The following is a 56,319-nucleotide window of genomic DNA, read 5'->3' as shown; positions in this document are numbered from 1 at the left end:
ATAGAATACATAAAGTAGGTGGATATTCTAAAGAAAGTAAAGGAATCGACCGACTCGCTAAAGCGTTCGAACAAGACGTGTATGAGGAACTAAAAACACCAGCCCATAACATAGCCTTTGCTAAAATGGCGGCTAACGTTACTTTCGAAACTTTTCTACATTTAACTAAGTTTTATGCTTGACGACAGTTAAGTGCTTTCTATTCGCCATCTTCGCAAAGCCCTAACCGTTAGTGGCAAGGTAGATTCAAGATTTCAGATGGAATTTGATACTATAGAATATCTAAAGCATGGTAATACAAAACAGCGACAGGTTTATCAGTTGTTGACCAAACACGGTATAATGTCATCGCTGTCGGTCTTTGAACCGATACTTGTTGGTACCATACCCATAAATATTGATACTGATTGTAGCGACATTGACATTATTTGTTACACCTCCGACCTAAAGCAATTCTCTGAAACACTCAGGAAACTCTTTCAGGGAAAAGACAGCTTCAGGTTGTCAGAATACCAGGGGAAAGACACAAATGCAGTCGTTGGCAGCTTCAAAGTAGAAAGTTTTGAAATCGAAGTTTTTGGACAGGATACCCCTACCCGCCAGCAGCTTGCCTATAGGCACATGCTAATTGAGCATAGATTGCTAAAACAAAATGGGGAAGGCTTTCGTCAGCAAATAATAGCATTGAAACGAAAAGGCTTTAAGACAGAACCAGCTTTTGCACTGCTACTTGACTTAAAAGGTGATCCATATGCCGAACTGCTAAATTATGAGACTGACATTGCTAATAAAAGACCAAAGCGCTAACAAGGTTTTGCTGCAATGCTGACGGCAGAACAAGTTTTGAACGTCAGTAATTCTATTATACATTAGTGCAAACGTGAGGCTGAAGTACAATAAATGCCAGCACAGACAGCAACACCTGTAACGTTAACGGTCATTCTCCCTATTAGAAATTCCAATTAATTTCCAGAACTAACGTATGGGGATGAACAAAAAGAGGCGAAAATACAAAAGACAAGTGCGTTGAAAATCAATAACTTAATTATCATTAGTCAGAATTGTAAAAAAACATGCAAACTTCCAAGCAGACCATGCTTCTTGCGACCAGTATTTCCGGAGTTGTCTTAGGAACGGGCATATTTGTGGAACAATTCTTCCCTGACCTAACCTTTGTAAGTGGTAGTTTAGTAATTGCTAACCGAATTTTGGGTTATCTAGCATTTATCGTTTTTGTGTTAAGCATCATGTTACTTTTAAGGCTTAACAAGACAATTAGATTTTGTTCAGCGTTGATTTTATCTTGCTTTTTCTTTATTAATTCTTGCGGTGAAATATATCCAATTGATACGATAGAGAAACCCTTTGATGCTTCCATATTGCAGACGTACGGAAATGGGAATAAATTGATTGTGCGGGAATTTGAAAACGCCAAAACGACTAATGTATTAAGGGACACCATATTAGTTAATGACGTGTTTATCTTTAGAAGAATATTGGAACATAAAACAACGACCCGCTAACATCACCTTTGCAAAAATGGCGTCCGCCGTTATTCTCGTAATTTATTACATTTAACTAAGCTTTGTGCAGGGTGACAATGAAGTGCTTTCTATCCGCCATCTTCGCAAAGCCTTAACCGTTAGGCAACATTCTCCCTATTAGAAATTCCAATTAATTTCCTGAGCTAACGTGGAAGCGTACATTCAATCGGCCTCTAGGAAGACCGGTTTTTAAAATGGTATCTCTGTTAGTCTTGTGCTGACAAGTCCTAGGACCTGAAGGGTTAAAAAAATTCCCTACAGCTAAGCATTTCTCCTCCTGGCTCAGCCTGGCTCCCAACAATAAGATAAGTGGCGGTAAAACGCTCTCCAATCATATCCCCAAAGGAAGCAACCGCTTGAAAATAGCTTTACGAAATGCCGCTAATGCAGTTGGAAATCTTAAAGAATCAGACCTGGAAGATTCTTCAAACGGATAGCTTTCAAAAAAGGAAGGCAAGCAGCAATTACGGCTACCGCAAGAAAGATTGCAGTTATACTCTATCATATGATCACCAAAGGAGAAGCTTACAAACCAAAGAACGCCTATGTTTTTCTTGACGAAAGGCGGAAGCACCTGGCAGCAATCCGAAAGAAAATTGCTAAACTTGGAATAGATCCCAATGAACTTGGTATATTTTCCCAGGAAAGATACCGGCAAAAGTGGGAAGAAAAACAGCTTAATAATCAAATGATTAATTAACGTTAGTCAGAATTATAAAAAAAATTCGACCAAGGACAAAATCTCTGATTCAACAAATAAGTGGAGCCCTTCAAAACTAAGTTCAATCCCGTAGTCCCCTTTGGAAGACTATTACTCTCATTATTTTTTGCTTTTTTGACATGCCTATGCATTTTTACGTTTATTAGAGATTTACACTCGATTGACTTGAGACTTGGTTTAATTCTTTTTTTAAGTTTGCCATTTGGTGCATTATTTTATATGTATTTTATCGTTTTATTAAAAACCACAAAATCATATATAATTACACCTGATGGAATCGAGGTAATTAATCTGCTGACATTTCAAAAGACTGCGATATCAAAAAAAGAAATTTTAGGATTCAGTACTTCTGAAATTCCTTACAAAATAGGGAACTTCAAAGAAATATTGATTTACTTGAAAAATGGAGATAAAATCGACTTAATGCAATTCGCATACTTTAACTTTAAAAAAATCGAACCTGCTTTAATTGACAAACGATATGACTTCTTGGGCTATGAGCCGTACATCTGGAAGTGGGTTAATAGCAGAGTTTATAAGTTTGACAAATAGAAAAACTACCACTAACAGCAGGTTTAATTTATGCCCGGGCGACGTGGTTCTTGTTCTGTTCTGCTTTTTAAATACTTTAGTGCTGGGTAACAGTTGACTGCAATTTAATCGGGCACAACTTAAACCCATAAACGTTATAGGTAATTGCATAGAATGACCACCAGACTAATACGACCCGAGGAGCGAAATTTAATCTGTCATCTTTTGAAGCTGGCAGACTATTCAGCTGACCTACCTGAGTCAAGTCTTGTAACCGACCTAGACGATGGAGGCATGGGAAGCTTAGAAATTTTCGCTGAAAGGCAAAGACTATTTGGTCGAGAACTCATTGTGATGAAATACATTGATATCGATAACGTTGACGTTTGGATTTCAATCAATTTAGACGACCAAGATGACTTGTTTGAATTGGACGTCTGGAAGGTAAATTTCGAGCGGCTTTTGAAATTTCCGACTCCAGAAGAACTACTACCGGAATAAAAAGCAACTATCCATAACATCGGGTTTGAGTTATGCCCGGGCGACGTGCTTCTCGAAGTTTTCTGCTTTTTAATTACATTAGTGCAGCTCGACACGGAAGTGCTTTCAATAGGGCACAATATAAACACTCAACGTTAGGCTTCTAAAATCTTGAACGCCTCCCCGTCATATCCTACCCGTGCCATCGCCTGACTCTTGGCATGATAGAACAAGCAGAGCCAGTTTTGTTCAGCGGCCTGCTTACCAAATACCTCCCGCAACTCCATCGAACGGGCGCCGTCAAAATCATATTTAGCTTTAAAACGACGTAGCAGTTGCTCAGGTTCCGGCAAAACATCTCCACCAAAAAACACCTTCTCGCCACCGTCTTCCAACAAAAACACCTGGTGATATTCACAATGACCGCCGGTCACTTCGTAGCTGATCTGCTCATTCAGCTTGCCATTACCTTCGATGAAGTGGATGCTGCCGCTACGCTGAACAATATCAAATATTTCTGTCCTGTAGGATTTGGAAGGGTGGCTGTAAGCCGCTTCCCACTCCCCCCTGTTTATCACATACTCCGCATTGGGGAAAGAAAGCTGGTAGTTGCCGTCCCGCTCATAAATCATCCCTCCGGAATGGTCGTAATGCAAGTGCGACATTAACACGAGATTGACATCTTCGGGCGCATAACCCGCTTTTCTGATATTGTCATGAATGACGAGCTCTCCGGATTCCTTTTTAAAACCAAGCCCGGCATCGATCACGATAAGATTGTTGGCCGTCTCTACCAAAAAGGGCTGCACATACACAAACAACGAAGCTGGCCGATCTTTCGGGTTATGAATTGATGGATCAAAAGGCAGAAATTTTTTCGAACTATCAACAGAATAAGAACCTTCGTACAGAGGAAATACTTTCACGCAAAAAATCTATTATTGATAATGAATTGCTTACAAACACCCGGGCTTCAAATAATATATTAAGTATTATATTTACCCGTTAAAGCAAACAAAGATATGCAAAAAAGGTGGGTAGAGCAGGGAGTAACAGACCGAAAGGCAGTAGAAGAGCTAAAGCATCAATTGAACATTGATGAAGTTTTAGCTACTGTACTTGTTAACAGGGGAGTTACAACCTTTGAAGAAGCAAGAAGCTTCTTTCGTCCCGACCTTGGCCACCTTCATGATCCGTTCCTGATGAAGGACATGGAAATTGCTATATCAAGGATCGAACAAGCGATCAGCAACGACGAAAAGGTGCTGATCTATGGCGATTATGACGTAGATGGAACTACCGCCGTTTCTTTGGTCTACAGCTTTTTCAAAAAACATCATAGCAAGATCGACTACTATATTCCCGACCGATACAAAGAGGGTTACGGAATCTCTATCCAGGGAATTGATCACGCAGCAGAACAAGGCTTCAGCCTTATTATCGCGCTGGATTGCGGGATCAAGTCGGTAGATAAAATTGATTATGCCAATACAATTGGCGTTGACTTTGTGATCTGCGACCACCATCTTCCCGGAAGTATCCTTCCCGACGCTGTTGCTGTTCTTGACCCAAAACGACCTGACTGCACCTATCCTTACAAGGAGCTGTCCGGCTGTGGAATCGGATTCAAGTTGGTGCAGGCTTACGCACAAAAAAACGACATACCGTTTGATACGGTCGCCTGCTATCTGGATCTGGTGGCTGTAAGTATCGCTTCGGACATTGTACCCATTACCGGCGAAAACCGGGTGCTTGCCTGGTACGGTCTCAAGCGCCTGAATGAATCTCCATGTAACGGTCTTGCCGCACTTATCGAGATTGCAGGAAAAAAAGAATACACCATATCGGATGTGGTTTTCACCATCGGGCCGCGAATTAACGCAGCGGGCAGAATTGATGACGCCAAACATTCAGTGAGTTTGCTGATTGCTGATGATCATGAAACTGCCCGGCTAAAAAGCGAACTGATCAACTTAAAAAATACGGAAAGAAAAGAGCACGACTCTTCGATTACCGAACAAGCACTGGCGATGATCGAGGCCGACCCGGAGCTGATTAACAAGAAAACCACCGTAGTGTACAACGAAGGCTGGCATAAGGGAGTTATCGGCATTGTTGCATCCCGCCTGACGGAAAAATATTACCGCCCTACTATTGTACTTACTCAGTCGAACGGACATGTGGCCGGATCTGCTCGTTCTGTGATGGGCTTTGATCTATACGAAGCGCTAAGCTCGTGCAGCGATCTATTGGAGCAATTTGGTGGACATAAATACGCGGCAGGATTAACGCTAAAACCAGAAAACATACCCGCACTGCAGGAGCGGTTCGAGGATGTGGTGTCAAGAACGATCCCTGATGAGCTGTTAATTCAGGAAATTTCAATCGACTCCGTGTTACGGCTGGAAAACATCAATGGCAAATTTTTCCGGATCCTCAACCAGTTTGCTCCCTTCGGTCCGCAAAATCTGGCGCCCGTATTTTTAAGTAAGAATGTTCGAGTGGTTGGCAATGCTACTATTGTAGGGAACAACCACCTGAAGATGTGTGTACGCCAGGAAAACTCGGCTGTGTTTGAGTGCATAGGATTTGGTTTGGGACAATACTTGCAACTGATAAACAAAGGCTTCCCATTTGATATTTGTTATACGATCGAAGAGAATGTCTGGAAAGAGAAACGCTCTATCCAATTATATGTTAAAGGAATCAGAAGCGTTATAGGACAATAGCCTCATGATACTAAAAGCAGAAAATCTCATCAAAAAATATAAGCAACGCACCGTTGTTAATAACGTTTCCTTCCACGTTGAACAGGGAGAGATTGTAGGATTACTTGGCCCTAACGGCGCTGGTAAAACCACCTCCTTTTATATGATCGTGGGATTGATAAAACCGAATGAAGGCCATGTTTTTCTTGAAAGCGAAGATATCACCAGTGATCCGATGTACCGAAGAGCTCAGAAAGGCATCGGGTATCTGGCACAGGAAGCTTCTGTTTTTAGAAAGCTATCTGTAGAGGATAATATTCGGGCGGTTTTGGAAATGAGCAAGATGACCAAGGCCGAGCAAAAAGACAAACTGGAGGAGTTATTGACCGAGTTTAGCTTACACCGGGTGCGGAAAAACCGCGGCGATCTTTTATCCGGAGGAGAAAGAAGACGTACGGAGATCGCCCGCTGCCTGGCCGCCAATCCTAATTTCATCTTGCTGGACGAGCCTTTTGCCGGTGTTGACCCTATCGCTGTGGAAGAGATCCAGACCATTGTGGCGAAGCTAAAACACAGAAATATTGGGATTTTGATTACCGACCACAATGTCCAGGAAACGCTCTCGATCACAGACCGTGCTTACCTGCTGACGGAAGGAAAAATCATGTTGACTGGAACACCAGCGGAGATCGCAGATAATGAGATGGCGCGTAAATTCTATCTGGGTCAGAACTTCGAATTACGTAAAAAGAAAACTACCGATACCAACCCTATATGACGATTGTAAACTCCATTTTCACCTGGTTCATGAAGAAGCGTATGCATCAGATTGAGCTTTTCATCAAGTATCCGCATGATGTCCAGGATGAGCTGTTCCGGAACCTGCTTTCGGGAGCGAGAAATACCGAGTGGGGCAAAAAATACGACTATAATTCTATCCACAATCAGCAACAGTTTAAAGAGCGGGTGCCCATCCAAACCTACGAGAGCCTGGCCCCCTATATCGAACGTATGCTGAAAGGTGAACAGCAGATTTTATGGGGAACAGAGATAAAATGGTTTGCCAAATCATCAGGCACAACTAACGACCGCAGTAAGTTTATACCGGTAAGCCCTGAGTCGCTTGAGGAATGCCATTTCAAAGGCGGCAAAGACATGCTTTCCATCTATTGTAACAACCGCCCAAATGCACAGATTTTTAACGGGAAATCGCTTGCTTTAGGTGGCAGTCACCAGGTAAATCAGGTAGCAGGGGATATTTACTTCGGAGACCTCTCTGCCGTGCTTATCAAGAACCTTCCTTTCTGGGCTGAGTTCTATCGCACTCCGGACATGTCTATCACCCTGATGGACAATTACGAAGAGAAGATTGAGAGAATGGCTATGGCCACTAAGGATGTGAACGTGACGAATATTTCGGGCGTACCCACCTGGACAGTGGTACTTGCTAAAAGATTGATGGAGGTGACTGGCAAAAGTCATTTATTAGAAATTTGGCCGAACCTGGAACTTTACATCCATGGAGCGGTAAAGTTTACGCCCTATCGGGAACAGTTTAAAAAGCTAATCCCCTCCTCGGATATGTACTACCTGGAGACTTATAATGCATCTGAAGGTTTTTTTGGGATTCAAGATCAGTCGAACTCAGAAGAAATGCTACTCATGCTCGATTATGGGATCTTCTACGAATTTTTACCAATGGAAAATTTTGAAGATGAGAACCCTAAAACGCTCGGACTGCATGAGGTAGAATTGAATAAAAACTATGCGCTAATCATTTCTACTAACGGTGGTCTTTGGCGATACATGATTGGAGATACAATTAAGTTTACATCCTTATCACCGTACCGTATTCAAATCACCGGTCGGACTAAACATTTCATTAATGCCTTCGGCGAGGAACTGATCGTGGATAATGCGGAAAGAGCACTTACTAAGGCCTGCAGCGAGACCGGTGCTATTATTCGTGATTATACGGCCTGTCCTATTTATTTCCAGGAGAATGAGGCCGGTGGACACGAATGGATCATTGAATTTGAACAACACCCCGACAACATCGAGAAGTTTGTTGACATTATGGATAACACGCTGAGGGAGGTAAACTCGGATTATGACGCAAAACGCTTTAAAGACATGGCCCTTCGCAGGCCGCTGGTTCACGTAGCCAAGGAAGGCACCTTCTATAATTGGCTTAAAAACCGCGGAAAACTGGGTGGTCAACACAAAGTACCACGTCTGGCAAACGAGCGTAAATACGTTGACGAGATCCTAACTATGAACTAGCGCTTAAGACAACGAAAGTACCATACTGATTAGTTCTGCAATACACAAAAAGGGCGCTGTTGAGATACAACAGCGCCCTTTTATATTTTCAAGCTTATAGCCGTCTACAAGTGCTTTTCCCCTTCCGGGTGGCCCAGTTGCTTAGGAAACAACAAGGAGGCAACGACGCTGATAGTAAGAATGAGCAGGATTACTATCAACGAGTGCATGGTGGTAAAGCCGAAGGCGTGCAGCCAATCATGCGCCAGCATCTTCAGACCAATGAAGACCAAAAGAAAGGCTAATCCCACCTTTAAGTAATGGAATTTATGGATGATGTTTACCAGCAGGAAGAACATCGACCGTAGACCAAGAATGGCAAAAATATTAGAGAAGAAAACAATGTAGGGATCCTTGGTAACAGCAAAGATAGCTGGGATGGAATCGACAGCGAAAATTAGGTCTGTGAACTCTACAATCAGTAATACAATGAATAAAGGAGTGACCATTTTCTTACCATCGCGTTTTATGAAAAACTTATTGCCCACAAACTCGGGGTGGATAGAAAAATAGCGGGAGGCAAACTTCACCACTTTATGGTTCTGTGGGTCAATTTTCTCTTCGGTATTTCTGTTGATAAACATCATTACACCGGTGTACACCAGGAAGGCCCCAAATAGGTACAGGATCCAGCCAAATTCCGCAATAAGTGCAGCTCCAACGAAGATAAAGATGAAGCGCATTACAACCGCTCCGATAATCCCCCAAAATAGCACGCGGTGATAGTACTTTTCTTCTACACCAAAGGCGCTAAATACAAGAACCATCACAAATATGTTGTCTACCGACAGAGCATACTCCACTAAATAACCGGTAATGAATTCAAGAGCGAGGTTTTGACGATAGATATGAAGGCTTGTCAGAAAATCACCGGGAATAAGTTTTATATTATGAAGGTGTTCCCGTGTAATTGCCTCCAACTGAGCGTATGTCTCGATGCCATGAAGCTGATGACCTTCTCGGGTTAGAAGGAAATAAAAGCCAATTGCAAAAGACACCCAAACAATACTCATGATGGCCGCTTCCTTCAAACTTACTGCATGATCTTTCTTATTGAATACTCCAAGATCAATTGCCAACATGGCGACTACGAAGAGCAAAAAGCCTCCAAAAAACAAAACTTCATTTGACATATTACTTCTTTCTTTCTGTGGTAAAACGAACTAACTGCTCAAGACCAGTACGGGCCTCGTTATCAGGAAAGCTTTTTAAGATTTCAAAAGCTTCGTCCTGGAATCTGTGCATCTGCATCTCCGCGTAGGCCAGCCCCCCGCTGTTGCGAACAAAATGAATAACCTCGGCTACTTTCTGAGCATCTTCATTATGGTTTTTAACAAGGGTGATGATCCGATGTTTCTCAGCTCTGGTGGCTTTACTCAACGCGTAGATTAGTGGCAACGTAATTTTCTTTTCCTTGATATCAATACCGAGCGGCTTTCCTACATCGTCGGTGCCGAAGTCGAAAAGGTCATCCTTAATCTGGAACGCCATCCCAACCTTCTCACCAAATAATCGCATTTGCTCCACCTGCTTTTCATCAGAGCCGGTTGAAGCAGCGCCGCATGCGCAGCAGGAAGCAATAAGAGACGCTGTTTTTTGACGGATAACCTCAAAATACACACCCTCATCTATATCCAACTTACGCGCTTTTTCCATTTGCAGCAACTCTCCCTCGCTCATATTCTGAACTGCGGTATTTACAATCTTGAGCATCCCGAAATCGTTATGCTGCAATGACAAGTCCATTCCTTTAGCTAAAAGGAAATCGCCTACCAACACAGCTATCTTATTCTTCCAGAGAGCATTGACCGAGAAGAAACCACGGCGCTCGTAAGAATTGTCTACGACATCATCGTGCACAAGTGTTGCGGTATGAAGCAGCTCGACTAACGCGGCTCCACGATGGGTAGCTTCCCTAATTCCGCCACATAAACTTGCTGAGAAGAAGACAAACATTGGCCTGATCTGCTTTCCCTTGCGCTTAACGATATAGTGCGTAATTCTATCTAACAAGGGAACAGAACTTTTCATAGAAGATTTGAACTTATCTTCAAATATATCCAGTTCCCTTTCTATCGGTCTTTTAATCTCGTCGAGCCTTGACATTCAGCTTTAATACATGCTTTGCTGCTGTTGGTTTGCAGGAAGCAAATTTTTGCTGCAAACATAGTGGAAAAAAAGTATATGTACGGATTGAATAACGGCTAAAATACAGATGGGAGAAGGAGGTCTCCAGCAAAGCCTGTGGCTGTACAACAAAAAAGAGCGCCAGGCTGGCACCTGCACGCTCTTAAGTATGATGAGTTTAGAAAAGGGGCTTTTTAGTCAAGCTCGGCATAGATTGGCTTTTTCAGGCCGTTATCATATGGTTTCAAGCTTTTCTTTAAAAGTTTACGGGCTACGTGAATGCGGGTTTTAACTGTTCCAATTGGAATTGCCAGGTGGTCCGCAATCTCGTGATATTTGAATCCTTCGAAGTACATACTGAAAGGAACATAATACTCTTCAGGAAGTTTGCTTAAAGCTAATTTTATATCGTCCATGATGAATTTTGATTCACCTTGGTTTTTAGTAGAACTGAACACTAGGTTCGCAGAAGAGATTTCGTCAGACTTAGTCACAAACGAACTGATCTTTACAAAGCGACGGTAGTTGTTTATGAATGTGTTTTTCATAATTGTATACAACCAACCTTTTAAATTAGTACCTTCTTTAAATTTATTGTAATAAGTGATCGCTTTAAGTAATGTATCTTGAACCAAATCGTTAGCATCATCGGCATCGTGAGTAAAATGTAGGGCATACATTCTAAGTGAACTTGCTTGACGCATAACCATTGTGTTGAATTCTATTTTAGTCATGTTGTTAAGGTTTTTTGGATGATCGTTACAATTTTGTTACTATTTACAAGTCGTATGTTTTATCCTTAAACAAACTTGCTCTAACTATTGCAACAACTGTGCTAAACCTTGCCAACCCTGTTAAACAGATAAGCCTGCGTATGAAAATTTAACAGGAAATTAAACTAAAACGTGACTAAATCATATTCACTTCCCGCTCTAACACTACCCCAAATTTCTCTTTTACACTTTGAATAATCGCCTCAGAAAGCGCATAAACTTCTGATCCTGTTGCCTTTCCATGGTTCACCAAGACCAGTGCCTGATTTTTCCAGGTACCCGTTTCACCAACTTTTTTTCCTTTCCAGCCACATTGTTCAATTAACCAGCCAGCTGCAAGTTTTACTGTACTATTTGATAGACAGTAGTGTACAGTGTCCGGAAAAGTAGACTGTATCTGCCTGAATTCCTCTTCGGAGATAATCGGGTTTTTAAAGAAGCTGCCGGCATTCCCGATAGTAGAGGGATCAGGTAGCTTACTCACCCGTATGTCCGCTACTACCCGCGAGATATCTTTAATACTCGGACTCTTAATTCCCCGTCTCGCCAGCTCTGAAGAAATGGCTCCATAAGATGTATTAAGTGAAGGCACTGTAGATAGCTTATAGGTAACTGCAGTGATGATAACCTTCTCTTTCAGCTCTCTCTTAAAAATACTGTCCCGATAATCAAACTGGCAGTCCGCGTTCGTGAAGGTTCGCATTTCTCCGCTTCCTATATCATAGGCCTCGCAACTAAAGAATACATCCTTCAGCTCCACACCGTAGGCTCCGATATTTTGAATGGGAGATGCTCCTACAGATCCGGGAATAAGCGTTAAGTTTTCCATACCGGCAAAACCACGTTCAACACAATAATTCACCAAATCATTCCACACCTCTCCTCCGCCCGCAGTCACCAATACGTCATCACCCTGCACTTCCTGCACTATCCCTTTAATGTTCATCCTGATTAACAAGCCCTCATAGTTGCGGGTGAACAACATGTTACTTCCGCCGCCTATAATCATGCGTTCAACATTCTGCCACCGTTGATCAGCAAAAAGCGTCCTCAGATCATTAACGGAATTTATCTCTACATAATAACGCGCAGTTGCATCTACTCCAAAAGTGTTTAATTGCTTGACGGAAAAGTTCTCTAAAACTTCAGGCATACTTGTTTTTTTTTGCGCGGTGAAGTTCGGCAATAATCTGTTAAATTGTAAGAAATAAAGTCAGCGAGGCTCCGTGCACTCACTTAATGACTAAACAAGTATTTATACTCAAAAAAGTTCTTGAAAATTTCTTTAATCAAGGTAGCATACACAACTTTGCCAACTGCCGTCGAGGCTAAATACAGCAAAACAACGATCTCCAAGCCATGAAAATTCAAAAATCTAAACTTCCTGATCAATCGCTTTCCGCAGGCTCTTTCCCCCTGATACATTACCGCGACTCTTATTCTTGTACTTTTCAATCAGCGAAACCAATCTCTCCTGATGACTTAGTCTATGCGTTTTTTGATGCTGCACCAGTTTGGGTTTCGAATCTTTTGTCGATGCGCAATAAGCTGGCAAGATTGGTTGGGCTTAAAGTAGCTTCTGAAAATGCTCGCGCATCTTTGCGACAGAACTTTAAAGTAGAAAAGGGAACCGGACTGGGTCTTTTTAAGGTAATTGATAAACGGGCGGATGAAGTACTGCTTGGTGATGATGATAAGCATCTCAACTTCCGGATTTCATTCCATCTCACAGATACTAACCCAACTAAAACCTTTACCCTATCTACAACTGTTTACTATAATAATACTTTTGGTCGGGTTTATTTTATACCTGTGAAGCCATTTCACAAAATCATTGTCCCTGCAATGATGCGGGCAATAGTTAAAAAGATTAGCTAAACTGCGATCTTCGAAAAAAACTAAGATTGAGAGTTAAACGCCTGAGCGATGAAATACCAAACCATAGCACCTTCTGCCCCTCTTGCGCCATATGTTCGTTTTTTTTGGATTTTCGAAAGCAACACCGCTTCGGTTCCATATGTCTACCGATCGGTAGCAGATGGATGCGCAGAGCTGTTATTCCACTATAAAGGAACGTTTCAGGACTTAAACACAGAAAAGCGAGAAACCTCTCCACTGGCTCTCATCCATGCACAAACTAGCCGACCCAGCCGTTTTCTTACCAATACAGCATTTGGCATATTTGGCGTTTACCTTTATCCATTTGCGATACCAAGGCTTTTTGGACTTCCTTCTTCAGTACTGACCTCCCAGCTGGTCTGCTTACAAACTTTATTAGGACAGGCGGGCACCGAGCTGGAGGAACGGATACTAACAGCGGGGGACAATATCAGCCGGGTAAAAATTCTGTCTTCCTTCCTTGTCAATTGCCTGAAGCACCAAAAGAAATCTAATGAAGCGATAGAGGCTGCCGTTCTCTATGCCATCCATAGAAATTGTAAGATTTCGGTAAAGGCATTAAGCGCAGAGTTTTGCCTTTCAGAAAGACAATTTGAAAGAAGGTTCAAGGAACTTTCGGGTTTTACTCCAAAAACTTACTTGAAGATAATCCGGTTCCAGGAAGCAATTAAAACCTATGGCGGCAAAGTTAAATCCCTCTCCGAGATTGCCCATGCCTGCGGCTACTACGATCAATCGCATTTTATCCATGACTTTAAATCGTTTTCGGGTTATCATCCCCGCCAGTATTTCAGGGGCGGAGCGGAAGGAACGGACTACAGAGACTGACAAATGTCGGATTTTTCCAATTTCTAGAACGCCAATGAAACTACCTTTAATCAAAAAATAAATTCATATGAAAGAGTTGATGATTCCAGCAGGTTATCAAAGAGTGATGCCTTACCTGATCCTCCGGAAGGCCGAAGAATTCATTCAATTCACGCAAACCGTTTTCGATGCCACTGAAAAGATGAGACACATGCGTGATGAAAAGGAGATTATGCACGCCGAAATTCAAATTGGCGACGTTACCATCATGTTTGGCCAAGCCGGTGACAACTGGGCTGAACAGCCAGCAGGTTTGTTCGTTTACGTGGAGGATGCGGACGAGACCTATAAAAAAGCGCTGGAAAACGGCGCGACATCTGTCATGGAGCCTGCTGACCGTGATTATGGCAGGAGTGCCGGAATTAAAGATCCTTGCGGAAATACCTGGTGGATTACAAGTGTAAAAAACGAGGCGTAGGCAGTCATTGACAGAATCAAGCGAAACAAAAAAAGGCTACGAGAACTCGTAGCCTTTTGCTTTTTATTCAGTGCTTAAATATGCAGTGCTCGGTTGTCTGTTGCAGCCAAAGCAGCTTCTTTAAATGCCTCCGTAAATGTTGGATGTGCATGGCAGATACGACCGATATCCTCTGCCGAAGCTCTGAACTCCATGGCAACTACTGCTTCCGCAATCATGTCAGCTGCACGTGGACCGATCATATGTACTCCAAGAAGTTCATCTGTTTGTGCATCGGCTAGCACCTTTACCAAGCCATCAATATCCATACTTGCGCGGGCACGTCCACTTGCTTTGAATGGGAAAGAGCCTGTTTTATACTTTCTGCCCTGTTCCTTAAGTTGCTCTTCTGTGAAACCTACACTTGCTACTTCCGGCCAGGTGTAAACTACACCAGGAATTAGATTATAGTTGATATGAGGCTTTTGCCCAGCAATAGTCTCTGCAACAAATACCCCTTCTTCTTCAGCTTTGTGCGCCAGCATCGCTCCGCGAACTACGTCACCGATAGCATAAATTCCTTTTACCGGAGTTTCTAAATGGTCATTAACCGGAATTTTCTTTCCGCGTTCTTCCAGCTGAATTCCAACTTTTTCTAACCCCAGTCCCTCCGTATATGCAGTACGACCTACGGCAACGATGCAATAATCGCCTTCGATACTAACTTTTTCTCCCTTAGGACTGTCAGCTGTTACAGTTACTTTGTCACCTTCAACAGCAGCTCCCGTAACCTTATGACTAAGCAAAAACTCAAATCCAAGTTTCGCAAGCGACTTTTGAAGCTCTTTACTCATCGTTTTATCCATGGTTCCAATTATGCCGTCCATAAATTCAACAACAGTAACTTTAGCACCTAAACGAGCATACACAGATCCTAATTCCAGGCCAATTACACCCCCACCGATTACAATTAAATGTTTGGGAACTTCCGGAAGGTTCAACGCTTCTGTGGAAGTGATGATCCGCTTTTTATCGATTGGAAGAAAAGGAAGTGCAGTAGGCTTAGAGCCTGTAGCAATAATCACATTCTTCGTGCTGATTGTTTCCTCTCCGCCTTCGGCTTTAGTTACCTTGATTGTGTTCTTGTCAACAAAAGAACCTACACCCTGATAGGTAGTTATCTTGTTTTTCTTCATCAGGAAGGTGATTCCGCCGGTAGTTTGCTCTACCACTTCATTTTTCCTTTTGATCATCTGAGCGATATCAACACTTAGATCATTCAGGTTAATACCGTGTGTTTTAAATGTATGAGAAGCATTGTAATAATGCTCTGAAGAATCCAATAATGCCTTTGAAGGAATACAGCCCACATTCAAACAAGTACCGCCAAAAGTGCTGTACTTCTCTATCATTGCTGTTTTTAGTCCTAATTGTGCACACCGGATGGCGGCTACGTAACCACCAGGCCCGCTGCCTATAACTGTAACATCGTATTGCATTGATTAAATTGTTGGTTGGCCAAAGTTAAAGGATTAATACGCTTTAGGAAAAATAAATATGCTATATCTCGGGATGACGCTCGAATTCCTTCTCCCTGTCAAACAGATATCGGTAAGTATGATGCGTCTTGTAAATTTCTGCCCCTATTTGCTCTGCAACCGCCATCATTCGGGGGTTAAAATCGCCGATCCAGTTCATTTGAATATCATTATACGGCACTTTGTCTCTGAATGCATTGTGCGCTTCCACTATCATCGCAATTTCTACCCCTTTTTTCTGATGTTCCGGCACAATTCCAAAGACGAGGCCGAACATTGTTCGCGTACTGCCCGTCCATTTATTGAACAAGAGCCGCAATTTCCCGAAAGTATTCAGTTCGCCATCCACATACTTAACGAAAAGCTGATTCAGCTCAGGAATACTTACAAAAAAACCGACCGGTTCATTTTTATAGTAGGCAAACCAGATGATTCGCTCGTCGATCACCGGCTTTAGCGGAGTTACGATCTGCCGCGCCTGTTCAAAGCTCATCTCCCCAACGCCGTCGTGATTCAGCCAGGCCTTGTTATATACCTGCCTAAAATCCTCAACATACTTATCCAGATCCCTCAATCCTATATGTTTAAATGCGTAATCAGGCGATCGTTTCACTCTTTCCGCAATGGCATAGTGCAGGGGTTTAAGCGGCTCGTGCACTTTCCTGTAGTAAGTATATTGCTGAAAATACACGCAAAAGCCGTACTCATCGAAGAAACTTTTGTAATAGTCAGGATTGTAGTTGCTGCAATAACAGGGAGGATGAAATCCGTCGACTAATAAGCCCCACCACTTGTCGCGGTCTCCTAGATTTATTGGCCCATCCATCGCCTCCATTCCCTTAGCCTTCAACCAGCTCTTTGCTGCATCAAAGAGGATGAATGCCGCTCTCCTATCATTCACGCACTCAAAAAAGCCAAGCCCACCTGTCGGCTGCTCAAAAGAGTAGGCTATAAGCGGATTTATAAAAGCGGCAATTCTGCCAATCACCATTCCCTGGTCATCCTTCAGTACCCATCGTATACAATTTTCTTCATCGTAATATTTATTTTTCTCTTTGTCGAAGACTTGTGAAACGTCAGCGTCAAGCGGCCGGATATAGTTAGGATCGTCCTTATATATCCTTAACGGGAGTTGCAGGAAATCTTTTTCATCTTGGCTAGTGCGGACTTCAGTTAAAATCATATGTTTAGACATCCTATAAACTGCAATTATAGGATTCCTGTTTGTAACTCGCTTTCAAACCTTGCAATTATGCTGTTTATGAACCGTTTTAATATTTCTATTGACACAATTGAATGAAAAAAATTCTTTGGCTATTTTGTATCATGTTCGCTTTTGCGGATGTTCTTGCTCAGCCACTTAATCAAAACACACTTTTTACCCGGGCTGATTCTTTACGTGGTTCATTGAGTCCCCTCAGAACCTGCTACGATCTGAATTATCATCATCTGGATGTGCGGGTAGATATTGAGGAACAGCAAATTAGCGGTTCTAACCTTTTCCGGTTTACGGCCACCCAGGATTTCAAGAAGTTGCAATTCGATCTTTTTGATAATTACCTTATTGAGAAAATAGAGTACAATGGCCAAGAGCTGGATTACTCTACCGAGCTTGATGCCGTTTTCATCGAATTTCCTTCGACCATTAAAAAAGGAAGCAAACAGGAGTTTAAAGTCTACTACTCAGGCAGTCCCATGATTGCAAAGAACGCCCCCTGGGACGGAGGCTTTGTATTTACTAAGGACGCTAACGGTAAGCCTTGGGTAGCAGTCGCATGTCAGGGATTGGGGGCAAGCTCCTGGTGGCCTACCAAAGACCATCAAGCTGATGAGGTAGACAGCATGATGATCAGCATTTCGGTCCCTGATAGCTTAATGAACGTAAGTAACGGTCGGCTCAGATCTGTCGAAGACGCGGGTCAGGGCTACAAAAAGTACAACTGGTTTGTCTCCTATCCTATCAACAACTATAACGTCACGCTCAACATCGGCGACTACGTTCATTTTTCCGATAAGTACCAGGGAGAGCGCGGGCTTTTATCACTGGACTACTATGTGCTGCGAGAAAACTTGCAAAAGGCCCAAACGCATTTCTCGGCTGATGTAAAACCCATGCTGAAATGCTTCGAATACTGGTTCGGCCCCTACCCTTTCTACCGGGACGGTTATAAGCTGGTGGAAGCTCCCTATCTGGGTATGGAACACCAGAGTGCCATAGCTTACGGTAATAAGTATCAGAAGGGCTATTTGGGATCAGACTGGTCCAGAACCGGACTTGGGTTAAAGTGGGACTATCTGATCATTCATGAGTCGGGGCACGAATGGTTTGGCAACAACATTACTTCGAAAGATGCTGCTGACATGTGGATCCATGAAGCTTTTACCACTTATTCAGAAGGTCTTTTTGTCGAATGCCAGGAAGGCAAAGAAGCAGGAGTTCGCTATATCAAAGGGGAACGTTCTGCTGTACGGAATGATGCACCTATGATCGGTATATACGGCGTAAACAAAGAAGGTTCGGGAGATATGTATTTTAAAGGGGCAAATATGCTTCATACCGTTCGCTCAATTATTAACGATGACTCCAAATGGCGTAAGATCCTGCGGAGCTTAAACAGCCAACTTGGACTTAGAACAACTGATACGAGAGAGGTGGTAGCCCTTATAAACACGCTCTCCGGTAAAAATCTCACGAAAGTTTTTGATCAATACTTGCGCTATAGGTCAATCCCCACATTAGAATTGAGAACTATAGCAGGCGGCCTAAGTTTCCGCTGGAAAGCGGACGTAAAAGGCTTTGATATGCCTGTAAGAATAAAATTCAATGAGCAAGCGAAATGGATAACTGTCCAGCCAGGCCCCGAATGGAAGCACATCAACCTGCAAGGAAATGCTTCTTCCGTTAGAGTAGATACAGACAATTTTTACATCAATACTGCAATTTCAAAATAAGGTGCAACATTAGAGTAGGGGCCGCGTCTAATAAATAAAATCGCCATGATCATGAAAAAACTATTCGCATCCTTCGGGTGGCTGTTACTGCTGCTACCTTTTATCAGCGTGGCCAGCACCAGCACCCTTCTTACCCACATAGAAAGCCACCGTTTCACTACAGAAACAAGGAAAGTAGCAAACTTCAACGCTATTGCCTCCTCAGGATCCTTTGACGTGTTCGTAAAAATGGGCTCGAAAGAAGAGCTACGTTTAGAAGGCGACGCTGACTTCATTAAAGAAATTGAAACAAAAGTTGAAAATGGAGTGCTGAAGATCAGGCTGAAAAAGCGTCTGGAGAATAGCTGGGGATTCGGAAATCAAAGCAAGGTAAATATCTACATAACGGCGAAGTCTCTCAGCGGCCTATCTGTTAGTGGAAGCGGGGACATGGAGGTAGATGGTGTAGTTAAATCTACAAAAGTTGATGTTGCGGTGAGCGGATCTGGAAGTATTACGGCAAAGACCTTGGCAAAAATATTAAACGTCGCCGTTAGCGGATCTGGGGAAGTGGAGGCTAGCGGAGAAGCTAAAACCGCTAATGTCTCGATCAGTGGATCTGGGGAATTTGAGGCTAGAAAACTTAGAACCGGAGAATCCAACGTAAAAGTGAGCGGATCTGGCGAGGCAACAGTAAGTGCGGATAAAGTGCTGAATGCAGCAATTAGCGGCTCAGGAGATATTTTCTACACCGGAAATCCGCAGGTCAATTCCAGCAAAAGCGGATCAGGGAAGATTACTCGTATTTAGTTCAGTTTTAATTAAAGTTAGAAGCCCGGCCTGAAAACCGGGCTTTTTTTATTCTCGCTGAAGCCTTGAAAATCACAAATAGTTTTCGGATACAATTAAAACCTGGCGTACACCGCTAGCTGTCCCACATGGTTGGTGGTATTGCCGACTGCCCCTTTTTGGTAATGATTTAGATATCCTGCCTCCAGATCTACTCTCTTACTCAATCTGTAACCCAAAGCCACGTAGGCACGATTTTGATCAAAAGTACTGTTGTTGATCTTATCTTTATTCTGAATGTTCAGGAAAATCTCATTCTGAAGCGCAGCAAATGCTCCTTTAGTAAAACCTGCTTCATCCGTCTTGAAGGGAACAATGGCTCTGGCAAAATAACGTAGCCTTTGAGAGAACACATCCTCTCCTGTTCTTTCAATAAAGCGTTGCTCCAGTCTAAACCGATGAGAAACAGGAATGCTCTTAATTTTATAAGCGTAGATATACTGTTGCCACAGCCTATGCTCAGTAAAATTGGCACCTAATGGAAGATCAGGATCTGCAAAGGTCTCTATCCATGCGTATCCCGCCGTCACGTTCTGCTTGCCATTAATGAAATAGGTAAGTCCAGGTCTCACTAACAAATGCCTAAAGTATTCAACGTCGTCGGCCGAGCGCAACTGAATGTCGAAATGCAAGCCCCACTTCTCCGAAAGTTTTACACTGTTGAACGACGCGAGCCATGCTGACTGCTGCACCTGCTGACCATAGGACTGAGATACGATGAACAAAAGGGAGAAAAGTAAAAATCTGAATGTGTGTTTCATGTTTATACGGTTTAAAATAAAAAAGCCCGTCCACTATCCGGAACGGGCTCAAAAATATTATAAAATGCTGTTATACTCCTAATAACAATCTTGTTGGATCTTCAAGTAGTTGCTTCACTTTTACAAGGAAACCAACTGACTCACGTCCATCGATAATCCGGTGGTCATACGAAAGAGCAACATACATGATCGGACGGATAACCACTTGTCCACCAATCGCTACCGGGCGTTCAACAATGTTGTGCATTCCTAGAATAGCCGATTGAGGTGCATTGATAATTGGCGTAGATAACATCGATCCAAACACACCACCGTTAGTGATTGTGAAGGTTCCTCCTGTCATTTCCTCTATCGTCAACTTGTTTTCCCGTGCTTTTCCTGCCAGTTCTACAACTGCTTTTTCGATCCCTGCCAGGGATAATTGCTCTGCATTACGAATAACCGGAACTACTAATCCTTTAGGCGCCGATACTGCGATCGAAACATCAACGAAATCGCTATACACGATCTGTTCATCCTCGATACGTGCATTAACGGCAGGAAAATCTTTCATTGCCTCACATACTGCCTTGGTGAAGAACGACATAAAGCCGAGACCAACGCCATGAGTTTCCTTGAATTTATCCTTGTATTTTGCACGTATATCCATGATTGGCTTCATATCCACTTCGTTGAAAGTGGTAAGCATCGCCGTTTCATTTTTAACAGATACCAGGCGTTTTGCAATTGTCTTACGTAAGCCTGACATCTTCTCTCTGCGCTCGTTTCTATCGCCACTAAAAGAAGTTGCCTGTGGTGCAGCCGCTTTCGGAGCACTTGCAGGCTTTGGAGCCTCTGCCTTTTTAGCTTCCGCTTTTAGGGCATCTTCCTTCGTTATTCTGCCACCTACGCCGGTGCCGCTTACCGCCGAAGCATTAACTCCTTTTTCAGCAAGGATCTTCGCCGCTGATGGAGAAGGGGTTCCGGCCGCATAAGATTTATCCGCCTGAGCTGCTGGCTGGGAATTCGTTGAAGCTTGAGATGCTTGTTTTGCGGGAGCAGCGGCGCCGCTTCCTGATTCGATCTTACAAACCACTGCACCAATTTCCAGGGTGTCACCTTCGCTGGCAACATATTTAAGAACTCCAGCAGCCTCAGCTGTAAGTTCAAACGTAGCTTTATCTGATTCAAGCTCTGCAATTTGCTCGTCCATGGCAACAACCTCACCTTCAGCCTTTAACCAGCGTGAAAGCACAACTTCTGAGATGGACTCACCTACAGGCGGAACCTTTATTTCAAGCGATGTAGTTTCTGTAGCAACTGGCTCTTGTCCGCCAACCTCAGCTTCCGCAACAGTTTCAGGAACAGCCTGAGATCCGCCTTCTTCAACTGTACACACCACCGCACCGATTTCAAGGGTATCACCCTCCTGTGCAATCGTTTTTAAAGTTCCCGCTCTTTCAGCTGTAAGCTCGAAAGTAGCCTTATCAGATTCAAGTTCTGCGATAACTTCATCCATTTCAACATAATCACCATCCTTCTTAATCCAACGGGATAAGGTTACTTCTGAAATTGATTCGCCTACCGGCGGAACTTTTATCTCTAAACTCATGTTTTTAAATTCTTTTGTATTAAGATTAATCTACGTTTACTACCTTTTTTGTTGTTGTCACTACAGCTTTTTCAACTTCCTTGCCTGCTCTATCTTCGAACGCCTTGCCTACAATGTATAATTGCTGCGAAATGTGCTGTTTAGCATATCCGGTTGCTGTGCTGCTTGCCTCTTTCCTTGAAATTACATCAAGGTTAAGATCAGATTTTCTAAACTTACGGCAGATATATGGCCATGCTCCCATATTTTCAGGTTCTTCCTGAACCCAGAAAAACTCTGTAGCCTTGTTGTATTTCTCTTTGATCTGTTTCAGTTGTGCATGCGGCGTAGGGAATAATTGCTCCACGCGTACGATAGCCACATCCTTACGCTGATCTGCCTGTTGCTTTTCTAACAAATCATAGTATACTTTTCCCGAGCAGAACAATACACGCTTAACATCTTTTGCTTTTACAAACGTGTCGTCAAGCACTTCCCGGAAATGTCCCTGTGTAAATTCCTGAATGTCGCTTTGCACCAACGGATGACGCAATAAGCTTTTCGGGGTAAATACTACCAAAGGCTTACGGAAATCACGTTTCAGCTGACGACGTAAAGCGTGGAAGTAGTTTGCCGGCGTGGTAATATTAACTACTTGAATATTGAAGTTGGCACAAAGTTCCATAAAGCGCTCAATCCTTGCAGAGGAGTGCTCTGGCCCCTGACCTTCATAACCATGTGGAAGTAACATAACCACACCGTTTGAACGTTGCCATTTTGTTTCTGCACTCACCAAAAACTGGTCTACGATAATTTGAGCTCCGTTAAAGAAGTCCCCAAACTGAGCTTCCCAGATAGTAAGAGAATGCGGGTTAGCAAGCGCGTATCCATACTCAAATCCGAACACCCCATACTCTGAAAGATGTGAATTATAGATATCGAATTTAGCCGGAGCACTTCCACTTTGTATTTGTGCAAGCGGAATAAACTCTTCTTCAGAATCTTCCACTTTCACTACAGCATGACGGTGTGAGAAGGTTCCACGCTCCACATCTTGTCCGCTTACACGAACCCGGAATCCTTCGCTTAGCAATGTTCCGTAAGCCATCAGCTCTCCCATTGCCCAGTCAAACTTCCGGTTCTCTACCATCTTCTTCCTATCATCAAACAACTTCTCGATCTTTTTAAAGAATTTCTTTTCTGAAGGAAGTGTTGTCAGCGTTTTTGCCACCTCCAGAAGACGCTCTTCAGAAACTGCCGTCTGGGCCGGAGTGTCGAAATCTTCAGGTGTGGCCATCCGCAAACCAGACCAGGCTCCCGAAAACATCGGATTCGGCTCGTAGGTATTGCTTTCTTTGGATTCGTTTAACCGCTCCTGAAGTAGTGCCCTGAAGCTCTTCTCCATCTCCACTGCCAGGTTCGCATCAACGCTTCCCTGTTCCATCAGTTTCTTGTTATAGATTTCCCTTGGATTGGGATGCTGCTCAATAATTTTATAAAGAAGAGGCTGCGTGAACTTCGGCTCATCAGACTCGTTATGCCCATATCGGCGGTAACAAAGGACGTCGATAAACACGTCGTTATGATATCGTTGGCGATACTCTACTGCCATATTCACTGCATGGACAATCGCCTCTACATCGTCTCCATTCACGTGGAATACGGGAGATAAAGTTACTTTAGCGATATCAGTACAGTAAGTGGATGAACGAGCATCCTTATAGTTAGTGGTAAAACCTACCTGGTTATTGATCACCACGTGGATCGTTCCACCGGTTTTGTAACCATCCAGTTTCGCCATTTGAAGCACTTCATACACCACGCCCTGCCCTGCAATAGAAGCGTCACCGTGGATCAAAATTGGGGCGAGCTTGGTATTATCTCCAGCGTATTTGAAGTCGATTTTTGAACGACAGATACCTTCTACAACCGGATCTACCGCTTCCAGGTGAGAGGGATTCGGACAAAGACTTAAGTGAACTTTTTTGCCTGAATCGGTGGTAACGTCCGTAGAGAAACCTAAGTGATATTTCACGTCCCCGTCAAACGGTTTGGACTCATCGTAGCCCTTACCTTCAAACTCCGCGAAGATATCTTTGTACGTTTTATGCATGATATTAGCCAGGACGTTCAAACGTCCACGGTGGGCCATACCGATTACAAATTCTTCAATTCCTAAGTCTGCACCTTTCTCGATAACTGAATCAAGGGCTGGAATTACACCTTCCGCACCTTCCAGCGAGAACCGTTTTTGACCAAGAAACTTCGTTCCAAGGAAATTTTCAAAAACTACAGCTTCATTCAGTTTCTTAAGAATCCGTTTTTTAGTCTCAATTGAGAAGTTCGGCCGGTTTCTTTCACGCTCTAAACGTTCCTGAAACCATTTTACTTTTTCCGGATTACGGATATAAGTGAACTCGGCACCGATTGATTGGCAGTAAGTTTCTTCTAACAGGGTTACAATGTCTTTCAACGTTGCCGGACCTAAACCCACTTCGACACCTGCATTAAACACGGTGTTCAGATCTGTTTCACTTAGGCCAAATGTTTCCAGCTCTTTACCAGGAAAATACTTGCGGCGTTCCCTAACAGGATTTGTTTTAGTAAACAAATGCCCGCGATCGCGGTAACCGTGGATCATGTTCAATACTTTGATCTCCTTCAGGAAATGCTCAGGAGTTTCACCACCTGCCACATTTGCTTCAGATCCGCGACCAAAATCAAAGCCCTCAAAGAATTTTCTCCATCCAAAATCGATGGATTCTGGATCCTCCTGATACTGCTGATAAAGTGAATCTATATACGATGAATGTGCGTTACTGAGATAAGATAAATTATCCATGTATTTTTTATTACTAAGGTAGCGGCAAAAATAAAAGTTTAACCTTATAATAAGCCACTTATTTTGATTATTTAAGTTTTTACTAAACTGTTTTTACTTCTTGGGCAGAATTAGGCGCATTTAGTTCAGTAAAGCGTCTTTTTATTGATGATTCTGCTAAAATCTCCTCAGGTTTAACCAGCAAAGAACGACTTTTAGCCATGATTCCATCTCCAACTAAAAAGGCCCAATTGCCCCAGTTATTAGCGGGTGAAAAATCAATCGCCTTTTCTTCAAAATACGCTGATCCGGCTTGCCAGGTAATCCCAAGACTATTTACCAGATAAGAAGACACGTACTGTGTTGCTTTATCACTGATATAACCGTTCGCATTTAATTCGGCAACACAAACGTCTACCACCGGTTCACCGGTGTGTCCATCCTGCCATTTCTTCAACTTTTTTACATCCTCTGCCGATAATTCCTTTTCCGGAGCCTGTTCTTCGAGCAGCTGGCTTCCGTACTTTTTTAACATGAACCTGAAAAAGTCACGCCATTGCAGCTCGGTTAGTATTTTTGCTCCTACTTCGGTGGCTCCTGATAGTTGCTTATGCCCCTTCACCGCCCAGTACACTTCTCTCACTGACAAACATCCGATCGAAAGCCAGGGAGAAAGACCAGAGGAAAAAGATTTTAAGTTAGTTTTCTTTTCCCGAGCTTCAAACAATACGGTATTCAAATGCTGTAAACCCTGCAGTTCCCCGCCCTTGAATTCTAGCGAACCACCCTTCACCTGCTCGAGGCCAAGATCAGCCATAACAGGCACTTCTCCGGGTTCTAAATCGCTTGGAACTGCTATCTTAACAGGAGTATCGAAACATGGTTTTACAACACTATCCCTTTCCACTTTTTTCCTGAACACCATGAAGTCGTTCGGGATATTTTTGATAGGAAACGGTAAATCTTCTTTATGATACAGGGTGTGCCCGATAAAGTGCTTCAAATTAATCTGTTGCTTCCAAAGCGCCTCTTCCACCAGCCCCGAAATTTCTGTTTCCCGCGCTGCAACCTCCCGATGATGGTACACTTCAGTAACATTATACGCTGCACAAATCTCTGGCAGAACTTCCTCCGGTTTACCCGTTTTTATCACCAAATCCCCTCCCAATTGCTGCAAGGCGTACTTCAACGCCACCACACTCTCCAAAAGGAATTTTGCCCGAAGAGCGCCTGTTGTCCTGGTTCCGTACTTGCTAACATCAAAATATCGGGGATCGAAGCAATAAACAGGCACTACTCTTTCAGATCGCCTTACTGCTTCAAGCAATATTTCGTTATCGTGAATTCGCAAATCATTCCTAAACCAAATCAATATGGTTTTTTCACTCATATGCTCTGTTTACTAAATCTTGCAAAATAATCAAAAATTGCGGGTTCAGAGCGAGCGAACACAGGGCGAACTGGCAATATTTACATGGTAAAGACAAACGTTTAAGAACGGCAAAAAGGACCAAATGGCGAATGCTGCAAAGAGAAAAATCAACGAAGATTTTTTCGATGGCAGTGTAAAAAATCTCCGTTCCTAACTATTTTCCTTCAGTTTCCGATACCAGGGTAGCTTATTGAAATCCATCTCAAGACGAGCAACAACCCTGTTATTCTCAAGGTGCTCATTTACAATTTCTTCAACATCTTCCAATTGTACTCCCCCGTAAAACACACCCTCCGGATAGATGACTATGCTCGGTCCTGCTTCGCAGGCCTCCAAACAGCCCGTCTTTTGTGCCCTGATATGAACCTGCAAATTTTTATCTTTAATTAATTTTTTAAAAGCATTTACTAGCGCCATTCCATGGCCCTCCCCACAACTAACCCTTGCCCCTTCCGGACGTTGGTTAGTACAAACAAATACGTGTTTAGTATACAGCATAATTAAACCAAAAGTACAATTATCAGGTTACAACAGCAGATGAATAAAACTGTTCTTATTACTGGAGGATCGGGTCTTATTGGCGCGGCTTTAACCAAATTCCTTTTGGACAAGGGCTATAAAGTTCACCATCTCAGCCGTAAGCAAAGAGCTACACCAGGAGTAAGTAGTTTTATTTGGGATGTGGATAAGCAGATAATTGACGAAGAATGCATTGAAGGCGTAGACGTGCTGGTTCATTTGGCGGGGGAAGGAATTGCCGATAAGCCTTGGACGAACAAAAGAAAACGAGCGATAATTTCCAGCAGAAGGGATTCTATTCAACTCATTTATACATTAATGCAAAGGCGCCCGAACCAAATCAGGTCGGTCATTTCTGCCTCGGGAATAGGAATTTATGGGAACCGTGGAAACAAATTGTTACGCGAGGATGCCAGCTCAGGTAATGATTTCCTGTCGGAAAGTTGTGTTGAATGGGAGAAAGCAGTTGATATGGTTCCCCATCCGGATCTAAGAGTTGTTAAGCTGCGGACAGGGGTAGTTCTTTCTAAAGAAGGCGGTGCCTTAGCAGTGATGGAAAGGCCAGTTCAGCTGGGCCTGGGAGCGCCTCTTGGATCTGGATTACAGTACATGCCCTGGATACACATTGCCGATATGGTGCGCATGTATCTATTTATGATTGAGAATGAGCACCTGCAGGGAACCTTCAACGCCTGTACGGCTTCGGTAAGCAATAGGAATTTTACACGGGCGCTTGCGAAAGCTCTCAAAAAACCGATGTTTCTTCCTGCGGTGCCTGCTTTTATTCTGAGAATCCTCTTAGGGGAAATGAGTGCCGTGGTCTTGAGCAGTACAAACGTTTCAGCTGAAAAAATAAATGCAGCGGGATTTCAACCGCTGTTCCCTACGCTGGATCTGGCTTTAGCCGATATTTATGAAAGAAAAGCCTGAAGTAAATATTTTTTGGTTCCGAAGGGATTTGCGACTAGACGACAACTGCGGGCTATACCATGCCTTGAAGGCTGGCTTACCAGTTCTGGCACTTTTTATCTTCGATCGCAATATCCTAGAGCAGCTCGAGGACGAGGATGACGCCCGGGTCTCGTTTATCCATGATGCTATCGTAAAACTGAAGGCGGAGCTGGCAGCCAAAGGTTCAGGCTTAAGAGTAATTCACGCCAGGCCATTAGAAGCTTTCCAACAACTACAGGGCGAGTACACTCTGCGAAACGTGTTTATCAACGACGACTACGAGCCCTACGCAAGGAAGCGGGATCAGGAAATAGGCGACTATCTGAAAACAAAAGGCATAAACTTCAAGGGGTACAAGGATCACGTTGTGTTTGAGAAAAACGAGGTGTTAAAAGAAGACGGAACACCTTACACGGTTTTCACCCCTTATAAACGCAAGTGGCTGCAGAAACTTGAGGCGGAATTCCATTTAAAATCCTATCCCAGCAAAGAGTACTTGCCCAATCTTTACCAATGCCGCCAACCAGAAATCCCGGAACTTGCTGAAATCGGGTTTAAACGAAGCCCGATAACGGTTCAAATACCGGAGTACATTGAAGTTTTGGGGAACTATAAGAACACGCGCGACTACCCGGCGCTTAATGGAACGTCAAAGCTGAGCGTTCATTTACGGTTCGGAACAATTAGTATTCGAGAAGCTGCGCGGCTGGGGCTCGAACATTCTCCAGATACCTGGCTATCAGAGTTGGTATGGAGAGATTTTTATGCAATGATCTTATGGTATTTCCCACATACTGTCCATTCCTCTTTCAAAAAAGAGTTTGATAATATCCGCTGGCGTAACAACGAAGCGGAGTTCCAGTTTTGGTGCGAAGGTAAGACAGGTTACCCCATAGTAGATGCCGGCATGCGGCAGCTGAACGCTACGGGCTGGATGCACAACAGGGTACGAATGGTGGTAGCGAGTTTTCTATGCAAGCACCTGCTGATTGACTGGCGCTGGGGAGAAGCGTATTTCGCCCGGAAATTACTTGACTATGATCAGGCGAGCAACATAGGTGGTTGGCAATGGGCTGCAGGAACCGGGAATGATGCTGCTCCCTACTTTCGCGTTTTTAGTCCGGACTTACAGACGCAGAAGTTTGACAAAAAGTTGGAATACATCAGGAAATGGATTCCTGAATTCGATGACCCGTTCAGATACCCACAACCGATAGTGGAACATAAATTTGCAAGGGAAAGAGCTTTGGAAGTGTATAAGGCTGGTTTAGCTAAATAAAAAAAGGCGCCTAGATGGCGCCTTCTGTATCTTTTTAGCTATGGTTTCACTTCTGTAACTCGAATCTCGAAATCCAGTGGCACAAATGGGGGAAATCCCCTATCGATACCATTTCCATAGCCCAGGCTTGAAGGAAAAACAACTCGAATAGAGCCTCCTTCTTTAATAAATGGTAATCCCTCAGTCCAACCTTTAACAACCCCTCCATCTAAATCCGCTTCTAAAAGATTAGAAGCGTCATTACTAGCGAAGACCTTGCCGTTAGTAAACTTTCCGGTATAAATAGCCATCACCGTAGAGTCTCTTGTAATCGGACTTCCTGTCCCCGGGTTGATAATCTTGTAGTAAAGTCCACTAGCTGTCTTAGTAAACTCGTTTATACTTGCTCCAAGATGGTTTTTTATTACTGCTTCTTCGTATTGAGCAATCGTATTTTCACTAGCTACAATTTTAACAGTTACATCAAGAGAAGAATTTCCTTTCAGATCTAAGCTATTGTCATAGCCCGGAAAAGAGCTATAACCACTTACACCATAAGCAAACCTGGAAGGAATAACAAGTCTTATTTCTCCCCCAACCCGTGTAAGTCCTTCGTTGATAACTTCTCTGAAGGCGTCAGCCTGCTTTTCACGCACGCCTGGAAGGCTGATGTATCCGAAAAAATTATAGAATCTATTATAAAGGGTAATGGTATCAACTGCGCTGAAACGACCATCAAGAGATCTAACTGTATAATGCGCTAGTACCCTTTTCGTATAATCCAGCTCTTCTCCCGTTCCTTGTTTAATTACCTTATAATAAATCCCATTACTCAGCGTAAAGCCAGTTAGACTGTTCTGGCTCATATACGCATCGATACCCTGCTGGTCCTCCTCCTCGATACTAGCATAATCCTTCTTACAAGCCGCAAAAAAGACAATGGCAGCAAGCAGCAGTGCGGGTAAAGTATATCTCTTAAATTTCATTCTATTGTTTAGTTAGTACATGGTTGGGTTGAAACGTCTAGCACTTCAATATCGAAGTCGAGGACGGAGTTAGCGGGAATTGCTCCGGCCGGATTAGGACCATAGGCATAAACAGAGGGAATAAGTAGCCTGATCTTCCCACCTTTTTGAATCAGCGGAATTCCATACTGCCAGCCTGGAATAACTCGCCCGAGCGTAAGACAAACCGGATCGGTAGGCTGTTCGATTTCAGTGCCATTAAGCAAACGAAGTTTGTATTTCACCTGCACACCTGAACTTTGCGTGTACTGGAAGTTACCTGCTCCAGGCGAAGTGATCACATAATACATTCCGCTTGCATGTCTTTGAGCATTCGTAATATTCTTTTCTGCAATAAAGGCTTTGATCAGCTGCTCGTCTGCCTCCAATTGCTTTTGCGCATTATAGGGATCATTTTTTTTACAGCCTGCTAAACTGATTGCCGCAATAAGTAATAATACTAACTTTCTCATCTCTCAAAAACAGGTCACAAATTTATCTTTTTAAATTCAGAAAACTACAGATTAACGTTTTTTAACACCGATGCAGTATCAGCAGCTGAAAAATCGGCTAAACTGAGATGACTTGCGCAACTAATTACAAAATGAAGCCGTCCTATTTCTCAAACAATTTATAATTTCGGCCCGGCTGTGCAGAGAACAATTTCGGGACAGTCGTGTATTAACACTAACTATAACATTTATGAAAAAATTATCACTTTCACTTTTTGTCGCGGTGCTGCTTTTGATGGCGTCGTCTGCTGCTAAGGCTCAATACAGACATGGACTCGGTGTTCGCGTAGGAGATTCTTACGGAATTACCTTCAAAACTTTCCTGGAGTCTGACAAGGCACTCGACTTTATTTTAAATGTTAAAAACAGAGATGACTACTCGATCTTCCGCCTGACCGGCCTTTACGAAGTACATAACCCTATTGCCGGAGCTCCTGGCCTTAGATGGTACTACGGTGGTGGTGCTACAGTAGGAAGCTACGAGTATAAACGTACTGATGAAAGTGAACTACTGCTTAGTATTGATGGAGTATTAGGTTTAGACTACAAATTTGCAGGAGCACCGATCAACGCCTCGCTGGATTGGAAGCCGGCACTTGTACTAAATCCCTACACCGATCTGGATGAAGGCGGCTTCGGCTTGTCGATCAGGTTTACCTTCTAAAAATAAAAAGGTCTGAGAGTAGCTCAGACCTTTTATTTTTTAAACTCCTTCTACTTCTTATTCGAGTCTACCACGGGGCGCTTATCCCGATTCAAAACCTCCCAGGCTGTATAAAACACTAAATGAGCGCGTTTTACCAATAGCGGAAAGTTAATCTTCGAAACTTCGTCACCAGGCTGGTGATAATCTTCATGCACTCCGTTGAAGTAAAAAACAATCGGTATCCTGTTTTTTGCAAAGTTATAGTGATCTGATCGGTAGTAAATGCGCTCCGGATCTTCCGGATCGTTATACTTATAATCGAGATCCAGTTTAGTAAACGATGTATTGGCGGCTTCACTGATTTTATGAAGCTCAGAACTTAACTTATCAGAGCCAATAAGATAGACGTAGTCCGATTTGTTTTTATGCGCGGGATCTACCCTCCCGATCATGTCAATATTTAAATTGGTAACCGTATTGGTCAGAGGAAAAACCGGATTCGAGGCGTAGTGTTCAGATCCTAACAACCCCTCCTCCTCGCCGACAACGGCAAGGAATAATACGCTTCTTCTTGGTCCTTTACCTGCTTTCTTTGCAGCCGCGAAAGCTTCTGCCAACTCTATAACAGCCGTAGTTCCGGAACCATCGTCATCCGCACCGTTAAACACTTTATCCGGCCCTTCCGGGTTTAAACCAACATGGTCATAATGGGCGGAAATTACCACCAGCTCGTCCTTCAAATCAGATCCCTCCAGGTAACCCAAGACGTTTACCGCCTTCACGGGCTCCTGTTCCATTTCATAGCGGGTCTTGAAGTCTGCTTTAACTACCCTTGAAGCGGGAGAGCCCGTATTATCAATCTGCTCCTTCAGACTTTGCAGCGTTTTGCCCGATTTCGCTAGAAAAAGGTTAGCTGTCAAGCTATTGATCTCTACCACTTCCGCCCTGTTTGTACTAAGCATTCTCTTACCCAGGATCAACATAGGTTCCCCCCTGTGGGCCCTTGCGGTACTAAAGCCAGCACCTTCTGGAACAACTGCCAGAATCAGAGCGGGATTTTTAGCCTGGATTGCCTGCACCTTTCTGGCGTAGGCGCGGCTCCATTCGGAAAGAGTAGTTGTTTTAGTGAGTGCAGAAACGCCGTTCTTCGTCGGCTCCCCTGAACGAATAAACATTACTACTTTATTCGTCAGATCCAGCCCTTTCAGCTCGTCAAAACGTTCTTCACTGATTCCGTATCCCACAAATACGATTTCCTTTGCCTCAATTGTTTTATCTGCAAAAGTTGTGGGGAGATAGAAGTCTTCGTAGTTCTTCAGAGATTTGTTATTCACTTCAAACTTTTCGACCTCAAATTGCGCTTTTACAATGGGAACTGACTGAAAATAAGAACCGTTTACCGGTGCTGCTAAGCCTATCCGCTTAAATTGATCTGCAAGGTAGTTTGCTGCTTTTTCAGCCCCTCTCGTTCCCGTCCGTCTCCCTTCAAACTCATCTGAAGCCAAAATGGTGAGATGCTTTCTGGCATCCACTGTATCAATATAAGTGGAGTACTGGCGCGGATCCTGAGTAAAGCCTTGTAAGGCAACACCGGCAAACGCCAGACTTAACAGTACTTTTTTCATCATGTTAGCACGATATTTTATTTACGCGGGTAGCGTGTCTTCCTCCCTCAAACTCTGTATCGATGAATTTTTGGGTGATCGCTTTTGCTTCATCTTGTGATATAAAGCGAGCCGGAACACATAGTACATTAGCATTATTGTGTTGTCTCGCCAGCGCGGCTAATTCTTCAGTCCAACAGATGGCGGCACGAATACCCTGGTGTTTATTCGCTGTAATAGCTACTCCGTTAGCACTGCCGCAAACCAATATTCCCAGTGTGAATTCACCCTGTTCTACTGCATTTGAGACTGGGTGAGCAAAATCAGGATAATCCGCTGATTCTGCGCTATAAGCTCCGAAATCTTTCAGTTCAAAATCCTTCAGGAAATCTTTCAGCATTTCCTTGTATTCAAAGCCTGCGTGATCTGAACCAATAGCGATAGAGACGGTTTTGTTATCCATGTTGTTTTTGTTATGTTGTGGTGTAAATTATTTGGAATAAAATTCCAGTTCTTCTTTTTTCCTGCGAGCTTCCACCCTACCCGAAACAATAATACTAATCTCATAAAGCAGGAACAGCGGAAAGCTAACCGTAAGCATTGTTAATATATCCGGTGTTGGGGTTACAATTGCTGCAATAATTAAGATAAGCACAGTAGCATACCTTCTGGATGAACGCATAAAAGCCGGAGTCATTATGCCAAGCTTTGACAAAATGTAGATGATGATCGGCAGTTCGAAGGTGATGCCTGCTCCCAGGGTTAATGTGGCCACTGAAGAGAGGTAAGAATCAATAGTAATGTTATTTTCAATGATGTCACTCACATTGTAATTGGCCAGGAAGTTCACTGACAAAGGCGCAATAATATAGTAGCCAAACAGGATACCAAGCACAAACAACAGCGTGGCGTAAAAAACAAAACCGCTCGCCACCTTGCTCTCTGTATCCGTTAAACCAGGCTTCACAAATCGCCAGATTTCATACAAGAGGTAGGGAAAGCCCGCTATCACCCCAATAAGCAAGGATGAATTTAATTGCAGGGTAAACTGACCGGCCATTTCTGTATTGATGATTTTAAAAGGAATATTTGTAATACAGAATTCTGCGCCTAGGTTGAAGCGATCTGTAAGTGCGCACATCATTCTGTACGTCCAAAAGTCAGGACTTTTAGGACCAAGGATTACGGAGCCGAAAATGAAATCGTAGTAAGCAAAGGCCAGAATGGTAAATAACACAATTGCCGCAGCTGACCGTATTAAGTGCCAACGTAATACTTCGAGATGATCAAAAAACGACATCTCTGCTTCAAGTGACTTTCCTCTTTCTCTTATTGATTCTACTAAATCTTGTTTTCTTTGATCGCTCATTGTATAAAACAAAAATACCATTCTATTACTAGAATGGTATCTACGAATACGCTTTAATTTTAGATTGCCGTCTCGCTGAGATCGAAGCTTTCCATAAACTTCGTGGTGAAGTTACCCGCCCTGAAATTCGGGTCTTTCATCAGTTTTATGTGGAACGGAATGGTTGTCTTAATACCTTCAATGACAAACTCACTAAGTGCCCGTTCCATCGTAGAGAGTGCTTCCTCTCGTGTCTGGCCGGTACAGATCAGTTTTGCAATCATTGAATCGTAATTGGGTGGGATTTGGTAGCCTGCATAAACGTGCGTGTCTACCCGCACACCGTGCCCCCCCGGAGAATGGAAATTAGTGATTCTTCCCGGCGATGGTCTAAAGCCGTTGAACGGATCCTCAGCATTTATACGACACTCGATCGCGTGCTTGGCCGGAAAATAATTTTTTCCTGAGATTGGAACACCCGCTGCTACCTTAATTTGCTCTTTTATCAGGTCGTAGTTGATCACCTCTTCCGTTACCGGATGTTCTACCTGGATACGAGTGTTCATCTCCATGAAGTAGAAGTTACGGTGTTTGTCGACAAGAAACTCAATAGTTCCGGCGCCTTCATAATTTACCGCCTTCGCTCCTTTGATTGCAGCTTCACCCATTTTTTCTCTCAGGCTCTCGGTCATGAATGGAGAAGGTGATTCTTCTACCAACTTCTGGTGACGTCGCTGAATAGAGCAATCGCGTTCAGACAGGTGACAAACGGTCCCGTACTGATCGCCGATCACCTGGATCTCAATATGGCGGGGATCCTCAACAAACTTCTCAAGATAAATTCCTTCGTTTCCGAATGCTGCCCCTGCTTCCTGACGAGCAGAATCCCAGGCTGGTTCAAACTCCTCATCTTTCCAAACGATGCGCATTCCTCTACCCCCACCACCGGCGGTAGCTTTCAGAATTACAGGATAACCAATCTCGTTAGCAATTTTTATCCCCTCTTTCACGTCGCTCAGTAATCCCTCAGAGCCCGGGATAGTTGGAACTCCGGCAATTTTCATGGTTTCCTTTGCGGACGACTTATCTCCCATGTCATTGATCTGCTCAGGAGTAGCACCAATGAATTTAATCCCGTAATCACGACAAATAGCAGAGAATTTAGCGTTCTCTGAAAGAAACCCATATCCAGGATGAATTGCATCAGCGTTAGTAAGCTCTGCTGCTGAAATGATATTTGGAATATTTAGGTAAGAATCTTTGCTGGGCGGAGGTCCGATACAAACAGCTTCGTCAGCAAACCTAACATGCAAACTTTCGCGATCAGCGGTAGAATAAATTGCTACCGTTTTTATTCCCATTTCCTTGCAGGTACGAATAATCCGTAGAGCAATTTCCCCGCGGTTTGCAATTAATATTTTCTTAAACATACTTCTTAATGTGCAGATAAAAGAATGTGCAAATCTGCAGCGGCTTTTCAGCATCTACACATTTGCACATAGATTAAGTTAAATTATGCTGGCTCAACCAGGAATAATGGTTGATCGTATTCTACAGGGCTGGAGTTCTCTACAAGAACTTTAACAATACGGCCTGAAACTTCTGACTCGATTTCGTTGAAGAGTTTCATAGCTTCGATGATACATACCACCTGTCCTGCTTTTACTTCGTCTCCTACGTTTACAAAAGACGGTTTATCAGGACTGGATGAACGATAGAACGTTCCGATCATCGGCGATTTAATGGTAATGTAGTTTGATGAATCAGCGGCAACAGCAGGTGTTGCAGCTGCAGGTGCCGGAGCAGCTTGAGCTGGTGCGACCGGAGCAGCCTGAGGAGCAACAGCTACAGGAGCTGGTGCGGGAGCCGGAATCGTTGCATTTACAACTGTAGGGGCCTGGTTTGTTTTAATGGTGATCTTAAAATCTTTTTCTTCTATTGAAACTTCATTTACACCTGATTTCGAAACAAACCGGATTAGTTCCTGAACCTGTTTTATATCCATTGTTTTGGTTGATTATTCAAATTTGAGGTCAAAATTATGAATGAAAGTTCAAAAGACGTAATCTCCGTCGCTTTTACTTTCATTTTTCCTCTTAAACCTCTCGTCTTATGGTTATTGAATTTATCTCTTTTATGCTAATACGCCCACTTCAGGTAAAGAGCTCCCCAGGTAAAACCTCCACCGAAGGCAGCAAGAATAACGTTGTCGCCTTTCTTAAGTTTACTCTCCCATTCCCACAAACAGAGGGGGATGGTCCCGTTAGTTGTATTTCCGTAGCGATGAATATTAATCATCACTTTATCGGCAGAAACGCCGGTACGGTTAGCTGTAGCGTCAATAATCCGCTTGTTAGCCTGATGAGGTACCAACCATGCGATATCTTCTGAAGATAAGCTATTACGCTCCATTACTTCAGCTGCTACATCAGCCATATTCGTCACTGCGAACTTAAACACTGTCTGACCTTCCTGATAAGCATAGTGCTCTTTGGCATCAATGGTAGCGTAAGAAGCCGGTTTTAATGACCCCCCTGCTTTCAAATTTAGATACTGACCGCCAGAGCCGTCGCTTTTGCAGATGGAGTCAATGACGCCATACCCTTCATAATTGGGCTCCAGCAACGCCGCACCGCACCCGTCACCGAAGATGATGCAGGTAGTGCGGTCCTCATAGTTTACAATGGACGACATCTTATCTCCGCCAACCACAAGAACTTTTTGATGTTTTCCCGATTCTATGAACTGAGCACCTGTAGTTAATCCGAAGACAAACCCAGAGCAGGCCGCTTGCAGGTCGAAGCCCCAGGCCTTCTTTGCACCAATTTTGTGTGCAAGGAGGTTTGCTGTTGCCGGAAAAACCATGTCAGGAGTGGAGGTACAGAAAATGATAAGGTCTATTTCTTCTGCGCTGATTCCCCGTTTTTCGAGGAGGCCTTGAACGGCAGGAACTGCCATGTCAGAGGTAGCGAGGCCTTCGCCTTTGAGTATTCTTCTTTCTTTGATACCTGTCCGGGTAGTGATCCACTCGTCATTGGTATCTACCATTGTTTCTAATTCATGGTTCGTCAACACGTATTCAGGGACGTAACCATTAACCGCTGTAATTGCAGCGTGAATTTTTTGCATAATTCGATTTGAACTATTTAAATGCAGATGCTATTTTATCAACAAGCTTCGTCAAGATCATGCTCCTCGATAGAAGAACCATATTCTTGATTGCTTCTGGAGTAGATATTCCATGACCAATAATCACAGGAGCATTGACACCCAGAATCGGGCTTCCCCCGTATTGCTCATAGTTGAACCTCGCAAAGAACTCATCTTTAAATCCTTTTTTCAAAGTCAGAACATAAAACGATTCGGCTAGTTTGAGCATCACGTTACCCGTAAAGCCATCGCACACGATTACATCCGCCTTATCATCAAATAGATCTCGTCCTTCGATATTACCTACGAAGTTAAACATGTTCGTATCCTTCATTAATGGATGGGTGGCGAGCATCAACAGATTCCCTTTTTCTTCCTCCTCACCAATATTGATAAGCCCTACTTTAGGATTCTGAATTCCTAAAATATTTTCGGCGAACAAGCGGCCCAAGATTCCAAACTGAAGAAGGGTATCTGGTTTACAGTCTGCATTTGCACCTACATCCAGCATAATTCCATAGCCACTTTTTAGCTTTGGCACAATAGAAGAAATTGCAGGGCGAATAACGCCTGGAACAGTCTTAACGCTAAACATAGCACCAACAAGCATGGCACCGGTATTTCCCGCTGAAGAAAAAGAGTCTAGTGCCCCTTCTTTCAACATCTTGAAACCGATACTAATACTTGAATTAGGCTTCTGAGTAATAGCTTTTGTAGGATGTTCGCCCATACCAATAGCTTCTTTGGTATGCACGAATTCGAAATGATCTGGATTAAAATTCTGCTCTTCAAAAAAAGGAAGAGAAACTTCCTTGTCCCCAATGAGAACCAGTTTTTGGTTTGGGTCAAGAGATTTATAGGCTTCTATCGCTCCCAGCACTGTTGCCCTGGGAGCGTAGTCTCCGCCCATTATGTCTAAGCCAATTTTCATTTCAGAAAATTACCTTAAGCGATAGAGGTATTCTCGATAAGTAATTTACCGTTATAATACAGGTTACCATCAACATTATATGCACGGTGTGGTAAGTGAACCGCACCTGTTGTTTTGCAGGTAAACAAGCCTGGCGCCTCAGCCTTGTAATGAGTTCTTCTCTTATCTCTTCTCGACTTCGACAATTTACGTTTTGGATGTGCCATTTTCCTGTTTTTTAATTATTTGTTTTTTATCTTTTTTAATGCATCCCAGCGTGGATCTGCATCGGTATTCTCATTATTTTCAGCTGCTTCTCCTTCAGTTTGGTTCACCGAAAGTTTTTCAAGCTTGTCCAACATCTCCTTGTCGCACCATTGTGTATCACCCGGATTCTCACAACGATTTATATAAGGGACTGCCAGATTTATATACTCATAAATTAATGAAGATACATCAATCTCGTGTTCATTCCTACCCAGAACGATAATCTCATCCGTATCATCTTCCAGATTCTCATCATCATTAAATTTTACAATTTGCCGTTCCTTTTTGTCCACCCCTACCGGAAAATCTGCCAGGCAAACATCGCAGCCCAGAAGGATCTCCCCTTTTATCACAAACTGCAGAATCAACATTGTTTCCTGCTTCTCTAACTCCAGATCGACCTTCAGCGTCCCATTTTTAACCAATGAATACTCAAACTCATTGAAAAAACGCTGATCGATATCAAAGTCGAATTGATGCTTCCCTTCTTTCAGCCCGGTAAACGGTATGCGATATTCCTGTAACGATTTCAAAGCACGACAATTGAGCCTGCAAAATTAGACAAAATATACAAGAGAAAAAATGTTTTTTGGATTATTTTAAGAGGAACGGCAGTATTTAAAATTCGTTTCTTATGAATTGCCTGTCTTTTCAGTCGATCTAGCTAGTGTCAAAAGACTTCCCTATTCCTGTGAAGTGTATAGCTGTATTGAAACTTGGGAAGAGAATTGGCACCTTCTTTCCACTTGGCCTTTCTAAAAAGAAAACAGCGCACTTTCATAGATTCACCTCTTTTGACTGTATCAGGTCAGGCACCGGAAATAAAACTTTCAATTAAAAAAAGCTCAAAGCGTTTCAGCAGACAGCTCTTCAGTAAAAACAGCAATAAACAGTAGAGTGTAAAAACGGGGGCGACTTTAGTTCGGCCCCCGTTATGGTCAGGTTATAAGATATAGAAGATCTTCGAATTCCCGAATGAGCCGCCGGCCTGAGCCTTGGGCGGGCAATGCTCTTTCAGCATTTGAAGAATGTCTCGCTCAATGGTTTGTGAAATGGTGGTAGTTGGCGTATCTGTGGGTTTATTCTCGAAAGGATCTTGTAGATGAATAGCCATTTTTTCGATCAGAAAAAACGAGCTGGCAATGGCGATCACGAGCGGAATTTCAGCAATCCCAAAGAACTCAATTAAACCAAAGGGCAGCAACAAGATAAAGAGAACCAGGGAAAAGTGTATGTAGACACCGTAGGTAGCAGGAAACACCGTATTCTTTATGCGTTCGCAGCCCCCCATCTCATTGGAAAAACGAGTGAGCGTTTTATCCAGTTCCACTTGCTGAAACTCGTTGATCCAACCGAGCTTATAGGCGTTTCTTAGATCCTGCCCCTGCAGCTCAAGAAGCGCCACGGGAACATTGCTATAGTTTCGAATGTGCTCCAGATCCTCACTTGTCAGCCATTTATCCAGATCGGCCATTGCATCTTGTTTTCGTAGATGTTTGCTCAGACTATAACACCAGGCGATCTGCCGCTTGGCCATCTTCTCGCAAAAAGCTTTTTCTTCCGCATGCCCGTAAGGAGAATCCACGAAAGTTAATAACTGACGCGTAAGGCTTCGGGAATCGTTTACGATTGCTCCCCAGATTGTTCGGGCCTCCCACCAGCGATCATATGCCTGGTTCGATTTAAACGCCAGCAGCAGGGATATTACGGTACCTAAAATAGTGGGTACAGCTATCGGTATAGAAATCCTGGTAAAATGAAAATTTTCATAAAGGATAACAATAAGCACGGCATAAACACTGACAAGAAGCATCTCCTTTCTGATTTTGCCGAAAATATATTGAATAGGAATATTCTCTTTAAGTAACATAAGTAGTGGTTTTAAATGTTAGGAAACAGCAGAAAGAACATTTGACTCTTCAAGGAATTTATTGCTTGCCTCTGGCCGCCGTACCTCGGCGGCAGGTAAACTTAGAACAGGAAGCCCGGCTTTTTTAGTAAGCAGAGTTGGGTCAATGCTTGCCCGGTTTAGCGGGCTTATGCAACAATCCTTAGGATCGAGGATAAAATCAACTTCATGCGCCTCGAGGTAGTTCTTGAACATGCTGACCGTGCTCCCGTAGAAAAAATCCAATTTGACGTTTTTTATTTGCGGATATTTCTGTCTGATCAACCGAATGGATTGATGAAACTCATCGCTTATATTCTCAAACTCGCGGTTACGCCTACTCAGCATCATGAGTTCACTTTCTGAGCTGGACAGCTTAAACAGATGCATGAAGATTAGATTAATGCCTTTTCCCGCCAGGCGGTCACAAAGGGCAGGAATACATTGTAAGGCTGCGGGTTTGAAGTCGGTTGGAATTAAGATAGTTTGCATAAGATTAACGTGTTTGGTTTAACAAATAATTTCTTATACAATAGTAGCCGCGAGATCTTAGAAGGACTTAAGACAGTTATTAGAAGTTTATTAGACCTTTTACCACAAATAACCGCTGTTTCTAATTACTTTCTAATAATTCCCATTAAGCTGCCGTACGAATGAACAAGCTAGAACATCTTGGTTCTGAAAATATTAGAAGGCTTTTAATATTTTCAGAAAATCTCGTAAAAGGGTGACTTTTCAGGTTGATTCTTCTGCAAAAAATCAGGAAGCTGGCATAACAGGCAACAATACTCGTATTTCTGTTCCTTTACTTTCCTCTGAACGAATTCCTATGGTCCCCTTATGCAGGCGAATAATATTTAGGGTGAGAGGCAGACCGATACCGTAGCCTTCGTAGTTCGAGGTATTAGAGGCTCGAAAAAATGGCTCGAAAACATGCTGCTGCTCCTGGCTGGGAATCCCAATACCCCGATCGGTAGTGGAGATACAGACCATTCCATTTTCTGAGCTGACCCTTACCGTTACTAACTGATTATTGGAATACTTGCAGGCGTTCATGACAATATTGCTGATGGCGAGGCGCAATAGATTAATATTCCCTTCGATAGAAACCTGCGATTCATCTTCAGGAAGCGCGCTAAAGTCGACGTCGAGTGTACTCTCCGGTTCAATTTTTTTAACCGAATCTGTCACATTCATTACCAGCTCATCAATGCGTATTTTCTGCCACTTCTGTTTCTTACCGTCGAAGCCAGTCTGCGCGAGCCCTAGCAGGCTGGTTAGGATTTGCCCCAATTTATCAGATTCTTTCAAAATTGCTTCGGCTGATTTTCTTGCTGAGTCAGAGAGTCCCTTCTCAGCAAGCAGCAATTCAGTTTCACCTGTGATAATAGATAGAGGAGTGCGAAGTTCGTGAGAAGCGTTGCTTACAAAATTATTTTGGGTTTCGAAGGCTGTTTCAAGACGGGTTAACATGTTATTGAACGTAAAAACCAGTTCGGAAACCTCGTCCTCTCCCCCTACTTCATCGAGCCGAAGGTGCAGATTATTAGCAGTAATATTCTGTACACTTTTGATAATGTTCCTCACCGGCTTAATAGCATAATAATAGAACACCCTTCCACCAAGGTAGGTGATAGCGACAGAAACCAGGAAGCCGATAACGAGTACTTTTTGCAATTGCTCTAACTCTTTGAATCCGTGCGGATCTGAAGCGGTTACAACTACAATGTAATTACCTCGCTTGGTGGTATAATACCGTCCTGCAAAAAATCGATTATCCTTATTATATCTGGCGCTACCGTTTCTGAGGATATTCTGAAAAAAGCTATCGGGAACATCAAGACCTGCTTTTGGAATGTGCCCGGATGGTAACACTTTTATTATATAGTCCTGCTCATCAGCCAGTCTTTCAAGGTATTTATTGCGAACTTCCTGATAAGCTTCCCGATTCTCATCTCGTAGCAAGTTTATTTGCGCCGCGAAGTTCACCCGTGCCTGCAAACGTTTATTGAAGTCCTCAAATGTAAACTGGGAAACGAAATAAAAGATGGCCGCATTCAGAACGATTAGGCCGAAGCTTGATACAACGAAAAAAAGCAGGGTAATCTTGGTCTGTATCCTCATGTACCCTCTTTAAAAATGTACCCCATGCCAAACACTGTGTGTATCAGTTTTACGGGATACCCGTTATCCAGCTTCTTTCGCAGGTAGTTTACATAAACATCTACGACGTTCGTACCCATATTAAAATCAATATCCCACACGTTCTCGAGAATTTGAATACGGGAGAGGACCCTATTCTGGTTAACTGCAAAGTACTCAAGCAAGCGGTATTCGGTTGCCGTCAAATTAACCGGATTTCCGCTACGACGGGCAATTTTAGCGTCGCAGTCGACTTCCAGGTCGGCGATGACAACAATGTTTTTCTGGGTTGTGTTACCCTTAGTCCTCCTGATGAGCGAGCGAATACGAGCTTCCAATTCCGCGAATTTGAAGGGTTTTACGATATAATCATCAGCGCCGGCCTCCAAACCGGTAACGATATTTTCTGTACTTCCCAGAGCCGTCAACATCAGAACCGGCTGCCCCTCGTCCTTTTTACGAATTTCCTTACATAGCTGAATCCCATTTACCGAAGGAAGCATAATATCCAGAATAATCAGATGGAAGTTAAAATTCTGTGCCATCTCCAGTCCGGTTCCACCATCACTCGCCACGCTTACTTCAGCCCCCAGCTGTGAAAGACCACGCACAATTACAGAAGCGAGGGCTGGTTCGTCTTCAATTAATAGTATTTTAACTCCATCCATTTCGGTGAAAAATAAAACCCAAACAGCATAAGACAGGAAAATTTGAACACTGTTGACTTTTTTATGACCTTTTCTAACCTTTTCCCAAAAGAAATAGCACAGAAAAGACATCAAAACACCTAAATGAAACAAATTGTTTAATTTCAATAAAAATAAAACAACCTAAATCCTATTCTCTCATAGTTTTTGAATCCATCATCGTTATTAAGCAAAGTTAAATCTAACGCATCCTTCTTTTGAAGACGGATAGTCGAATCTCTTTTATCTGTCAAAATCCTAAAACGATTCATTGAGCTAAAACAAAAAACAGCAATTTCGACTCGATTAGTAAAACGGAATCTCATGGAATCTTTACAAGGAAAAATAGCGCTCATTACCGGCGCAGGAAAGGGAATTGGCAAAGCTATCGCCATTGCACTTGCAAAAGAAGGCGCGCATGTTGCCTTGATTGCCCGAACAGAAGCGGATGTCAAAGTGGTTGCGGAGGAGGCAGCATCTTTGGGCGTTAAGGCAAGCTATGCAACTGCCGATGTAAGCAACAGACAAGAGGTGGAGGCTGCGGTAACAAAACTCCAATCGGACTTAGGAAACATCGACATTCTGATTAACAACGCCGGAACGGGCACTTTTGCTAAGTTTCTCGATCTCGAACCAGAAGCATGGGAAAACCAGGTAAAAGTGAACCTCTTTGGGGTCTATTATACCACCCGCGCCGTATTACCGCAAATGATCGAACGGCAGACGGGAGACATTGTGAATATCTCCTCTACTGCGGGCAAAACAGGAGCTGCAATTACGAGTGCTTATAGTGCATCGAAATTTGGGGTATTTGGTTTATCAGAGAGCCTTATGCAGGAAGTTCGGAAACATAACATCCGCGTGACAGCATTGGCGCCTAGCACAGTCGTTACCGACCTTGCCTATAGTGCTGACCTCATCAAAGGCGATCCGGAAAGAGTAATGCACCCGGAAGATTTTGCAGAGTTTATTATTGGACATTTAAAGCTGAACAGACGCGTGTTCTTAAAAGAAGCAAGTCTTTTCTCAACGAATCCTTAAGCAGGAGCTTGCTCTACCAGTTAGTTCGTGCTCCTGACGCTGCCGCAGATTCAGCTCTCTCGGGTATTCCCAATTTGCAAGCCGGAAACGAGCTTCACCTGAAAGCGGCACTGGCTGATATTTTCAGAGACTTTAAAACCAAAGCGGCTGTACCAATAGGTAGAGCCGCTTCTTTTTTAGCTTTTCCTGATGCTAGTACTATTTCGCCTCAGTCGCCAGCAGCATCCTTGCCTTCTCGTCCTACTTCAACTATATTTATTTTCATTGATGCCTTTTTACTGATTAGTATACAAAATGATTGTTTCCTGCGATATGGATACTATTCTGAAATTACAGGCGGGATGTCGTAGATTCCTCCAGCTCGATTTTCGCTACTGACGACTCCCTCCCATTAATTACAACCGACAGCCGCTGCTCTCCGCCGTAATATCGGCGGGTAGTAATTGGTTTAAAACTGTGTTTTCTGACTATGGTGATCTGCTCTCCCGACTTTAACACCCGTTCGCTCACCTTAAATACCGTCTTTGAAAATTGGTTCTTCCGGCGTTTAAAATATAAAATATACTCTATCCGCACCGTTTGCTGACGTTCCCCCTGGTTGGCGACCGAAAACGAGAATTGAAGGTCTCCCCCCATTTTTACCGAAGGTGTAAGTATCTTGAAATTGTCAAGGATCAAGTTATTGGAATCAAGTCCATATAAGCTCAGGACAGTAGGATTTCCTTGCTTCAAAAGCGTTCTGCAGGCATGTTTCAAAAGGGCATCCGTCTCCTGGCTCTTCCCCTTCCATTTCTGAGCAAGCTGGAGCACCGTGGTGGGGTGATCCTTTGAAACGTCGTTGAGACTGTTCGCAACACTTCTCCTCACATACTCGGAAGGGTCATTCTTTAGGTTATCCAAGATTTCCAGAATTAGAGCCGGTTCCTTTTTTAATCGTGGAACTGCCATTGCCCAGGGGAGCCGGGGCCGTGTGCCTTCACTAGCAAAGCGACGAACGTGGTGATTGGTGTGGAGCGACCAGATTTTCATCCGTCTTAGGGTCTCTTCCTCGTATTTGATGAGGAAGGGGCGGATAGCGAACTCGCAGGAAATAAACTGGGTGATAAATTCGAACGCCTGAATGGACTCATCTGGATGATTGATCCCATACACTTCTATGAAGTCAGGCAGAAACATAAATTCAATACTTTCGCCGCGAAAGCCGAGCGCCTTCAGCTTCTGAATAATGGAACGGATCAGCATTACACTGTCGGAGAAGTCAGCAGGAAAAAAGCCGCCAAGAACATGGGTTGTATGGCGCATCCTCTCCTTGAGTTCCATTGCCTGAAATTCCTCCGTAAAAATCCTGTTGAGGAACTCTTGCCGATCAAAAGCAGGAAGAAGCTCTTCCATCACATGCGTAAAGCGGTTATAAAAACCGGGCGAATAAAGGTCCTTTAATAACATGCTGATTATACCTGGTCTTTAACAGCAATAAAGATATCAACTTCGGCGGCTTCCGGGTTCTGCGCCCGCTCGCCGTACACTTCGAAATCTGCGGTGTATTTCCTGGGAAAATCCATATTCCAAATTTTGGTCCATTCCTGAAAGACAATCCCTTCATTCAGATTTCCTTTTGCGGTAAACTTTGTAAAACCTCCCTGAGGTATTTTGGCAACGGCAAAATGAGCAGGATATCGGCAATGCTATTTACACGGCAGCCAATGATACAGGTATAAGGTTTAGTGAAATCGAGTTCATACTCGGTGTACAAGCTATAAACCGCATCGCCGGAGCGATTAGGAATACCTGCAAGTACGTTCTCTGAAAAAAACCTCGACCACAGTTCTGGGATGTCCCTAGCTGCTTGATTATTTTCATTGGTGGTACGGACGCTAAGTCCGACAACATAAAATTCTTCGATTGGTTCTGTTATCATCATATTGGGTTTGCAGCAAAGTTCAAAGAGCTAATGACAACAGTATGTCAGCAGGAGTGTATGGACTGAATATTACAGGAAGAGCGCAGTTATTTACTTGCAGCACGGTCTTTTTTGAACTCCTCGTATGAGCGTTTAAGATAATTCAGCAAATCAAAATCGTTCCATGACCTCAGCTGCTCGAGGCTTGGTAGATAAGCTGTCTTAAAATCTTCTAATTCTTCAACTTTGATAGGAACAGTACTTTTGATAACACGGTCGTTAAATCGGGAAGCAATTTCATAATATTCGAGCTCCCGCTCTGCGTATTTACTGAAACGCCGGGCCCGCTTTCCGTCCTTGCTCAAAAGTTCATGAAAGAACGTTAAGGGACTTCCGCCGAAAGGCGATAAGAGTGCCAGCGGGGGCTTGCCTTTGTAGTAAATTCCCTTGCTTCTGAACTGGTCTTCTACCTCCTGCAGTTCTTGTTTCAGGTTCTTGCCGTAAATAATTACTTCCGACAATTCATTACCCGTCTGCAGGTGAACAAAAAGAACGGAGAAGTTTTGTACTACGCGCTTCTGGGTTAGAAAGCCGATCGCCCTGATTTCGAGGGTATCCCCCAGAAAGGCAGGAATGTTGAAAGTACCCAGGCCGTCTGTGCTCATTTTATGATTACTCCTCAAATTGATCACTACCGCTCCCGAAATCCTGCTTCCTGTTCCCTTTTGGAACACCACTCCCTGAAGCGTTTGTCCAAGGGCGGTGGCACTGAAGAGACAGCTTGCTAGCGAAAACAGAATCAACTTTAAAAGCCTCCCATTCATGATGATAAAGCTAGGAATAAAGGAGGGGAAATAGCGGTTTTTAACAGAAATTCACGAATGAGGTCGCTCCCTGTGTTTCGGCTTCAGCAATAACTACACCTGGTGCAAAGATTGTATTTTCTGCTGGTGCAGGATAAACAGCCGGGCGCAAGCCGTTGCATCAGAAAGGGCATCGTGATGTTGCAGCTTTATACCGTGATCGGCGCAAAGCCGGTCTAACTTCTGCCCGTAAATCTTATAGGTACAATGAGCGCGAAACTCTGGCACTGTCAATCGATAATAGGCCAGCGTCTGCTGCAGGCAGCTAACATCAAATGCACTATTGTGAGCAACCAGATTCTGATCGGCGATATAGCCCCGTATATGGGGCCAGACTTGCGCGAAATTAGGCGAATTTCGGGTGGTTTCTGCACTTATACCATGCACCAGGGTGTTATGGTAAGAGTAGAAATTATCAGGAGGTTTCACCAGGACAGAAAAGCGATCCACAATCCGGTGGTTCTCAACAAGTACCATCCCGATCTGGCATATGCTGTGACGTTTGCCCTGGGCAGTTTCAAAATCAAGTGCTGTAAAGGTGTGGAGAGGGCTCATGCAAGTGCATGTAAAAATGATAAAATTTATTGATCTGACAAATTCAGGAGGAGCAGGCAATGCAGAAAGGTGACTTCTCACTGAATCGGAGCGATAGAACTACGCGAATTTAAACTTCTAAAAACCAATCCCCAACCAGTCAGTTACTGTAAAACATCCAGAACAACTACCTGTAACTCGCTCATTATGAACCTACACACTGTCAAAAAAACCATAACGCAGAGAAACTTTAGAGTCGCCATTTCAACATCAGCAATCCTGATCTTCATCCTAATATTCGCCACCGCCTGTTCAACTTCTCGTCTCGGACCATCGGGACAAAAAAAGATGCAGGGAAAAACGTTTGTGATTGTAGGCGCTTCAAGTGGCTTCGGACGGGGAGTTGCCGAAGAACTTGGCAGATACAAAGCCAATGTAGTGCTGGCAGCCAGGAGGACGGACTTACTGGAAGAAATAGCAAAAAACATCAGGTCGACGGGAGGAACCGCTTTAGTGGTGACAACAGACATCAGCAAACCGGAAGATGTACAAGCTTTAATGGATCAATTGCTTAAGCAATATGGCAAAATAGACGTGTGGGTGAACATGGCCGGAGTTGGAGCAATCGGAAGATTCTGGGACATTCCCTTAGAAGACCATTCGCGGCTTATAGACATCAATTTAAAAGGATTTATCTACGGCTCGATGGCGGCAGTGAAACAGTTCCGGGCGCAGGGCTATGGAACCCTGATCAACATGGGATCTATTGAAAGTGAAAATCCGCTGGCCTACCATGCATCCTATGCAGCAAGCAAAGCCGGCGTAAGGCATTTAGGGCAGGCGATCAATCAGGAGCTGCGGCTGAATGGTCACAAGAAGATAAAAGTGGTTACGGTGGAACCCTGGGCCGTGGACACTCCGTTCTGGCCCCACGCTGCCAACTACAGCGGAGGAACCCCACGGATGGCTGCAATGGATCCGGCACACAAGGTAGTAAACGCGGTGATGAGGGTTTCAATCCGTCCGAGGAAAGAGTTGCCGGTGGGCTGGAAAGCCAGAGCCGCCTGGATCTCCCATCATATTTTCCCTCATCTAACCGAGCGGATTTCGGCCAATATCATGCATCGCTACCAAATCAAAACGGCTCCTCCGGCGCCGCCAACGAGTGGGTCACTTCACGAACCCATGAAAGCAGGTACGGAAGTAGAACATGGTGTTCGGGAGAGGATAAAGCGGGAAAACAAGGAACGGAGAAAGGCCAGAAAGGATTAGGGGGGAAGACCATCCCCCCGCTGATTACTTTAATTTTAAATCCGCGTGGCGGGTTTTCACTGTTGGCTCTGATGCGAAGATGGCTCCATTGACCAGTTCAATTCGATCTACCGAGTCACCCTTCCCGAGCAAAGCAAAACGCAACACAGCAGACCCGTTAATGCCCGTCCATCTCAACTCCTTGCCGGCCTTCGTTCTAAGCACGGGGTTGCCGCGAACAGTTAAGGGCTCAGAAAAGGTAACATCAACGGTACGGTAGGTTTTCCCGATCTCCACCTTAGTAACCTTCGGCTGATCCGTTCGTTCAGGATCCCACATCCCATCAAAGGTCCATTTTGCAGTAATGTCCTCTGGCCTTGGTGCTGCAGGGGCAGTGTGAAGATTATTGGCGTGCCATGCTGAATCGCCTCCCAGCTTGTGACTGTTATGAAAGAACACCCGGCGTCCGTACTTAAACCGGTCCGAGGGAGTTTCCGAAGCATTGTCATCTCTTATGTCTTTCGTATTCGCCGAAAAAACAGCGTTAATAAGATAGAACTGGTGGTCCCTTGGATACTTGCCTAAAGGATAGGCTGTGGCTCCTGTGATTTTAGAATTCGTGATGACAAACTTCTGGTTCGGATTTTTACTCCCGTCGTGCCACAGCGGTGCATGAGGCCCTACTTCGAAAATAGTGGAGTTGGTAATATAGCACCAACCATGCGGACAAAGAAAGTCGGCATTTCCCTCGAAATGACAGTTGGCGTGATAGAACATGCCGCCGGCTTCGTTCCATAATGCTACCGTATCATTCCCGTTGGAGACAAAATCACAATCAACCGTTACGACTTTAGAACCCAGACCATAAAGGGTAAACGTATGTCGCCTTGTCGGGAAGACATTAGCGACGGTCAGATTTTTGAGCACCACGCCGTCTGACATGATATTCAGCACTCCCCGGTAAGGGCTTCCTGAAGCCAGATGAAACTGTATCCTGGTACCTTTTCGGCTCTCCCCTACCAGCGTTACGTTGGGCCGGTTGATCACCACCCGCTCGTGGTAAATTCCCTCCTTGATAAAAATTACGATCCGCTGAGTAGATGCCGTGTTCAGCGAAGCGAGTGCATCACCTACAGTGGTAAAATTTCCGGAACCATCACGGGCCACAACGATATCCGGACTAAGTTCTTCCTGCGCCACTAGTCCTTTCTCTCGGGAGCCGGAATGCCCAGAAGAAAAAAACGGAAATACAAGTAAAAACAACAGCGTAAAAGCCGAAGCAAGGAATTTCACTGCCGGTTTTTCGAATTTTGATGAGATGATGGCTGACATAATTTTGAACCTTATTTTTTGGGAAAGCGAAGGTTAGCATAACGGATGGACGTGGAGGCTGAAGAAGCAAAAATCGATCCCTTCTGAACGTCTATTTTCAATGGTGCGTCTCCTGCGTCCAGGGCAGAAAAAGTGATCACATTAGAGCCGTTGGTCTTCGTCCACTTTAAAGTCTTTCCTTTTCGGGTAATAATTACGGGTAAACCACGAACGGTAACGGGTTCTGAAAATACAACCTGAACCACCCGATAAGGCGCCTCCGTTTTAACGTCCTTAATTTGAGGAGCGGCCGTAGATTCGGGATCCCAGACACCATCAAATGTCCATTTTGCAGTGATGTCTTTCGCCTTTGGAGCTCCGGCAGCGGTGTGGAGATTATCCTTCAACCAGGGTGTATTCCCTCCGGCCCTGTCGCAATCATAAAAAAACACCCGTCGCCCCCACTGAAATTCTTCGTTCCGTGCTGCAGGAGCATTCGTATCGATAATGTTTTCGGTACTGTCGGAAAAGTGACAGCTGATAAGATAAAACTGGGAATCCCGGGGATAGCGGCCTAGCGCATACTTTCGCGCTCCATCAAATTTGGAATTTTTGATAACCAGCTTCTTGTTTGGATCTTTCCCGCCGTCATGCCACAAAGCCGCCCGCGTATCCACCTCGTAGAAAGTTGAGTTATTGACATAGCACCAGCCGCGGGGACACAAGAAGTCGATATTCCCCTCAAAATGGCAGTTATCGTGATAGTAATACCCGCCACCTTCTGCCCAGAGGGCCACGGTATCGTTCCCTTTTGCAATAAAATCACAGTTTTTTGTCAGCACAAAAGAGCCGCGACCGTAAAGCGCAAAGGTGTGTCGACGATGAGGATACGTGTTTTCCACTGTCAAATTCTCCAATACCACGCCATTTCCGAAGATATTCAAGACCCCTCTGGAGATACTCTCATTTCCGGCGGGAATGGAATAGGCAATGCGCGTCCCCTTCCGGCTTTGTCCCACCAAGGTAACATTAGGCCGATGGATACTTACTTTCTCGGTGTAGATCCCGTCCTTAATATAAATGATTACCCGGTGGCTGGAGGAGTTCGTAACGTATAAAAGGGCCTCTCCGATAGTCTTGAAAAGTCCCGAGCCATCCTGTGCCACCACCACGTCCGGCTTCAACGTATCAATAGTGGATATGCCTGGGAGCGAGTGAGCCTGCACCTCAGCAATGAGAAATAGGGACAGACAAAAAAATCGGACAATGTTCATAAAGGTGACCATTCGAGAAAAAGGATTTAATATCATTAACTAGTTAGTTTTACTCCTCGTCAGGTTCCGCGATATTGGTTTTTCGGGAAAACGACTCAGGGCGACTGCCGCTTCATCCAAAACTAGGCGGATAGAACGAAACGATATTGTAGGATTTTGACCAAATCTTGTAGTATGTTGTGTCGAAAGACAGTGCTGGGTCAGAAGAAGAAAGTGGAGAGTAGCATCGCCATTGGCAGTTCAAAGAAATGTTTTTGGAAACCAGCTTCGGCACACTCATCACCTGCAGTCCCGCTGTCCGCTGCAAGTCCTCGCCGGCGAGCTCACTACCCTATTGGCTCCGGGCTTTTCGCTACCATCGGGTTTACATTAGAACGTCACCACTTCGATGAATCTCCTTAGGTCCTGCCTTTCCCCAACGTCCGCTTAACCTTCAAGCCATGCTTAATAAAAATTAAAAGCCGGCGCGAAATACTAAAAAAATTAGTAAATTTGAATTATGTGGGATCGAATAAGAGAGAAGCTGCAAATACTGGCGGACGCTGCCAAATATGATGTCTCCTGCTCCTCGAGCGGAAGCACGCGAAAGAACACCAACAAGGGATTGGGTGATACGGGAAACGGGATTTGTCATACTTATACCGAAGATGGTCGTTGCGTATCCCTTCTTAAAATCCTGCTCACGAACTTCTGCATATACGACTGCGCGTACTGCGTCACCAGAAAGAGCAACGACATTAAACGAACTGCCTTTACCGTGCAGGAGGTGGTGGATCTTACCATCAATTTCTACCGCAGAAACTACATTGAAGGACTGTTTTTAAGCTCCGGCATTTTCAAAGACGCCGACTACACAATGGAGCGTCTGGTGCGCGTAGCTAAGAAACTGCGTACCGAACATAACTTCAACGGGTATATCCACTTAAAGTCCATCCCCGGCGCCAGCGACGAACTGATGAAAGAGGCTGGCCTGTATGCTGATCGCCTGAGCGTAAACATTGAAGTGCCAACAGAGCAGGGCCTGAAGCTATTGGCTCCCGAAAAGGACCGGAAAGATATGATTCAACCGATGAACTTTTTGAAAAATGAAATCATCCTTCGGCAATCGGAAAAAAAGTTATTTAAAAAGGCCCCGCTGTTTGCACCTGCCGGCCAAAGCAGCCAGATGATCATTGGTGCCACGCAGGAGACGGACAAGGACATCATGTTTACGGCAAACAGTCTCTATAAGAATTTCAACCTGAAACGGGTCTATTATTCAGGTTATGTACCCGTCTCCAACGACCATCGCCTGCCGGGACTCGGAACCTCTGTGCCCCGCCTCCGGGAAAACCGTTTGTATCAGGCCGACTGGCTCCTGAGATTCTACGGCTTTCAGGTGAATGAACTCGTACATAATCAGCAACCCAACCTCGACATGGATATCGACCCTAAACTGGGCTGGGCTTTATCTAATTTGAACCAGTTTCCTGTTGATATCAACCGCGCCGATCTGCATTTAATCCTGAGAGTACCAGGCATAGGTATGCTTTCCGCTAAAAAGATTGTGGAGGCCCGTCGCTTCCAACGCCTCAACTGGGAACATCTCAAGAAGCTGGGAGTAGCACTGAATCGAGCCCGGTTTTTCATCACCTGCAATAGTTCTTATTTTGAGCGTCGTGATTTATCGGCGAAACAAATAAGACATTTTATTCTTTCGGGCTCAGACAAGAAAACCTTTTCTGCCGCCGTAACACAACTACAGCTATTTTAATGACCATTCTTGTTTACGACGGAACCTGGCCGGGCTTTTTAAGCTGCGTGTTCGAGGCCTATGAAAGAAAACTCACCGAACTGCAAATTTCTTCGGAACTTCGCTTTCAGGCGAGTCTTTTAGACACGCCGATAACTATTATTACCGAGGAAGCAAAGGCGAGACGGGTCTGGAGTGGTCTTCAAAAAAGGCTGTCTGGACAAGCGCTGCGCCAGCTCTACCACTGTTTCCTGTCAGAAATACCGATGATAGAGAATACGCTTTTTGAATATATCCGTCTGGCCTTCGCCTGGGAAGGAGTTGAAAAGGCTTTTACTAAGGCCTCCGTTTTAAGGGTAAGTCAGGTAGCTAAAATGGTTTACAGGGAGAAGCATCGCATGGAAGCATTTGTGCGGTTCCAGCTAACTACGGACGGCATCTATTACGCAACTATTGAACCCGACTTTAACGTCCTCCCCATCCTGCGTTCCCATTTTGAAAAACGATATGCAGACCAAAAGTGGCTAATCTACGATCTGCGCCGCAAGTACGGGATTTTCTACGACCTTGAAGAAGTAGAAGAAATCCAATTGGAACGCGGCTCCTCGGGAACAGAAGCATCGTCCATTTTTTCGGAAGATGAAGCCGCTTATCAAACGCTTTGGAAAGATTATTTTGAGCATGTAAACATCAAGGAACGAAAGAACATGAAACTGCATTTGAGACATGTGCCCCGCCGCTATTGGAAGTACCTTACTGAAAAAGCTCCCTGAAAAGCATGTTGCTCTGCAATCAGTCAAGAGTTACTGGAGCAAAATTCAACCGCCGCCTCTCAGCTTCATCCTGAACAATTAACAGGACAATTCCGGGCAGCAGTTAGATTACTCTCATACTCGTCGGAAAAACAAGAGCAGAGTAAACATTCCTTTTTAGTTTTTCCCCTACCAGCGTAGCTTTCCCATCTTTACGCAAGATGCGCTGTCGCAAAAATCAGCCTCAACACAACGAAACAACCTCTGCACTTTTGCCGAATTGTACGATTCGCAGCTTATGCATCCACCAGTGTGTACAATCGGTCACCGCTGTTGATCTTTCTATCCAGAGCAATAGAAAACACTTCTCCTTTTTTTACAGTGTATGAGCGGCTAATTAAAACGGCTCTAACTGAAGGTGCTCCATTTCTTTCCCCATAAACGTCAGGTGATCCCGAAGCCGGAAGCCAAGCTTCTGGTATAAGCTCCTAGCCGATTGGTTTCCCGGGTCTACCAATAAGCCGAGCGTTTGATGTCGTCTTGTCACAAACTCATCCGTCAGAAACTTCAGCATCTCCGTTCCAATGCCTTTTCCCTGATACCCCTGTTTTACGCCCAGCGAATCAATGTAAAACTCGCCGGCTGCTGTTTCATCCTCAGGCTGTGCATCCCTGTTAAACTCACTTTTCAGATAGTCAAGAATGGGCTGCCGTAGTGAACGCAGGAGGGCCCCGTCATACACGTTCACCGCAGCTACTACTTCTGTTCCTCGTTCCGCAACCCAGCAGTTCTCGAAAGAATACTGGTTGCCTTCCTTCATCGCAAAGTGGTATAAAAATCTCTCTGCTTGCCGCCGGTCGTTGAGGCCGGTCAATTTGTAAATGATCTCCTCCATGGCCAGCAGGAGACATGCAGCAATAGGAGCAGCATCGTGGCAGCTTGCTTTCCTAATGATCATAATAAAGCAAAACTAGCACTTTTTCCAGCTACACATCGCAGGGATGTCGATGCAATCATCTCTCCTGCTACCATTGCCCAGAAGCAGCGATGAGGCAAAGCTGCCGGAGGACAAAGCGAGCTTCGGTGGAGTATGGAGACAAGGCGCTGGCAGCCGTTGCTAAGCAGAATCGGGCTTCAGCAGGCATGGATTTAAAACCAGTAGCAACAGTGCTGGCGCAGCCTTGGTTCCGGTATTTTATCAGCTTCAATCCTCAACCCTATCTGGAAAAAGTAAAGTGCCCGGTGCTGGCCTTAAATGGAAGTAATGACGTACAAGTTCGTAGCAAAGAAAACCTGAGGGCAATAGAACAAGCAATCAGAAAGGGGGGAAATACGCAGGTGACAGTGAAAGAGCTCGAGGGTTTGAATCACTTGTTCCAAACCAGCGTTACCGGAAATTTCGAGGAGTAGGCGAGAATCGAAGAAACGTTCGCTCCTTCAGCCCTCAAGCTGATAGGAGACTGGGTTGACGGAGTGGTAAAATGACACATCGAGCCAAATAGAGCGGGGGCGGGTCCGGACCTTCCCGCTTCCATCCTCAAATCAAGTCAAACGCCCGGGCATATTCAGTAAAATCAAAATTGGTGGTGATATTCAATTTGCGTTTGATATTCCGGCGGTGGGTGTTGATGGTTTCCGTGGAAATATGAAGATCGCAGGCGATTTCTTTTGAACTTTTACCCTGAGCCACAAGGGCCAGCACCTCTTTCTCGCGTTCACCGAGTGTAGAAAATCGCTGGTAATTCTCTTTCAGAAACAAGTTTTCCCTGAGCAGCCGTTCCGCTTTGGCAGCGATGTGTTTCATCTGATCGATAGGCACTGCAACAGTTACCGTTAGTTCCGGATTTCCCTGCGAATCGAAAGTAAAGATGCGGGTACTCGCAACATGCCAGACCCATTCTTTGCGATCATGGAACTTCACCTGCTGGAAAAAGGTAAACGTAGCCTCCGGATCCCTGCTTTGAAGCATGTGGTTCATCTTTGGAATGAAGTCACTCATATCCTCAATATTGAAAAAGCGGCTGTAATACTCAGTACCCATTTCCTGTAGCTCATTCAGGGTCACACCGAGCATTTTTAAACCATTAGAAGACATATATACCACCGGAAAATCGCCTACCTTGTGAATAATTACCACCCCGGGCATCCGTTCTGCTTCCGGTGCGAACCGGTCGATTTTTTCAATCAATTCTGCAGAAAGGCGATAAGTTGTATCCATATGCAACTTTTTATAATCAGGTTAAACTCAAACTCTATCAATCAAGGAAGGAATAGTCCCACTATTATCTTAATTTTTTCTCGGATGATGAGGGGATAAATAGATTTATTACAAAGAAAAATGATGATTAGGAAAAATTATAGCTATTTGAGCCTCCTTAGGCAACTTGATGTAGCGTATAGAAAGAAAAAAAATCGTTAACAAATATCTATAGGGCAGTTTTTTCACATACTTCAGCCTTCATAAAAATGATACTTTAACGCCCTGCTTCGGCAGCCTTTCTTATT

General features: G+C 44.0%; 59 protein-coding genes and 1 pseudogene. 24 read left to right on the top strand and 36 right to left on the bottom strand.

Features of this window, described 5'->3' with window-relative positions; genetic code table 11:
- From J4N23_RS19445 to J4N23_RS19415, 7 genes and pseudogenes are all read left to right on the top strand, one after another.
- Positions 1–182, top strand: a 182-nt coding sequence (locus J4N23_RS19445) for a hypothetical protein (protein WP_207429509.1), incomplete at its 5' end; no start/stop codon positions are given.
- Positions 183–258: 76 nt separating this feature from the next.
- Positions 259–807: a DUF4269 domain-containing protein gene (locus J4N23_RS19440; protein ID WP_207429508.1), complete on the top strand. Its 549-nt coding sequence runs from the start codon at positions 259–261 to the stop codon at positions 805–807.
- A gap of 266 nt (positions 808–1,073) precedes the next feature.
- Positions 1,074–1,523 (top strand): hypothetical protein, encoded by a 450-nt coding sequence (locus J4N23_RS19435; protein WP_207429507.1) that lies wholly within the window; start codon positions 1,074–1,076, stop codon positions 1,521–1,523.
- Between the two features lie 275 nt (positions 1,524–1,798).
- Positions 1,799–1,981: pseudogene (locus tag J4N23_RS21325) on the top strand (transposase); the annotation flags it as partial.
- A gap of 68 nt (positions 1,982–2,049) precedes the next feature.
- On the top strand, positions 2,050–2,244 hold the full coding sequence (locus J4N23_RS19425) for a hypothetical protein (protein WP_207429506.1): 195 nt from the start codon (positions 2,050–2,052) through the stop codon (positions 2,242–2,244).
- A gap of 186 nt (positions 2,245–2,430) precedes the next feature.
- Positions 2,431–2,817, top strand: coding sequence for a hypothetical protein (locus J4N23_RS19420; RefSeq protein ID WP_207429505.1), 387 nt, complete (start codon positions 2,431–2,433; stop codon positions 2,815–2,817).
- Positions 2,818–2,970: 153 nt separating this feature from the next.
- Positions 2,971–3,297, top strand: coding sequence for a hypothetical protein (locus J4N23_RS19415; RefSeq protein WP_207429504.1), 327 nt, complete (start codon positions 2,971–2,973; stop codon positions 3,295–3,297).
- Between the two features lie 134 nt (positions 3,298–3,431).
- On the opposite strand, the gene J4N23_RS19410 is transcribed toward J4N23_RS19415, so the two are convergent.
- Positions 3,432–4,202 carry an MBL fold metallo-hydrolase gene (locus J4N23_RS19410; RefSeq protein ID WP_207429503.1) on the bottom strand — a complete coding sequence of 257 codons (771 nt, stop codon included), beginning with the start codon at positions 4,200–4,202 and terminating at the stop codon, positions 3,432–3,434.
- A 96-nt stretch (positions 4,203–4,298) separates the two neighbouring features.
- Here J4N23_RS19410 and recJ point away from each other — a divergent pair, with 96 nt between their 5' ends.
- From recJ to J4N23_RS19395, 3 genes are read left to right on the top strand one after another with little or no spacing between them, the layout of a single operon-like run.
- Positions 4,299–6,005: a single-stranded-DNA-specific exonuclease RecJ gene (gene recJ, locus J4N23_RS19405; RefSeq protein ID WP_207429502.1), complete on the top strand. Its 1,707-nt coding sequence runs from the start codon at positions 4,299–4,301 to the stop codon at positions 6,003–6,005.
- Between the two features lie 4 nt (positions 6,006–6,009).
- Positions 6,010–6,762, top strand: coding sequence for an LPS export ABC transporter ATP-binding protein (lptB, locus tag J4N23_RS19400; protein ID WP_207429501.1), 753 nt, complete (start codon positions 6,010–6,012; stop codon positions 6,760–6,762).
- Entirely contained in the window at positions 6,759–8,267 is a 1,509-nt protein-coding gene (locus J4N23_RS19395; RefSeq protein WP_207429500.1) for a GH3 auxin-responsive promoter family protein, read from the top strand. The genes lptB and J4N23_RS19395 overlap by 4 nt, the downstream gene beginning before the upstream one ends.
- 104 nt (positions 8,268–8,371) lie before the next feature.
- Here the strand turns inward: J4N23_RS19395 and J4N23_RS19390 are convergent, their stop codons facing one another.
- The 4 genes from J4N23_RS19390 to murB all read right to left on the bottom strand — a co-directional run bounded on the left by J4N23_RS19390 (position 8,372) and on the right by murB (position 12,359).
- The gene (locus tag J4N23_RS19390) at positions 8,372–9,439 is read right to left on the bottom strand and encodes a TerC family protein (RefSeq protein ID WP_207429499.1); all 1,068 of its coding nucleotides are present in this window, start codon (positions 9,437–9,439) and stop codon (positions 8,372–8,374) included.
- Position 9,440: 1 nt separating this feature from the next.
- A complete protein-coding gene (locus tag J4N23_RS19385; protein ID WP_207429498.1) occupies positions 9,441–10,412 on the bottom strand; it encodes a polyprenyl synthetase family protein in 972 nt (323 codons plus the stop codon).
- Between the two features lie 215 nt (positions 10,413–10,627).
- Positions 10,628–11,167, bottom strand: coding sequence for a sigma-70 family RNA polymerase sigma factor (locus tag J4N23_RS19380; RefSeq protein WP_207429497.1), 540 nt, complete (start codon positions 11,165–11,167; stop codon positions 10,628–10,630).
- Positions 11,168–11,342: 175 nt separating this feature from the next.
- Positions 11,343–12,359, bottom strand: a complete 1,017-nt coding sequence (gene murB, locus J4N23_RS19375) for a UDP-N-acetylmuramate dehydrogenase (protein WP_207429496.1) — start codon at positions 12,357–12,359, stop codon at positions 11,343–11,345.
- Between the two features lie 206 nt (positions 12,360–12,565).
- Between murB and J4N23_RS19370 the strand changes: the two genes are divergently transcribed.
- From J4N23_RS19370 to J4N23_RS19360, 3 genes are all read left to right on the top strand, one after another.
- Positions 12,566–13,084 (top strand): DUF2867 domain-containing protein, encoded by a 519-nt coding sequence (locus J4N23_RS19370; protein WP_207429495.1) that lies wholly within the window; start codon positions 12,566–12,568, stop codon positions 13,082–13,084.
- Between the two features lie 48 nt (positions 13,085–13,132).
- Positions 13,133–13,933, top strand: a complete 801-nt coding sequence (locus J4N23_RS19365; RefSeq protein ID WP_207429494.1) for a helix-turn-helix domain-containing protein — start codon at positions 13,133–13,135, stop codon at positions 13,931–13,933.
- A 67-nt stretch (positions 13,934–14,000) separates the two neighbouring features.
- The gene (locus tag J4N23_RS19360) at positions 14,001–14,390 is read left to right on the top strand and encodes a VOC family protein (protein ID WP_207429493.1); all 390 of its coding nucleotides are present in this window, start codon (positions 14,001–14,003) and stop codon (positions 14,388–14,390) included.
- Between the two features lie 74 nt (positions 14,391–14,464).
- Here the strand turns inward: J4N23_RS19360 and lpdA are convergent, their stop codons facing one another.
- The gene (lpdA, locus tag J4N23_RS19355; RefSeq protein ID WP_207429492.1) at positions 14,465–15,868 is read right to left on the bottom strand and encodes a dihydrolipoyl dehydrogenase; all 1,404 of its coding nucleotides are present in this window, start codon (positions 15,866–15,868) and stop codon (positions 14,465–14,467) included.
- 61 nt (positions 15,869–15,929) lie between these two features.
- Complete coding sequence (locus J4N23_RS19350; protein WP_207429491.1) at positions 15,930–17,090, bottom strand: hypothetical protein; 1,161 nt, start codon at positions 17,088–17,090, stop codon at positions 15,930–15,932.
- A 113-nt stretch (positions 17,091–17,203) separates the two neighbouring features.
- Between J4N23_RS19350 and J4N23_RS19345 the strand changes: the two genes are divergently transcribed.
- Both J4N23_RS19345 and J4N23_RS19340 read left to right on the top strand, forming a co-directional pair.
- Entirely contained in the window at positions 17,204–18,859 is a 1,656-nt protein-coding gene (locus J4N23_RS19345; RefSeq protein ID WP_207429490.1) for a M1 family metallopeptidase, read from the top strand.
- A gap of 51 nt (positions 18,860–18,910) precedes the next feature.
- Positions 18,911–19,648 carry a head GIN domain-containing protein gene (locus J4N23_RS19340; protein WP_207429489.1) on the top strand — a complete coding sequence of 246 codons (738 nt, stop codon included), beginning with the start codon at positions 18,911–18,913 and terminating at the stop codon, positions 19,646–19,648.
- Positions 19,649–19,743: 95 nt separating this feature from the next.
- On the opposite strand, the gene J4N23_RS19335 is transcribed toward J4N23_RS19340, so the two are convergent.
- From J4N23_RS19335 to J4N23_RS19315, 5 genes are all read right to left on the bottom strand, one after another.
- Complete coding sequence (locus tag J4N23_RS19335; protein ID WP_207429488.1) at positions 19,744–20,448, bottom strand: DUF2490 domain-containing protein; 705 nt, start codon at positions 20,446–20,448, stop codon at positions 19,744–19,746.
- A gap of 70 nt (positions 20,449–20,518) precedes the next feature.
- Positions 20,519–22,039 carry a 2-oxoglutarate dehydrogenase complex dihydrolipoyllysine-residue succinyltransferase gene (odhB, locus tag J4N23_RS19330; protein WP_207429487.1) on the bottom strand — a complete coding sequence of 507 codons (1,521 nt, stop codon included), beginning with the start codon at positions 22,037–22,039 and terminating at the stop codon, positions 20,519–20,521.
- 25 nt (positions 22,040–22,064) lie between these two features.
- Positions 22,065–24,860 (bottom strand): 2-oxoglutarate dehydrogenase E1 component, encoded by a 2,796-nt coding sequence (locus J4N23_RS19325; RefSeq protein WP_207429486.1) that lies wholly within the window; start codon positions 24,858–24,860, stop codon positions 22,065–22,067.
- Positions 24,861–24,942: 82 nt separating this feature from the next.
- Positions 24,943–26,229, bottom strand: coding sequence for a DASH family cryptochrome (locus tag J4N23_RS19320; protein WP_207429485.1), 1,287 nt, complete (start codon positions 26,227–26,229; stop codon positions 24,943–24,945).
- 192 nt (positions 26,230–26,421) lie between these two features.
- Positions 26,422–26,769, bottom strand: coding sequence for a ferredoxin (locus J4N23_RS19315; protein ID WP_207429484.1), 348 nt, complete (start codon positions 26,767–26,769; stop codon positions 26,422–26,424).
- Positions 26,770–26,808: 39 nt separating this feature from the next.
- On the opposite strand from J4N23_RS19315, the gene J4N23_RS19310 reads away from it, so the two are divergent.
- Both J4N23_RS19310 and J4N23_RS19305 read left to right on the top strand, forming a co-directional pair.
- Positions 26,809–27,720 (top strand): TIGR01777 family oxidoreductase, encoded by a 912-nt coding sequence (locus J4N23_RS19310; protein ID WP_207429483.1) that lies wholly within the window; start codon positions 26,809–26,811, stop codon positions 27,718–27,720.
- Positions 27,704–29,020 (top strand): deoxyribodipyrimidine photo-lyase, encoded by a 1,317-nt coding sequence (locus J4N23_RS19305; protein ID WP_207429482.1) that lies wholly within the window; start codon positions 27,704–27,706, stop codon positions 29,018–29,020. The genes J4N23_RS19310 and J4N23_RS19305 overlap by 17 nt, the downstream gene beginning before the upstream one ends.
- Positions 29,021–29,058: 38 nt before the next feature.
- Here the strand turns inward: J4N23_RS19305 and J4N23_RS19300 are convergent, their stop codons facing one another.
- Positions 29,059–29,985 carry an FKBP-type peptidyl-prolyl cis-trans isomerase gene (locus J4N23_RS19300; protein WP_207429481.1) on the bottom strand — a complete coding sequence of 309 codons (927 nt, stop codon included), beginning with the start codon at positions 29,983–29,985 and terminating at the stop codon, positions 29,059–29,061.
- Between the two features lie 8 nt (positions 29,986–29,993).
- Positions 29,994–30,476, bottom strand: coding sequence for an FKBP-type peptidyl-prolyl cis-trans isomerase (locus J4N23_RS19295; RefSeq protein ID WP_207429480.1), 483 nt, complete (start codon positions 30,474–30,476; stop codon positions 29,994–29,996).
- A gap of 229 nt (positions 30,477–30,705) precedes the next feature.
- Here J4N23_RS19295 and J4N23_RS19290 point away from each other — a divergent pair, with 229 nt between their 5' ends.
- On the top strand, positions 30,706–31,179 hold the full coding sequence (locus J4N23_RS19290) for a hypothetical protein (protein ID WP_207429479.1): 474 nt from the start codon (positions 30,706–30,708) through the stop codon (positions 31,177–31,179).
- Positions 31,180–31,229: 50 nt separating this feature from the next.
- On the opposite strand, the gene J4N23_RS19285 is transcribed toward J4N23_RS19290, so the two are convergent.
- The 13 genes from J4N23_RS19285 to J4N23_RS19225 all read right to left on the bottom strand — a co-directional run bounded on the left by J4N23_RS19285 (position 31,230) and on the right by J4N23_RS19225 (position 43,138).
- The gene (locus J4N23_RS19285; protein WP_207429478.1) at positions 31,230–32,789 is read right to left on the bottom strand and encodes a M28 family peptidase; all 1,560 of its coding nucleotides are present in this window, start codon (positions 32,787–32,789) and stop codon (positions 31,230–31,232) included.
- Position 32,790: 1 nt separating this feature from the next.
- Positions 32,791–33,228: a ribose 5-phosphate isomerase B gene (rpiB, locus tag J4N23_RS19280; RefSeq protein ID WP_207429477.1), complete on the bottom strand. Its 438-nt coding sequence runs from the start codon at positions 33,226–33,228 to the stop codon at positions 32,791–32,793.
- A gap of 27 nt (positions 33,229–33,255) precedes the next feature.
- Entirely contained in the window at positions 33,256–34,134 is an 879-nt protein-coding gene (tatC, locus tag J4N23_RS19275) for a twin-arginine translocase subunit TatC (protein ID WP_207429476.1), read from the bottom strand.
- 59 nt (positions 34,135–34,193) lie between these two features.
- A complete protein-coding gene (gene accC, locus J4N23_RS19270) occupies positions 34,194–35,543 on the bottom strand; it encodes an acetyl-CoA carboxylase biotin carboxylase subunit (RefSeq protein ID WP_207429475.1) in 1,350 nt (449 codons plus the stop codon).
- Positions 35,544–35,626: 83 nt separating this feature from the next.
- Positions 35,627–36,118: an acetyl-CoA carboxylase biotin carboxyl carrier protein gene (accB, locus tag J4N23_RS19265; RefSeq protein ID WP_207429474.1), complete on the bottom strand. Its 492-nt coding sequence runs from the start codon at positions 36,116–36,118 to the stop codon at positions 35,627–35,629.
- A 134-nt stretch (positions 36,119–36,252) separates the two neighbouring features.
- On the bottom strand, positions 36,253–37,242 hold the full coding sequence (locus J4N23_RS19260) for a beta-ketoacyl-ACP synthase III (RefSeq protein ID WP_207429473.1): 990 nt from the start codon (positions 37,240–37,242) through the stop codon (positions 36,253–36,255).
- Between the two features lie 13 nt (positions 37,243–37,255).
- A complete protein-coding gene (gene plsX / locus J4N23_RS19255) occupies positions 37,256–38,194 on the bottom strand; it encodes a phosphate acyltransferase PlsX (protein WP_207429472.1) in 939 nt (312 codons plus the stop codon).
- Between the two features lie 14 nt (positions 38,195–38,208).
- Positions 38,209–38,400, bottom strand: a complete 192-nt coding sequence (rpmF, locus tag J4N23_RS19250) for a 50S ribosomal protein L32 (RefSeq protein WP_207429471.1) — start codon at positions 38,398–38,400, stop codon at positions 38,209–38,211.
- Between the two features lie 15 nt (positions 38,401–38,415).
- On the bottom strand, positions 38,416–38,973 hold the full coding sequence (locus tag J4N23_RS19245; RefSeq protein ID WP_207429470.1) for a DUF177 domain-containing protein: 558 nt from the start codon (positions 38,971–38,973) through the stop codon (positions 38,416–38,418).
- 410 nt (positions 38,974–39,383) lie between these two features.
- A complete protein-coding gene (locus J4N23_RS19240; RefSeq protein ID WP_207429469.1) occupies positions 39,384–40,310 on the bottom strand; it encodes a bestrophin family protein in 927 nt (308 codons plus the stop codon).
- A gap of 18 nt (positions 40,311–40,328) precedes the next feature.
- Positions 40,329–40,820: a hypothetical protein gene (locus J4N23_RS19235; protein WP_207429468.1), complete on the bottom strand. Its 492-nt coding sequence runs from the start codon at positions 40,818–40,820 to the stop codon at positions 40,329–40,331.
- A gap of 267 nt (positions 40,821–41,087) precedes the next feature.
- Entirely contained in the window at positions 41,088–42,452 is a 1,365-nt protein-coding gene (locus J4N23_RS19230; RefSeq protein WP_207429467.1) for a HAMP domain-containing sensor histidine kinase, read from the bottom strand.
- Entirely contained in the window at positions 42,449–43,138 is a 690-nt protein-coding gene (locus tag J4N23_RS19225; protein ID WP_207429466.1) for a response regulator transcription factor, read from the bottom strand. Before J4N23_RS19225 ends, J4N23_RS19230 begins: the two co-directional genes overlap by 4 nt.
- A gap of 342 nt (positions 43,139–43,480) precedes the next feature.
- Here J4N23_RS19225 and J4N23_RS19220 point away from each other — a divergent pair, with 342 nt between their 5' ends.
- A complete protein-coding gene (locus J4N23_RS19220; protein WP_207429465.1) occupies positions 43,481–44,197 on the top strand; it encodes a 3-ketoacyl-ACP reductase in 717 nt (238 codons plus the stop codon).
- Positions 44,198–44,205: 8 nt separating this feature from the next.
- Positions 44,206–44,547 carry a hypothetical protein gene (locus J4N23_RS19215; protein WP_207429464.1) on the top strand — a complete coding sequence of 114 codons (342 nt, stop codon included), beginning with the start codon at positions 44,206–44,208 and terminating at the stop codon, positions 44,545–44,547.
- On the opposite strand, the gene J4N23_RS19210 is transcribed toward J4N23_RS19215, so the two are convergent.
- The 5 genes from J4N23_RS19210 to J4N23_RS19195 all read right to left on the bottom strand — a co-directional run bounded on the left by J4N23_RS19210 (position 44,528) and on the right by J4N23_RS19195 (position 47,515).
- Positions 44,528–45,643, bottom strand: coding sequence for a DNA alkylation repair protein (locus tag J4N23_RS19210; RefSeq protein WP_207429463.1), 1,116 nt, complete (start codon positions 45,641–45,643; stop codon positions 44,528–44,530). The genes J4N23_RS19215 and J4N23_RS19210 overlap by 20 nt on opposite strands.
- A gap of 5 nt (positions 45,644–45,648) precedes the next feature.
- Complete coding sequence (locus J4N23_RS21135; protein WP_370527302.1) at positions 45,649–45,846, bottom strand: GyrI-like domain-containing protein; 198 nt, start codon at positions 45,844–45,846, stop codon at positions 45,649–45,651.
- Positions 45,801–46,118: a GyrI-like domain-containing protein gene (locus tag J4N23_RS19205; RefSeq protein WP_370527300.1), complete on the bottom strand. Its 318-nt coding sequence runs from the start codon at positions 46,116–46,118 to the stop codon at positions 45,801–45,803. The genes J4N23_RS21135 and J4N23_RS19205 overlap by 46 nt, the downstream gene beginning before the upstream one ends.
- An 86-nt stretch (positions 46,119–46,204) precedes the next feature.
- Positions 46,205–46,921 carry a hypothetical protein gene (locus J4N23_RS19200; RefSeq protein WP_207429462.1) on the bottom strand — a complete coding sequence of 239 codons (717 nt, stop codon included), beginning with the start codon at positions 46,919–46,921 and terminating at the stop codon, positions 46,205–46,207.
- Positions 46,922–47,014: 93 nt separating this feature from the next.
- The gene (locus J4N23_RS19195) at positions 47,015–47,515 is read right to left on the bottom strand and encodes a 3'-5' exonuclease (RefSeq protein ID WP_207429461.1); all 501 of its coding nucleotides are present in this window, start codon (positions 47,513–47,515) and stop codon (positions 47,015–47,017) included.
- 186 nt (positions 47,516–47,701) lie between these two features.
- Between J4N23_RS19195 and J4N23_RS19190 the strand changes: the two genes are divergently transcribed.
- Positions 47,702–48,766, top strand: a complete 1,065-nt coding sequence (locus tag J4N23_RS19190; RefSeq protein ID WP_207429460.1) for an SDR family oxidoreductase — start codon at positions 47,702–47,704, stop codon at positions 48,764–48,766.
- 24 nt (positions 48,767–48,790) lie between these two features.
- On the opposite strand, the gene J4N23_RS19185 is transcribed toward J4N23_RS19190, so the two are convergent.
- Positions 48,791–50,077 (bottom strand): pectinesterase family protein, encoded by a 1,287-nt coding sequence (locus J4N23_RS19185; protein ID WP_207429459.1) that lies wholly within the window; start codon positions 50,075–50,077, stop codon positions 48,791–48,793.
- 11 nt (positions 50,078–50,088) lie between these two features.
- Entirely contained in the window at positions 50,089–51,330 is a 1,242-nt protein-coding gene (locus tag J4N23_RS19180; RefSeq protein WP_207429458.1) for a pectinesterase family protein, read from the bottom strand.
- Positions 51,331–51,829: 499 nt separating this feature from the next.
- Here J4N23_RS19180 and J4N23_RS19175 point away from each other — a divergent pair, with 499 nt between their 5' ends.
- Both J4N23_RS19175 and J4N23_RS19170 read left to right on the top strand, forming a co-directional pair.
- Positions 51,830–53,083 carry a putative DNA modification/repair radical SAM protein gene (locus J4N23_RS19175; protein WP_207429457.1) on the top strand — a complete coding sequence of 418 codons (1,254 nt, stop codon included), beginning with the start codon at positions 51,830–51,832 and terminating at the stop codon, positions 53,081–53,083.
- Positions 53,083–53,835 carry a TIGR03915 family putative DNA repair protein gene (locus J4N23_RS19170; protein ID WP_207429456.1) on the top strand — a complete coding sequence of 251 codons (753 nt, stop codon included), beginning with the start codon at positions 53,083–53,085 and terminating at the stop codon, positions 53,833–53,835. The genes J4N23_RS19175 and J4N23_RS19170 overlap by 1 nt, the downstream gene beginning before the upstream one ends.
- Positions 53,836–54,211: 376 nt before the next feature.
- Here the strand turns inward: J4N23_RS19170 and J4N23_RS19165 are convergent, their stop codons facing one another.
- On the bottom strand, positions 54,212–54,772 hold the full coding sequence (locus tag J4N23_RS19165) for a GNAT family N-acetyltransferase (RefSeq protein WP_207429455.1): 561 nt from the start codon (positions 54,770–54,772) through the stop codon (positions 54,212–54,214).
- Between the two features lie 89 nt (positions 54,773–54,861).
- Here J4N23_RS19165 and J4N23_RS19160 point away from each other — a divergent pair, with 89 nt between their 5' ends.
- Positions 54,862–55,224 carry a hypothetical protein gene (locus J4N23_RS19160; protein WP_207429454.1) on the top strand — a complete coding sequence of 121 codons (363 nt, stop codon included), beginning with the start codon at positions 54,862–54,864 and terminating at the stop codon, positions 55,222–55,224.
- A gap of 127 nt (positions 55,225–55,351) precedes the next feature.
- On the opposite strand, the gene J4N23_RS19155 is transcribed toward J4N23_RS19160, so the two are convergent.
- Positions 55,352–56,032: a helix-turn-helix transcriptional regulator gene (locus tag J4N23_RS19155; RefSeq protein ID WP_207429453.1), complete on the bottom strand. Its 681-nt coding sequence runs from the start codon at positions 56,030–56,032 to the stop codon at positions 55,352–55,354.
- Positions 56,033–56,319 lie beyond the last annotated feature (287 nt).

Origin of the sequence: Pedobacter sp. SYSU D00535 (genome assembly GCF_017355855.1) — a bacterium.
Lineage (GTDB): Bacteria > Bacteroidota > Bacteroidia > Sphingobacteriales > Sphingobacteriaceae > Desertivirga.
Note: the sequence above shows the minus strand (reverse complement) of the source record. Positions and strands in the feature narration are given on the sequence as shown.

What these genes read in the sequence shown, in the direction of transcription:
- lptB (WP_207429501.1), top strand. Translation starts at nt 6,010, where the DNA reads ATGATACTAAAAGCAGAAAATCTCATCAAAAAATATAAGCAACGCACC.
- J4N23_RS19190 (WP_207429460.1), top strand. Translation starts at nt 47,702, where the DNA reads ATGAACCTACACACTGTCAAAAAAACCATAACGCAGAGAAACTTTAGA.
- J4N23_RS19170 (WP_207429456.1), top strand. Translation starts at nt 53,083, where the DNA reads ATGACCATTCTTGTTTACGACGGAACCTGGCCGGGCTTTTTAAGCTGC.
- rpiB (WP_207429477.1), bottom strand. Translation starts at nt 33,228, where the DNA reads ATGGATAACAAAACCGTCTCTATCGCTATTGGTTCAGATCACGCAGGC.
- J4N23_RS19360 (WP_207429493.1), top strand. Translation starts at nt 14,001, where the DNA reads ATGAAAGAGTTGATGATTCCAGCAGGTTATCAAAGAGTGATGCCTTAC.
- J4N23_RS19305 (WP_207429482.1), top strand. Translation starts at nt 27,704, where the DNA reads ATGAAAGAAAAGCCTGAAGTAAATATTTTTTGGTTCCGAAGGGATTTG.
- J4N23_RS19345 (WP_207429490.1), top strand. Translation starts at nt 17,204, where the DNA reads ATGAAAAAAATTCTTTGGCTATTTTGTATCATGTTCGCTTTTGCGGAT.
- J4N23_RS19210 (WP_207429463.1), bottom strand. Translation starts at nt 45,643, where the DNA reads ATGTTATTAAAGGACCTTTATTCGCCCGGTTTTTATAACCGCTTTACG.
- J4N23_RS19295 (WP_207429480.1), bottom strand. Translation starts at nt 30,476, where the DNA reads ATGAGAAAGTTAGTATTATTACTTATTGCGGCAATCAGTTTAGCAGGC.
- J4N23_RS19220 (WP_207429465.1), top strand. Translation starts at nt 43,481, where the DNA reads ATGGAATCTTTACAAGGAAAAATAGCGCTCATTACCGGCGCAGGAAAG.
- J4N23_RS19200 (WP_207429462.1), bottom strand. Translation starts at nt 46,921, where the DNA reads ATGAATGGGAGGCTTTTAAAGTTGATTCTGTTTTCGCTAGCAAGCTGT.
- J4N23_RS19205 (WP_370527300.1), bottom strand. Translation starts at nt 46,118, where the DNA reads ATGATGATAACAGAACCAATCGAAGAATTTTATGTTGTCGGACTTAGC.
- J4N23_RS19225 (WP_207429466.1), bottom strand. Translation starts at nt 43,138, where the DNA reads ATGGATGGAGTTAAAATACTATTAATTGAAGACGAACCAGCCCTCGCT.
- tatC (WP_207429476.1), bottom strand. Translation starts at nt 34,134, where the DNA reads ATGAGCGATCAAAGAAAACAAGATTTAGTAGAATCAATAAGAGAAAGA.
- J4N23_RS19160 (WP_207429454.1), top strand. Translation starts at nt 54,862, where the DNA reads ATGAGGCAAAGCTGCCGGAGGACAAAGCGAGCTTCGGTGGAGTATGGA.
- J4N23_RS19320 (WP_207429485.1), bottom strand. Translation starts at nt 26,229, where the DNA reads ATGAGTGAAAAAACCATATTGATTTGGTTTAGGAATGATTTGCGAATT.
- J4N23_RS19440 (WP_207429508.1), top strand. Translation starts at nt 259, where the DNA reads ATGGAATTTGATACTATAGAATATCTAAAGCATGGTAATACAAAACAG.
- accB (WP_207429474.1), bottom strand. Translation starts at nt 36,118, where the DNA reads ATGGATATAAAACAGGTTCAGGAACTAATCCGGTTTGTTTCGAAATCA.
- murB (WP_207429496.1), bottom strand. Translation starts at nt 12,359, where the DNA reads ATGCCTGAAGTTTTAGAGAACTTTTCCGTCAAGCAATTAAACACTTTT.
- J4N23_RS19155 (WP_207429453.1), bottom strand. Translation starts at nt 56,032, where the DNA reads ATGGATACAACTTATCGCCTTTCTGCAGAATTGATTGAAAAAATCGAC.
- odhB (WP_207429487.1), bottom strand. Translation starts at nt 22,039, where the DNA reads ATGAGTTTAGAGATAAAAGTTCCGCCGGTAGGCGAATCAATTTCAGAA.
- J4N23_RS19435 (WP_207429507.1), top strand. Translation starts at nt 1,074, where the DNA reads ATGCAAACTTCCAAGCAGACCATGCTTCTTGCGACCAGTATTTCCGGA.
- J4N23_RS19425 (WP_207429506.1), top strand. Translation starts at nt 2,050, where the DNA reads ATGATCACCAAAGGAGAAGCTTACAAACCAAAGAACGCCTATGTTTTT.
- J4N23_RS19415 (WP_207429504.1), top strand. Translation starts at nt 2,971, where the DNA reads ATGACCACCAGACTAATACGACCCGAGGAGCGAAATTTAATCTGTCAT.
- J4N23_RS19315 (WP_207429484.1), bottom strand. Translation starts at nt 26,769, where the DNA reads ATGCTGTATACTAAACACGTATTTGTTTGTACTAACCAACGTCCGGAA.
- J4N23_RS19240 (WP_207429469.1), bottom strand. Translation starts at nt 40,310, where the DNA reads ATGTTACTTAAAGAGAATATTCCTATTCAATATATTTTCGGCAAAATC.
- recJ (WP_207429502.1), top strand. Translation starts at nt 4,299, where the DNA reads ATGCAAAAAAGGTGGGTAGAGCAGGGAGTAACAGACCGAAAGGCAGTA.
- J4N23_RS19180 (WP_207429458.1), bottom strand. Translation starts at nt 51,330, where the DNA reads ATGAACATTGTCCGATTTTTTTGTCTGTCCCTATTTCTCATTGCTGAG.
- J4N23_RS19350 (WP_207429491.1), bottom strand. Translation starts at nt 17,090, where the DNA reads ATGATTTTAACTGAAGTCCGCACTAGCCAAGATGAAAAAGATTTCCTG.
- J4N23_RS19310 (WP_207429483.1), top strand. Translation starts at nt 26,809, where the DNA reads ATGAATAAAACTGTTCTTATTACTGGAGGATCGGGTCTTATTGGCGCG.
- J4N23_RS19290 (WP_207429479.1), top strand. Translation starts at nt 30,706, where the DNA reads ATGAAAAAATTATCACTTTCACTTTTTGTCGCGGTGCTGCTTTTGATG.
- J4N23_RS19365 (WP_207429494.1), top strand. Translation starts at nt 13,133, where the DNA reads ATGAAATACCAAACCATAGCACCTTCTGCCCCTCTTGCGCCATATGTT.
- J4N23_RS19380 (WP_207429497.1), bottom strand. Translation starts at nt 11,167, where the DNA reads ATGACTAAAATAGAATTCAACACAATGGTTATGCGTCAAGCAAGTTCA.
- J4N23_RS19335 (WP_207429488.1), bottom strand. Translation starts at nt 20,448, where the DNA reads ATGAAACACACATTCAGATTTTTACTTTTCTCCCTTTTGTTCATCGTA.
- J4N23_RS19165 (WP_207429455.1), bottom strand. Translation starts at nt 54,772, where the DNA reads ATGATCATTAGGAAAGCAAGCTGCCACGATGCTGCTCCTATTGCTGCA.
- J4N23_RS19300 (WP_207429481.1), bottom strand. Translation starts at nt 29,985, where the DNA reads ATGAAATTTAAGAGATATACTTTACCCGCACTGCTGCTTGCTGCCATT.
- J4N23_RS19340 (WP_207429489.1), top strand. Translation starts at nt 18,911, where the DNA reads ATGAAAAAACTATTCGCATCCTTCGGGTGGCTGTTACTGCTGCTACCT.
- accC (WP_207429475.1), bottom strand. Translation starts at nt 35,543, where the DNA reads ATGTTTAAGAAAATATTAATTGCAAACCGCGGGGAAATTGCTCTACGG.
- J4N23_RS19230 (WP_207429467.1), bottom strand. Translation starts at nt 42,452, where the DNA reads ATGAGGATACAGACCAAGATTACCCTGCTTTTTTTCGTTGTATCAAGC.
- J4N23_RS19325 (WP_207429486.1), bottom strand. Translation starts at nt 24,860, where the DNA reads ATGGATAATTTATCTTATCTCAGTAACGCACATTCATCGTATATAGAT.
- J4N23_RS19395 (WP_207429500.1), top strand. Translation starts at nt 6,759, where the DNA reads ATGACGATTGTAAACTCCATTTTCACCTGGTTCATGAAGAAGCGTATG.
- J4N23_RS19385 (WP_207429498.1), bottom strand. Translation starts at nt 10,412, where the DNA reads ATGTCAAGGCTCGACGAGATTAAAAGACCGATAGAAAGGGAACTGGAT.
- J4N23_RS19285 (WP_207429478.1), bottom strand. Translation starts at nt 32,789, where the DNA reads ATGATGAAAAAAGTACTGTTAAGTCTGGCGTTTGCCGGTGTTGCCTTA.
- J4N23_RS19195 (WP_207429461.1), bottom strand. Translation starts at nt 47,515, where the DNA reads ATGAGCCCTCTCCACACCTTTACAGCACTTGATTTTGAAACTGCCCAG.
- J4N23_RS19235 (WP_207429468.1), bottom strand. Translation starts at nt 40,820, where the DNA reads ATGCAAACTATCTTAATTCCAACCGACTTCAAACCCGCAGCCTTACAA.
- plsX (WP_207429472.1), bottom strand. Translation starts at nt 38,194, where the DNA reads ATGAAAATTGGCTTAGACATAATGGGCGGAGACTACGCTCCCAGGGCA.
- J4N23_RS19370 (WP_207429495.1), top strand. Translation starts at nt 12,566, where the DNA reads ATGAAAATTCAAAAATCTAAACTTCCTGATCAATCGCTTTCCGCAGGC.
- J4N23_RS19185 (WP_207429459.1), bottom strand. Translation starts at nt 50,077, where the DNA reads ATGTCAGCCATCATCTCATCAAAATTCGAAAAACCGGCAGTGAAATTC.
- J4N23_RS19390 (WP_207429499.1), bottom strand. Translation starts at nt 9,439, where the DNA reads ATGTCAAATGAAGTTTTGTTTTTTGGAGGCTTTTTGCTCTTCGTAGTC.
- lpdA (WP_207429492.1), bottom strand. Translation starts at nt 15,868, where the DNA reads ATGCAATACGATGTTACAGTTATAGGCAGCGGGCCTGGTGGTTACGTA.
- J4N23_RS19260 (WP_207429473.1), bottom strand. Translation starts at nt 37,242, where the DNA reads ATGCAAAAAATTCACGCTGCAATTACAGCGGTTAATGGTTACGTCCCT.
- rpmF (WP_207429471.1), bottom strand. Translation starts at nt 38,400, where the DNA reads ATGGCACATCCAAAACGTAAATTGTCGAAGTCGAGAAGAGATAAGAGA.
- J4N23_RS19175 (WP_207429457.1), top strand. Translation starts at nt 51,830, where the DNA reads ATGTGGGATCGAATAAGAGAGAAGCTGCAAATACTGGCGGACGCTGCC.